This window comes from Agromyces sp. CF514 (assembly GCF_900113185.1).
GTDB lineage: Bacteria > Actinomycetota > Actinomycetes > Actinomycetales > Microbacteriaceae > Agromyces.
Map to the genome: position 1 here is coordinate 1 of NZ_FOZD01000002.1, position 57,116 is coordinate 57,116.

51 protein-coding genes and 1 rRNA gene (1 of these 52 running past the window's edge) are annotated in these 57,116 nt (G+C 71.2%); 31 read left to right on the forward strand and 21 right to left on the reverse strand.

The annotated features are described in order from the left end of the window. Positions 1-85 (forward strand): 5S ribosomal RNA (gene rrf / locus BM342_RS12890); the annotation flags it as partial. Positions 86-221: 136 nt separating this feature from the next. Here rrf and BM342_RS12895 read toward each other — a convergent pair. Next, complete coding sequence (locus BM342_RS12895; protein WP_092966895.1) at positions 222-2,525, reverse strand: FdhF/YdeP family oxidoreductase; 2,304 nt, start codon at positions 2,523-2,525, stop codon at positions 222-224. Between the two features lies 1 nt (position 2,526). Next, complete coding sequence (gene fdhD, locus BM342_RS12900; protein ID WP_092966897.1) at positions 2,527-3,390, reverse strand: formate dehydrogenase accessory sulfurtransferase FdhD; 864 nt, start codon at positions 3,388-3,390, stop codon at positions 2,527-2,529. A gap of 114 nt (positions 3,391-3,504) precedes the next feature. On the opposite strand from fdhD, the gene BM342_RS12905 reads away from it, so the two are divergent. The 3 genes from BM342_RS12905 (at position 3,505) to BM342_RS12915 (ending at position 6,115) form a co-directional block, all read left to right on the forward strand. After that, positions 3,505-4,500 (forward strand): NAD-dependent epimerase/dehydratase family protein, encoded by a 996-nt coding sequence (locus BM342_RS12905; protein ID WP_092966899.1) that lies wholly within the window; start codon positions 3,505-3,507, stop codon positions 4,498-4,500. An 85-nt stretch (positions 4,501-4,585) separates the two neighbouring features. Next, positions 4,586-5,578, forward strand: a complete 993-nt coding sequence (locus BM342_RS12910) for an arginase family protein (RefSeq protein WP_092966901.1) — start codon at positions 4,586-4,588, stop codon at positions 5,576-5,578. Between the two features lie 45 nt (positions 5,579-5,623). Next, positions 5,624-6,115 (forward strand): SixA phosphatase family protein, encoded by a 492-nt coding sequence (locus tag BM342_RS12915; protein WP_092966903.1) that lies wholly within the window; start codon positions 5,624-5,626, stop codon positions 6,113-6,115. Positions 6,116-6,133: 18 nt separating this feature from the next. Here BM342_RS12915 and BM342_RS12920 read toward each other — a convergent pair whose 3' ends face one another. The 4 genes from BM342_RS12920 to BM342_RS12935 are packed head-to-tail and all read right to left on the reverse strand — an operon-like array spanning position 6,134 to position 8,974. Next, positions 6,134-6,892: an ABC transporter ATP-binding protein gene (locus BM342_RS12920; protein WP_092966905.1), complete on the reverse strand. Its 759-nt coding sequence runs from the start codon at positions 6,890-6,892 to the stop codon at positions 6,134-6,136. Then, positions 6,889-7,707: an ABC transporter permease gene (locus BM342_RS12925; protein WP_092966907.1), complete on the reverse strand. Its 819-nt coding sequence runs from the start codon at positions 7,705-7,707 to the stop codon at positions 6,889-6,891. Before BM342_RS12925 ends, BM342_RS12920 begins: the two co-directional genes overlap by 4 nt. Then, positions 7,707-8,561, reverse strand: a complete 855-nt coding sequence (modA, locus tag BM342_RS12930; protein WP_092966909.1) for a molybdate ABC transporter substrate-binding protein — start codon at positions 8,559-8,561, stop codon at positions 7,707-7,709. Before modA ends, BM342_RS12925 begins: the two co-directional genes overlap by 1 nt. Beyond that, a complete protein-coding gene (locus BM342_RS12935; protein ID WP_092966911.1) occupies positions 8,558-8,974 on the reverse strand; it encodes a TOBE domain-containing protein in 417 nt (138 codons plus the stop codon). Before BM342_RS12935 ends, modA begins: the two co-directional genes overlap by 4 nt. Before the next feature lie 185 nt (positions 8,975-9,159). Here BM342_RS12935 and glp (BM342_RS12940) point away from each other — a divergent pair, with 185 nt between their 5' ends. Next, on the forward strand, positions 9,160-10,398 hold the full coding sequence (gene glp, locus BM342_RS12940; protein WP_092966913.1) for a molybdopterin molybdotransferase MoeA: 1,239 nt from the start codon (positions 9,160-9,162) through the stop codon (positions 10,396-10,398). Positions 10,399-10,449: 51 nt separating this feature from the next. Here the strand turns inward: glp (BM342_RS12940) and BM342_RS12945 are convergent, their stop codons facing one another. After that, the gene (locus BM342_RS12945) at positions 10,450-11,181 is read right to left on the reverse strand and encodes a TetR/AcrR family transcriptional regulator (RefSeq protein ID WP_092966915.1); all 732 of its coding nucleotides are present in this window, start codon (positions 11,179-11,181) and stop codon (positions 10,450-10,452) included. Between the two features lie 122 nt (positions 11,182-11,303). Here BM342_RS12945 and BM342_RS12950 point away from each other — a divergent pair, with 122 nt between their 5' ends. From BM342_RS12950 to BM342_RS12965, 4 genes are all read left to right on the forward strand, one after another. Continuing rightward, positions 11,304-14,168, forward strand: a complete 2,865-nt coding sequence (locus BM342_RS12950; protein WP_092966917.1) for an MMPL family transporter — start codon at positions 11,304-11,306, stop codon at positions 14,166-14,168. Beyond that, complete coding sequence (locus BM342_RS12955) at positions 14,165-16,165, forward strand: YhgE/Pip domain-containing protein (RefSeq protein ID WP_092966919.1); 2,001 nt, start codon at positions 14,165-14,167, stop codon at positions 16,163-16,165. The genes BM342_RS12950 and BM342_RS12955 overlap by 4 nt, the downstream gene beginning before the upstream one ends. A 107-nt stretch (positions 16,166-16,272) precedes the next feature. After that, positions 16,273-17,376 (forward strand): bifunctional molybdenum cofactor biosynthesis protein MoaC/MoaB, encoded by a 1,104-nt coding sequence (moaCB, locus tag BM342_RS12960; protein WP_092966921.1) that lies wholly within the window; start codon positions 16,273-16,275, stop codon positions 17,374-17,376. After that, complete coding sequence (locus BM342_RS12965; protein WP_092966923.1) at positions 17,369-17,833, forward strand: molybdenum cofactor biosynthesis protein MoaE; 465 nt, start codon at positions 17,369-17,371, stop codon at positions 17,831-17,833. The genes moaCB and BM342_RS12965 overlap by 8 nt, the downstream gene beginning before the upstream one ends. 32 nt (positions 17,834-17,865) lie before the next feature. Here BM342_RS12965 and BM342_RS12970 read toward each other — a convergent pair whose 3' ends face one another. From BM342_RS12970 to glp (BM342_RS12985), 4 genes are all read right to left on the reverse strand, one after another. Further along, positions 17,866-18,321 carry a hypothetical protein gene (locus BM342_RS12970; protein WP_092966925.1) on the reverse strand — a complete coding sequence of 152 codons (456 nt, stop codon included), beginning with the start codon at positions 18,319-18,321 and terminating at the stop codon, positions 17,866-17,868. Between the two features lie 319 nt (positions 18,322-18,640). Then, a complete protein-coding gene (locus BM342_RS12975) occupies positions 18,641-18,907 on the reverse strand; it encodes a DUF6457 domain-containing protein (protein ID WP_092966927.1) in 267 nt (88 codons plus the stop codon). Further along, positions 18,904-19,737 carry a molybdenum cofactor guanylyltransferase gene (locus BM342_RS12980; RefSeq protein ID WP_092966929.1) on the reverse strand — a complete coding sequence of 278 codons (834 nt, stop codon included), beginning with the start codon at positions 19,735-19,737 and terminating at the stop codon, positions 18,904-18,906. The genes BM342_RS12975 and BM342_RS12980 overlap by 4 nt, the downstream gene beginning before the upstream one ends. Continuing rightward, positions 19,734-21,065, reverse strand: a complete 1,332-nt coding sequence (glp, locus tag BM342_RS12985) for a molybdopterin molybdotransferase MoeA (protein WP_092966931.1) — start codon at positions 21,063-21,065, stop codon at positions 19,734-19,736. Before glp (BM342_RS12985) ends, BM342_RS12980 begins: the two co-directional genes overlap by 4 nt. Positions 21,066-21,155: 90 nt before the next feature. Here glp (BM342_RS12985) and BM342_RS12990 point away from each other — a divergent pair, with 90 nt between their 5' ends. From BM342_RS12990 to BM342_RS13000, 3 genes are read left to right on the forward strand one after another with little or no spacing between them, the layout of a single operon-like run. Then, the gene (locus tag BM342_RS12990) at positions 21,156-21,746 is read left to right on the forward strand and encodes a sulfite oxidase-like oxidoreductase (protein WP_092966933.1); all 591 of its coding nucleotides are present in this window, start codon (positions 21,156-21,158) and stop codon (positions 21,744-21,746) included. Next, the gene (locus tag BM342_RS12995) at positions 21,743-22,570 is read left to right on the forward strand and encodes an FAD-binding oxidoreductase (protein ID WP_369823158.1); all 828 of its coding nucleotides are present in this window, start codon (positions 21,743-21,745) and stop codon (positions 22,568-22,570) included. The genes BM342_RS12990 and BM342_RS12995 overlap by 4 nt, the downstream gene beginning before the upstream one ends. Beyond that, entirely contained in the window at positions 22,570-22,827 is a 258-nt protein-coding gene (locus BM342_RS13000) for a DUF6510 family protein (RefSeq protein ID WP_255368785.1), read from the forward strand. Before BM342_RS12995 ends, BM342_RS13000 begins: the two co-directional genes overlap by 1 nt. Before the next feature lie 19 nt (positions 22,828-22,846). Here the strand turns inward: BM342_RS13000 and hutI are convergent, their stop codons facing one another. The 3 genes from hutI to BM342_RS13015 all read right to left on the reverse strand — a co-directional run bounded on the left by hutI (position 22,847) and on the right by BM342_RS13015 (position 27,473). Then, positions 22,847-24,151 carry an imidazolonepropionase gene (gene hutI, locus BM342_RS13005; RefSeq protein WP_092968557.1) on the reverse strand — a complete coding sequence of 435 codons (1,305 nt, stop codon included), beginning with the start codon at positions 24,149-24,151 and terminating at the stop codon, positions 22,847-22,849. Positions 24,152-24,165: 14 nt separating this feature from the next. Then, positions 24,166-25,872: a urocanate hydratase gene (gene hutU / locus BM342_RS13010; protein WP_092966935.1), complete on the reverse strand. Its 1,707-nt coding sequence runs from the start codon at positions 25,870-25,872 to the stop codon at positions 24,166-24,168. 146 nt (positions 25,873-26,018) lie between these two features. Further along, positions 26,019-27,473, reverse strand: coding sequence for a M23 family metallopeptidase (locus BM342_RS13015; RefSeq protein WP_177232185.1), 1,455 nt, complete (start codon positions 27,471-27,473; stop codon positions 26,019-26,021). A gap of 406 nt (positions 27,474-27,879) precedes the next feature. Here BM342_RS13015 and BM342_RS13025 point away from each other — a divergent pair, with 406 nt between their 5' ends. From BM342_RS13025 to BM342_RS13085, 13 genes are all read left to right on the forward strand, one after another. Continuing rightward, positions 27,880-28,383: a hypothetical protein gene (locus tag BM342_RS13025; RefSeq protein ID WP_143109874.1), complete on the forward strand. Its 504-nt coding sequence runs from the start codon at positions 27,880-27,882 to the stop codon at positions 28,381-28,383. Then, on the forward strand, positions 28,367-30,343 hold the full coding sequence (locus BM342_RS13030; RefSeq protein WP_092966941.1) for a protein kinase domain-containing protein: 1,977 nt from the start codon (positions 28,367-28,369) through the stop codon (positions 30,341-30,343). Before BM342_RS13025 ends, BM342_RS13030 begins: the two co-directional genes overlap by 17 nt. Before the next feature lie 142 nt (positions 30,344-30,485). Then, positions 30,486-31,751: a phosphate ABC transporter permease subunit PstC gene (gene pstC, locus BM342_RS13035; RefSeq protein WP_255368787.1), complete on the forward strand. Its 1,266-nt coding sequence runs from the start codon at positions 30,486-30,488 to the stop codon at positions 31,749-31,751. Next, positions 31,751-33,100: a phosphate ABC transporter permease PstA gene (pstA, locus tag BM342_RS13040; RefSeq protein ID WP_255368788.1), complete on the forward strand. Its 1,350-nt coding sequence runs from the start codon at positions 31,751-31,753 to the stop codon at positions 33,098-33,100. The genes pstC and pstA overlap by 1 nt, the downstream gene beginning before the upstream one ends. Beyond that, on the forward strand, positions 33,097-34,698 hold the full coding sequence (gene pstS / locus BM342_RS13045) for a phosphate ABC transporter substrate-binding protein PstS (protein ID WP_255368789.1): 1,602 nt from the start codon (positions 33,097-33,099) through the stop codon (positions 34,696-34,698). Before pstA ends, pstS begins: the two co-directional genes overlap by 4 nt. Positions 34,699-34,880: 182 nt before the next feature. Then, positions 34,881-37,421 carry a hypothetical protein gene (locus BM342_RS13050; RefSeq protein ID WP_092966943.1) on the forward strand — a complete coding sequence of 847 codons (2,541 nt, stop codon included), beginning with the start codon at positions 34,881-34,883 and terminating at the stop codon, positions 37,419-37,421. Positions 37,422-37,479: 58 nt separating this feature from the next. Next, complete coding sequence (locus tag BM342_RS13055; RefSeq protein WP_092966945.1) at positions 37,480-38,631, forward strand: hypothetical protein; 1,152 nt, start codon at positions 37,480-37,482, stop codon at positions 38,629-38,631. Positions 38,632-38,660: 29 nt separating this feature from the next. After that, a complete protein-coding gene (locus BM342_RS13060; protein WP_092966947.1) occupies positions 38,661-40,262 on the forward strand; it encodes a hypothetical protein in 1,602 nt (533 codons plus the stop codon). Between the two features lie 145 nt (positions 40,263-40,407). Beyond that, the gene (locus BM342_RS13065; RefSeq protein ID WP_177232186.1) at positions 40,408-41,523 is read left to right on the forward strand and encodes a hypothetical protein; all 1,116 of its coding nucleotides are present in this window, start codon (positions 40,408-40,410) and stop codon (positions 41,521-41,523) included. A 71-nt stretch (positions 41,524-41,594) separates the two neighbouring features. After that, complete coding sequence (locus tag BM342_RS13070) at positions 41,595-42,299, forward strand: hypothetical protein (protein WP_143109875.1); 705 nt, start codon at positions 41,595-41,597, stop codon at positions 42,297-42,299. Then, positions 42,296-42,910: a hypothetical protein gene (locus tag BM342_RS13075; RefSeq protein WP_092966951.1), complete on the forward strand. Its 615-nt coding sequence runs from the start codon at positions 42,296-42,298 to the stop codon at positions 42,908-42,910. Before BM342_RS13070 ends, BM342_RS13075 begins: the two co-directional genes overlap by 4 nt. Positions 42,911-42,915: 5 nt before the next feature. After that, on the forward strand, positions 42,916-43,926 hold the full coding sequence (locus BM342_RS13080) for a sortase (RefSeq protein WP_092966953.1): 1,011 nt from the start codon (positions 42,916-42,918) through the stop codon (positions 43,924-43,926). Between the two features lie 36 nt (positions 43,927-43,962). After that, positions 43,963-44,859: a phosphate ABC transporter ATP-binding protein gene (locus BM342_RS13085; RefSeq protein ID WP_092968565.1), complete on the forward strand. Its 897-nt coding sequence runs from the start codon at positions 43,963-43,965 to the stop codon at positions 44,857-44,859. Positions 44,860-44,937: 78 nt separating this feature from the next. Here the strand turns inward: BM342_RS13085 and hutH are convergent, their stop codons facing one another. After that, positions 44,938-46,533 (reverse strand): histidine ammonia-lyase, encoded by a 1,596-nt coding sequence (gene hutH / locus BM342_RS13090; RefSeq protein WP_092966955.1) that lies wholly within the window; start codon positions 46,531-46,533, stop codon positions 44,938-44,940. Positions 46,534-46,695: 162 nt separating this feature from the next. On the opposite strand from hutH, the gene BM342_RS13095 reads away from it, so the two are divergent. Further along, a complete protein-coding gene (locus BM342_RS13095) occupies positions 46,696-47,505 on the forward strand; it encodes an IclR family transcriptional regulator (protein WP_092966957.1) in 810 nt (269 codons plus the stop codon). Positions 47,506-47,982: 477 nt separating this feature from the next. Here the strand turns inward: BM342_RS13095 and BM342_RS19620 are convergent, their stop codons facing one another. Next, positions 47,983-48,519: a hypothetical protein gene (locus tag BM342_RS19620; RefSeq protein ID WP_143109876.1), complete on the reverse strand. Its 537-nt coding sequence runs from the start codon at positions 48,517-48,519 to the stop codon at positions 47,983-47,985. A 175-nt stretch (positions 48,520-48,694) separates the two neighbouring features. On the opposite strand from BM342_RS19620, the gene BM342_RS20305 reads away from it, so the two are divergent. Next, positions 48,695-48,850, forward strand: a complete 156-nt coding sequence (locus BM342_RS20305; protein WP_092966959.1) for a DUF2510 domain-containing protein — start codon at positions 48,695-48,697, stop codon at positions 48,848-48,850. A gap of 455 nt (positions 48,851-49,305) precedes the next feature. Here the strand turns inward: BM342_RS20305 and BM342_RS13105 are convergent, their stop codons facing one another. Further along, the gene (locus BM342_RS13105) at positions 49,306-49,692 is read right to left on the reverse strand and encodes a VOC family protein (RefSeq protein ID WP_092966960.1); all 387 of its coding nucleotides are present in this window, start codon (positions 49,690-49,692) and stop codon (positions 49,306-49,308) included. A gap of 259 nt (positions 49,693-49,951) precedes the next feature. Beyond that, a complete protein-coding gene (locus BM342_RS13110; RefSeq protein ID WP_177232187.1) occupies positions 49,952-51,385 on the reverse strand; it encodes a CCA tRNA nucleotidyltransferase in 1,434 nt (477 codons plus the stop codon). 324 nt (positions 51,386-51,709) lie between these two features. Here BM342_RS13110 and BM342_RS19625 point away from each other — a divergent pair, with 324 nt between their 5' ends. Next, positions 51,710-51,982, forward strand: a complete 273-nt coding sequence (locus BM342_RS19625) for a hypothetical protein (protein ID WP_143109877.1) — start codon at positions 51,710-51,712, stop codon at positions 51,980-51,982. Positions 51,983-52,145: 163 nt separating this feature from the next. On the opposite strand, the gene BM342_RS13120 is transcribed toward BM342_RS19625, so the two are convergent. Further along, positions 52,146-52,463, reverse strand: a complete 318-nt coding sequence (locus BM342_RS13120) for an HNH endonuclease (protein WP_369823159.1) — start codon at positions 52,461-52,463, stop codon at positions 52,146-52,148. Between the two features lie 220 nt (positions 52,464-52,683). On the opposite strand from BM342_RS13120, the gene BM342_RS13125 reads away from it, so the two are divergent. Continuing rightward, positions 52,684-53,406, forward strand: a complete 723-nt coding sequence (locus BM342_RS13125; RefSeq protein ID WP_092966968.1) for a DedA family protein — start codon at positions 52,684-52,686, stop codon at positions 53,404-53,406. A 131-nt stretch (positions 53,407-53,537) separates the two neighbouring features. Beyond that, entirely contained in the window at positions 53,538-54,758 is a 1,221-nt protein-coding gene (locus BM342_RS13130) for a hypothetical protein (protein ID WP_092966970.1), read from the forward strand. A gap of 93 nt (positions 54,759-54,851) precedes the next feature. Here BM342_RS13130 and BM342_RS13135 read toward each other — a convergent pair whose 3' ends face one another. After that, a complete protein-coding gene (locus tag BM342_RS13135; RefSeq protein ID WP_092966972.1) occupies positions 54,852-55,469 on the reverse strand; it encodes an antibiotic biosynthesis monooxygenase in 618 nt (205 codons plus the stop codon). A 153-nt stretch (positions 55,470-55,622) separates the two neighbouring features. On the opposite strand from BM342_RS13135, the gene BM342_RS13140 reads away from it, so the two are divergent. Then, positions 55,623-56,051, forward strand: coding sequence for a cupin domain-containing protein (locus BM342_RS13140; protein WP_092966974.1), 429 nt, complete (start codon positions 55,623-55,625; stop codon positions 56,049-56,051). 30 nt (positions 56,052-56,081) lie between these two features. Here BM342_RS13140 and BM342_RS13145 read toward each other — a convergent pair whose 3' ends face one another. Then, positions 56,082-57,116 carry the 3' portion of an MFS transporter gene (locus BM342_RS13145; RefSeq protein WP_092966976.1) on the reverse strand. The gene runs 594 nt beyond the window's last position, so the window shows 1,035 of its 1,629 coding nt (coding positions 595-1,629); its start codon lies off the right edge, out of view; its stop codon occupies positions 56,082-56,084.

Sequence of the window (57,116 nt, forward strand, 5' to 3'; positions counted from 1 at the left end):
ACACATTCCGAACCCGGAAGCTAAGACTCGCAGCGCCGATGGTACTGCAGGGGGGACCCTGTGGGAGAGTAGGACACCGCCGGACAACCATTACCAGGAAGGCCACCCCACAGGGGTGGCCTTCCTGCATTTAACAGCACCAACACACACGCACGGCTCACACCGAACCTGGTGTGAGAAGGGCCGCCCCTCGGGGCGGCCCTTCTTGCGTTGCAGCGGGATCAGGCCGGTCGCTCGCGCGGCTCCAAGCGCACGATCACGGCCTTCGACACCGGAGTGTTCGAGCCCTCGGCCGCACTCTCGAGCGGGACGAGCACGTTCGCCTCGGGGTAGTACGCGGCGGCGCATCCGCGGGCGGTGGGGTACGACACGAGGCGCTGGTTCGGGAGCACGCGATCGGGCTGCCCGGGCCACTCGCTCACCACGTCGACGCGATCGCCGTCGGCCAGTCCGAGCTCGATGAGATCATCCGGGTGCACGAACACCACGTCGCGCCCCTTCTTGATACCGCGGTAACGGTCGTTCAGCCCGTAGATGGTGGTGTTGAACTGATCGTGCGACCGGAGGGTCTGCAGGATCAGCCGGCCGGGTGGTCGCTCGACGTGCTCCAACTCGTTCACGGTCAGCATGGCCTTGCCGGAGATCGTGTCGAAGCGACGTTCGTCGCGCGGTCCGTTCGGCAGGACGAAGCCGCCCTCGCGGCGGACATCCACGTTGAAGTCCGCGAACCCGGGCACCACGCGCGAGATGCGGTCGCGGATCAGGTCGTAGTCGCTCTCGAACTCCTGCCACGGAATGCCGTGGCGGCCGCCGAGAGCGGCCTCCGCGAGCCGGCACACGATGGCGACCTCCGAGAGCAGGCCGTCGGCGACCGGCGGGATCGCGCCATGGCTCGCATGCACCGCGCAGACGCTGTCCTCGACGGAGACGAACTGCGGTCCGGTCGCCTGCAGGTCGATCTCGGTACGGCCGAGGGTCGGCAGGATGAGCGCCTCCTCCCCCGTCACGACGTGCGACCGGTTGAGCTTCGTCGACACCTGCACTGTGAGCTTCGCTCCGCGCATCGCGGCCTCGGCGACGGCCGTGTCGGAGATCGCGCCCACGAAGTTGCCGCCGAGTGCGATGAAGACGTCGATCTCGCCGTCGCGCAGGCCGTGCACGGTCTGCAGCGCGTCGGCCCCGTGCTTGCGCGGCACGGGGAAGGCGAACTCCCGCTCGAGCGCGGCCAGGAACGGCTCGGGCATCCGCTCCCAGATGCCCATCGTGCGGTCGCCCTGCACGTTGCTGTGCCCTCGGATCGGCGAGGCGCCCGCTCCGGGCTTGCCGATGTTGCCGCGGAGGAGCAGCAGGTTGACGATCTCCTTGATCGTCGCGACCCCCTTCTTCTGCTGGGTGAGGCCCATCGCCCAGGTGATGATGACGCGGTCGGCGGCGAGGTAGTCGGCGGCCAGGGCATCGATCTCGCCGACGTCGAGGCCGGTGGCTGCGGCGACATCCGCTTCGTCGAGGCCTGCGAGGTGGGCGCGCAGCGCGTCGAGGCCCGTCGTGTGCGCTGCGAGGAAGGCGTGGTCGAGCACGGTGCCCGGCGCAGCATCCTCGGCGTCGAGCACGCGCCTCGAGACGGCTTGGAGCAGCGCCATGTCACCGCCCGAGCGGATCTGCAGGAAGCGGTCGGCGATGACGGTGCCCTTGCCGATGAGGCCCCGCACCTTCTGCGGGTTCTTGTAGCGGACGAGGCCGGCCTCGGGCAGCACGTTCACCGAGACCACGCGCCCGCCATTGCGCTTGGACTCCTCGAGTGCCGTCAGCATGCGGGGGTGGTTGGTGCCGGGGTTCTGGCCCATCACGATCACGAGGTCCGCCGCGCCGAAGTCGTCGTAGGCGACGGTGGACTTGCCGATGCCGATCGTCGCGTTCAGGGCGGTGCCGGTCGACTCGTGGCACATGTTCGAGCAGTCGGGCAGGTTGTTCGTTCCGAGGGCGCGCACGAACAGCTGGTAGAGGAACGCCGCCTCGTTCGAGGCCCGGCCGCTCGTGTAGAAGGCCGCGCGATCCGGCGAGTCGAGGGCGTTCAGGTGCTCTGCGACGCGTGCGAACGCGGCATCCCAGGAGATCGGTTCGTAGTGGTCGGAGCCCGCGGGCTTGTACACCGGCTCGGTCAGGCGCCCCTGCTGGCCGAGCCAGTACTCGCTGCGCTCGAGCAACGACGTCAGGGAGTGCTCGGCCCAGAAGGAACGCGGCACGGTGATCGGCGTGGCCTCCCAGGTGGTCGCCTTCATGCCGTTCTCGCAGAACTCGAGCACATTGCGGTGGCCGGGATCGGGCCACGCGCAGCTCATGCAGTCGAAGCCGTCCTTCTGGTTGATCGCGAGGGCAAGGCGTGCGGTGCGCGACAGGCCCATGTGCGCGAGCGCGGGTTCCATCGAGTGCACGATGCCGGGGGCGCCGACGGCCCAGGTCTTGCGGTGCCCGACGGCGAGATCGGGATAGGGGCTCTCGGCCTGCTCGGTGTGCGGCTCGGTCATGTCAGCCCGCCGTCACGTGCTCGGCGGAGTGGCCTGCCGCGTGCTCGACGATGCGATCGGCTCCCGCGTAGACGACCATCGAGTCGCCGCGCATGAAGCCGACGAGCGTGATGCCGGCCTGCTTCGCGTGCTCGACCGCGAGCGACGACGGTGCCGACACCGCGGCGAGCACCGGGATGCCGGCCATCGACGCTTTCTGGGTGAGTTCGAAGCTCGTGCGGCCCGAGACCTGGAGCACCATGCCCCGAAGGGGGAGCAGTCCCTCGCGGGCGGCCCAGCCGATGACCTTGTCGACGGCGTTGTGGCGCCCGACGTCTTCACGGAGCACGATCATCTCACCGGTGCGGCCGTCGAAGAGCGCGGCCGCGTGCAGGCCGCCGGTCTTCTCGAAGACCTCCTGCCCGGCACGGAGCCGGTCGGGGAATCGCACGAGCAGTTCGGCATCGACGCGGAGGCCGGCGTCGTCGACGGGGTGCGCGGTGCGCGTGTGGACGGCATCGATGCTCGCCTTGCCGCAGACGCCGCACGAACTCGAGACGTACGTGCTGCGCTGCGCCGCGGCATCCGGAATCGGGACCCCGGCGGCGAGCGTGAGATCGAGCACGTTGTAGGTGTTCTCGCCGTCGGCCCCGGCGCAGTGGATCGCCGCGGCGACCTGATCGCCACGCGAGATCACGCCCTCGGAGACGAGGAACCCGACCGCGAGGTCGATGTCGTGCCCCGGCGTGCGCATCGTGACCGCGAGCGGCACCCGCCCGACGCGGATCTCGAGCGGTTCCTCGACCGCGAGGAGGTCGTCGCGGCGGCTCGTGCGCCCGCCGACCGTGATTCTGGTGACCCGCGTCCGCGCGGTGATCCTGCCCATGCTTCCTGCCTACCACGCCCGGCCGTGCACGGGATGCGATGCGGGCGGAGGAGCGGGGTTCGCGGTGCGTGAACAGGGCTGCCATCGGCATCCGCCCTGTGGTGGGATGACGACATGGACCTGCTCGTACTCGGCGGCACGCAATGGCTCGGACGCACGCTCGCCCAGGAGGCGCTGGCGCGCGGCCATCGGGTGACGTGCCTCGCACGCGGCACGACCGGCGAGGTGGCCGCGGGTGCGGCGCTCGTGCGTGCGGACCGCTCGGAGCCAGATGCCTACGCCGAGGTCGCGGGTCGTACGTGGGACACACTGATCGACGTGACCCGTCAGCCCGGTTACGCACGCGCGGCGGCCAGGGAACTGGCCGGCTCGGTCGGCCACGCGACCTTCATCTCGTCGGGCAACGTCTATGCGGCCCAGAACGAGCCGGCCGCCGACGAGCGGGCCGAGCTGCTGCCGCCGCTCGCCGCCGACGAGTCGACGCCCGAGACCTACGGCGAGGCGAAGTCCGCGATCGAGCAGGCGTACCGGGAGGCGTTCGGGGCCCGATTCCTGGCCATCCGGCCGGGCCTCATCGCCGGCCCCGGCGATGCTTCGGGTCGCAGCGGGTACTGGGTCGCGCGCGCGGCTCGGGCGGTGCGCGACGGAGGCCCGGTGCTCGTGCCCGACGTGCTCGACGACGCAGCGCAGGCGGTGCACATCCAGGACCTCGTGCGATTCACCCTCGACAGCGTCGAACGCAACGCCACCGGCGCCTTCAACGTGGTCGGCGACCGCGGGACGTTCGGCGACTGGCTCGCGACGGCGACCGCCGTGGCCGGGTACGACGGCGAGGTCGTCGCGGCCTCGCCCGAGTGGCTCGCCGAGCAGGGCATCGCCGAGTGGTCGGGGCCGGAATCGCTGCCCCTGTGGATCCGCGACCCCGAGTGGCGCGCGTTCCAGGATCGCTCGAACGCGGCCGCGAAGCGCGCGGGCCTGGTGCTGAGGCCGGTCGAGCAGCTGCTCGAGGAGACCCTCGAGTGGGAACGCGAGCAGGGACTCGATCGCGAACGCCGCGCCGGGCTGTCCGCCGAGCGTGAGCGCGAGCTGCTCGGACTGCTGCGGGGTTAGCGGGTTACGGATCCGTCCGGGATCGCAGACGCGAACCGACGCGGATGCCGCGCCCGCACGGCTCTGCGATCGGTAGCGTGCTGCCATGTCCACGCTCTCGCATGACCCGAGCTGGCCGCGCGCCGGCGGCTGGCCCGCATTCGATGCGACGGATGCCGCGGCATCCGTGGATCTCGCACTGCTCGGCGTTCCGGCCTGGCGCACCTCGCTCTCGCCGACGAGCGCGTATGCGACGCCGGCGGCGATCCGCGACGCGCTGCGGCGGTACAGTCCGGCGCTGATGCCGGACCGGACCGCGGGCGGCGCCGTGCTCGACCTGGTCGCGGCGGGCGAGGCGATGCCCGGAGCACCGCGCGGTCGGGGCGACGACGGGCTGGTGATCGTGGACGCGGGCGACATCGACGAGCCCGACGGACCCGAGGGAGAGGCGCGCACCCGCGCCGCGGTGGCGTCGGCGCTGGGTCGCGCCCGCGCGCTCATGGCGCTCGGCGGCGACAACTCGGTGACCGTCGCGACGGCGCTCGGGGCGTGGGGCGACGACCTCGGTCGCGCCGGTCTCGTCACGATCGACGCGCACTACGACCTGCGCGACGGCGTCTCGAACGGATCCCCGGTGCGCCGACTCGTCGAGGCCGGACTCGATCCGGCTCGCATCGTGCAGATCGGCATCGCCGACTTCGCGAACTCCGCGGCGTACGCGCGCCGCGCGGCGGACCTCGGCATCACCGTGATCCACCGCGACGAGTTGCACCACCGTGCACCGGCCGACGTCATGGCCGAAGCGCTCGGCATCGCCGGGGCCGCGGGGGGCCCGGTGCACCTCGACGTCGATGTGGACGTGTGCGATCGCTCGGTCGCACCGGCCTGCCCCGCGTCGGTGCCCGGTGGCATCGCGGCGTGGGAGCTGCGCGCACTCGTGCGCGCCGCGGCATCCGATGCCCGCGTGCGCAGCGCCGACCTCGTGGAGATCGACGCCACGACCGATGCTGCTGACCACCGCACCGTGCGGCTCGCCGCACTCTGCGTGCTCGAGTTCGCGGCCGGTCTCGCGCTGCGCTCGGATGCGGCGGCGGGCTGAGCGGGCCCCGGTGCGGCGGGGCATGGGCGGTGGCAGACTCGGCGCATGAAGACGCTCATGCTCGTGCGCCACGCCAAGTCCGACTGGGGTCAACCCGGTCTCGCCGACCACGACCGCCCGCTCAACGAGCGAGGGATGCGCGATGCGCCCGCGGTGGGCGCGCGGCTCCGCGAACGCGGCTCGATCCCCGACGCGATCGTCTCGAGCACGGCGCTGCGGGCGCGCACCACGGCGGGACTCATCGCCGACGCGCTCGGCCCGACCGCGGCATCCGTCGAGCTCGACGACCGGCTCTACGGATCATCGCCGCAGACGATCCTGCGCGTCGTCGGGGACCTCGATGACGGCGTGCAGCGCGCCATGATCGTCGCGCACAACCCCGGCATGGCCGATCTCGCCTACGACCTGACCGAATCGATCGGCGAGATGCCGACCTGCGCGGTGCTCGAGCTCGACTTCGACATCGACGAATGGGCGGAGGTCGAGTTCCAGCCGCCGGTCGCGACGCGGTTCGACACGCCCCGCTCGGCCGGATAGCAGACGCCGCTCCGGAACTCAGGCATCGGATGCCGCGAGCATGCGCTGCACGTACGGCGTCGCCGGGTCGGCCCGGATCTCGTCGAGCGTGCCGCGCTGCGTCACCCGGCCGGCCTCGAGCACGAGCACGGAGTCGGCGAGCCGCGCCGCATCCGCTGGACTGTGGGTGACGAGCACCGTCGCCCCGCCGAACTCGCGCACGTGCGTGGCGAGCTCGGCGCGCATGTCGGCCCGTACTTCGACGTCGAGCGCCGACATCGGCTCGTCGAGCAGCAGCACGTCGGGCTCCGCCGCGAGCGTGCGAGCCAGTGCGGCGCGCTGGCGCTGCCCGCCCGAGAGCTCGGCCGGCAGCCGATCGGCCAGCGAGACGAGGTCGTAGCGCTCGAGCCACGGCTGCGCGGCTTCGCGGGCCGCTGAGCGCGGACCCCGCATGCGCGCCGCGAACGCGACGTTGTCGCGCACGCTCAGGTGCGGGAACAGCACGTAGTCCTGGAACACCACGCCCACCCGACGGCGCTCGGGCGGCAGGGCATCGATGCGCCGTCCGCCGATCGCGATCTGGCCGGAGTCGAGCGGCACGAGCCCTGCGATCGCCGAGAGGACACTCGACTTGCCCGCGCCGTTCGGCCCGATGATCGCGAGCGGGCGGCCGGGCTGCACGTCGAATGCAGCGGCGATGCGCGTCCGGCCGAAGCTCAGCGCGACGGAGACCTCGAGCCCGGGGCGGTCGCCGGCGGCATCCGTCGGTCGAGCGGCTGGGCCGATGCGCTCGCTCATGCCGTCGCCCCCGGAAGCCAGCGATCGCGGAGCGTGAGCAGCACGACGATCGAGACTGCGAGCAGCAGCAGGGCGAGCGCGACGGCCTCGTCGGGGTCGGTCTGCATGGCGAGGTAGCTCGCGATCGGCAGTGTGCGGGTCGTGCCGGGCAGCGAGCCCGCGAACGTGATGGTCGCACCGAACTCGCCGAGGGCGCGCGTGAAGCAGAGCACTCCGCCGGCGGCCACGCCGGGCGCGACCAGCGGCAGGGTCACGTGCCGGAACACCTGCCAGCGAGAGGCGCCGAGCGTGGCCGCGGCGAGCTCCGTGCGCCGGTCGGAGGAGCGCAGGGCGCCCTCGACCGCGAAGACGAGGAAGGGCAGCGCGACGAAGACCTGCGCGATCACGACCGCCCCCGTCGTGAACGGGATCGTGATGCCGAACGCCTCGTCGAGCCACTGCCCGAGAAGCCCCCGGCGCCCCAGCAGCATGAGCAGGGCGATGCCGCCGACGACCGGTGGCAGCACGAGCGGCACCGTGACGGCGGCGCGCAGCAGGCGGCGGGGCAGTACCGGCCACGCCTCCGCGTGCGCGATGAGCGCCGCGAGCGGGATGCCGAGCACGAGGCAGATCGCGGTCGCCAGCACGGCCGTCGTGAACGACAGCACGAGCGCGTCGAGCACGGCACTGCTCGCGAGCAGCTCCGGCAGGTCCGCCCACGGCGCCCGCACCACGAGGGCGACGAGCGGCAGCACGAGCACCGCGAGGCCGACGACGGCGATCGCGGTGACCGGCCAGGCGAGGCGCCCGGCGATTCGTGCCGCCGCTCGGGCCACTACGGGGTTCCGAAGCCGTAGGCGTCGAGCGTCTCGCGGCCGGCCTCGCCCGTGACGAACGCGACGAACGCGGTCGCTGCCGCGGACCGAGCCGCATCGGCATCGGCTTGGGCGTCGGCGCTCGCATCGGCGATCGCGGCGATCGGGTAGCGGTTGACCACCTCGTCGGCACCCTCGACCTCGATGCCCTCGACGTCGTCTCCGGCGGCCTGCACGTCGGTGCGATACACGAGCGCCGCGTCGACCTCGCCGAGCGAGACCTTGGTGAGCACCGCCTTGACGTCGGACTCGAGCGTGTCGGGCGCTGCGGTGATGCCTTCGTTCGCCAACAGCTTCGCCGAGGCCGCACCGCAGGGCACCGACTCGTCGCAGAGCGCGATGCGCAGGTCGGGGTTCGCGAGGTCTTCGAGACCGGTGACGCCCGCCGGGTTGCCGGCCGGGACGACGAGCTCGAGCGTGTTCGTGGCGAAGATCACCGGGTCTTCGGCGAGCCCGGCGTCGACGACCTGCTGCATGGGCGGCTCGGCGGCCGAGGCGAACACGTCGGCCGGCGCTCCCTCGGTGATCTGCGTCGCGAGCGCCCCGCTGCCGCCGTAGCTCACGGTGATCTCGACGCTCGGGTTCGCGGCCTCGAACTGGGTCGCGAGGTCGTCGAAGGCCTCGGTGAGGGATGCCGCGGCGAGCACGGTCACCTCGGCCGCCGCGAGGTCGGGGGCCGCCGAGCCGGTCGCGGCGGGAGCGTTCGGGTCCTCGTCGCCCGATCCGCCGGTGGCGCATCCGGCGAGGGCGAGCGCGACGAGTGCGGCGGCCGCGAGGCCGGTGGTCGTGCGAAGGGTCGTGGGGGTTCGGGTCATGGCGTGGCTCCTCTGGGAAGTTCGATCGTGACGACGGTGGCCTTCGCGCTCGCCGCGGCGAGCACTCCGGGTTCGAGTCCGAGTTCGTCGGCGGCCTCGCGGCTCATGAGCGAGACGACTCGGAAGGGTCCGGCCTGCAGTTCGACCTGGGCCATGACGCCGTCGCGCTGCACCGCCGTGACGAGGCCGATGAAGTGGTTGCGAGCCGAGGTGCGAGCAAGGGGGAACGCCTCGGCGAGTGCGTTGCCGCCGCCGTGCTCGGTCATGAGCCCGACCAGCTCCGTACCCTCGACGACCTGCATGCCGTTCGCGCCGCGTTCGAGGGCGATGCGGCCCTGGTCGGCCCAGCGGCGCACGGTGTCATCGCTCACGCCCAAGAGTGCGGCCGCTTCGCTGATGCGGAACTGCGTCATGATTCCTCCCGTATTCGCGGAACTCTCACGCTAGTGCATCCGCGAATCCACCACGTGACGGGCCGGGCGGGCGATGGGCGGTTGATGGGCGGGCCTCGGTCTGGCTTGTGACGGGCCTGCGAGAATCGAGGCATGACCTGCATGCGCGCCGCCCGAGTCGAAGGCCGTCCGATCGAGGTGCGGCCGTGAGCGCGCGCGTCAGCGTCGAGGAGCACGCCGCGTTCGTGCGCTCGTTGCTCTCCGGGCTCGGCGCCAGGCCGACCGAACGGGTCGCCGTCGCCGGAGCGCTCGGCCGGATCACCGCCTCGCCCGTCGAGTCGCCCCTCGCCCTGCCCCCGTTCCGCAACGCGCAGATGGACGGCTTCGCCGTGCGGGCGGCGGATGTCGCGGGCGCGGCAGAGGCGCCGGTGGTGCTGCCGATCTCGGGGGAGGTGGCCGCGGCGCCCGGCCTTCCTTCGCCGCTCGCGCCCGGCACGGCCGTGCGGATCATGACGGGCGCGCAGGTGCCCGACGGCGCCGACGCCGTCGTACCGGTCGAGGACACCGAGCCGGTTCCCGACGCGGGTGGTGCTGGCGGCGCCTCCGATGCCTCCGGCGCCGTTCGCATCCGCGTGCCGCGCGCCGCGGGCGAGTACGTGCGGGAGGTCGGCTCCGACCTCGCTGCGGGCGACGACGTGCTGCCGCCGGGCCTCAGGCTCGGCTCCCGCCACCTCGCCGCCGCCGCGGCATCCGGGCTCACCGAGCTGCTCGTCCGCGAGCGCGTGCGCGTGGCCGTGGTCAGCACCGGCAGCGAGCTCGTCGCCCCGGGCTCGGCGCTCGGTGCCGGCGAGATCCCCGACGCGAACGGCGTCGCGCTCGCCGCCGCCGTGCACGCCGCAGGTGCGGTCGTCGTCTTCGAGGCACGCGTGCGCGACGACGTCGAGCAGCTGCGCGCCGAGCTCGACGCGGCGCGCGAGGCCGGCGCAGAGCTCGTGCTCACGAGCGGGGGCATCTCGAAGGGCGCCTACGAGGTCGTACGCGAGCTGCTCGAGCCGCTCGGCGCCTGGGTCGGCGCGGTCGCCATGCAGCCGGGCGGTCCGCAGGCCGCGGCCGCCTACCGGGGCATACCCGTGATCGGGTTCCCGGGCAATCCGGTGAGTGCGCAGCTCTCGTTCGAGCTCTTCGTCGCCCCGACGCTGCGGGCGATCGCCGGGTTGCCCGCGGCATCCGTCGGCTCCCTCGAGCTCGCCGAGCCGCTCGCCTCGATAGCCGGGCGCCGACAGTACCTGCGCGGGCGACGCGACGGCGAAGGTCGGGCGGTGCTCGTCGGCGGGCCCGGGTCGCATCTCGTGGCCGGCCTCGCGGCATCCGACCTGCTGATCGTCGTTCCCGAAGACGTGACCGCGCTCGCCGCCGGAGACGCCGTGGAGACCATCGCGCTCTGAGCGAGTCCGTCGGGGGTCCGCAGGACCGCGCGGCGCTCGACGAGAGGGACGCTACTCCTCCTCTTCGTCGCCGTCTTCCTCGTCGACCTCTTCTTGGTCGTCTTCGTCCTCGTCTTCGTCGTCTGCGGACGCCGCCGCCGGCCCGTCGATGAGCAGCTCGGCGACCAAGGCGAGCTCGGAGCTCGTCTTGCTGGTGATGCCGGCGTCGTTCTCGTTCGCGAGCGCCGCGCGCACGGCGCTGCCCTCCCAGACGAGCAGCATGACGCGTGCGGCATCGAGTTCTGGCATGCGGAAGGTGATGCCCTTCGCCCGACCGATGTCGGTGATGATCTGCGCGACGCTGCGCTGCATCTCGAGCTCCTGCTCGAGGTAGGCCCTGGCCATCTGCGGGTTGCGCAGTGCGTGGATGCGGATCTCGCTCATGAGCAGCACGCCCAGCCGGTCGTCGGCCGAGACCTCGAGCACCTGGTCGAGGATGTCGAAGACGTCGGCGTGCGTCGCAGTGAAGGCGCCCTCGCACTCGAGCTCGGCGACCCGCTCGGTGACGGCTGCGACCCGACCCTGCGTGACGCGCCCCGCGAGCTCGAGGAACAGCTCGTCCTTCGACTCGAAGTTCGAGTAGAAGGCGCCGCGCGTGAAGCCCGCGCGGTCGCAGACGGCCTCGACGGATGCCGCGGCGAGCCCGACCTCGGCGAAGACCTGCGCCGCGGCGTCGAGGAGCTTGCGCCGGGTGTTCTCGCGGCTGCGCGTCGCCGTCGCGGCCGGTTCGGTCGTGCTCGTCATGCAAACCCCCGTTTTCACATGAAGGCCACAGGTTTGCGAGCCCTCATCCCTCTACGATACAACTATGTATCGGATACAGCGCTGTATCGAACTGTCCTGACATCCGGCTCGGAGGCGCTGCAATGTCCACTCTCCTCTATTCGCTCGGCCGCTGGTCGTACCGCCATCCGTGGCGCGTGCTCGTCTCGTGGCTGCTGCTGCTCGTCATCGCGGGCGGCGCCTTCGCGATGTTCGGAAAAGGCACGAGCAACAGCTTCTCGATCCCCGGTACCGAGGCGCAGGCCGGTCTCGAGCAGCTGAACCGGTCGTTCCCCCAGGCGAGCGGCACGAGCGCCCAGTTCATCGTCGTCGCAGCCGACGGCGACAGCATCGAGAACGCCCCGTACACGACCGAGATCGAGCAGACCATCGGCGACATCGAGGGCCTCGACGGCGTGCTCGCCGTGACCGACCCTTACGACGAGATGGTCACGGGCCTCGTCTCCGACGACGAGACCGCCGCCCTCGTGCGCCTGCAGTTCGACGGCGAGGCGACCGACGTGCCCGAGTCGACGAAGGAGCAGTTGCACGAGATCACCGACGAGCTCGGCGCGGCCCTGCCCGAGAGCTCGCAGGTCGCGCTCGGCGGCGACCTGTTCGCCGTTTCGGTGCCCGGCATCACCCTCACCGAGGGCGTCGGCGTGCTCATCGCCCTGTTCGTGCTGATCGTCGTGTTCCGGTCGTTCGCCGTGGGCGCACTGCCCCTCGCGTCCGCCGTGATCGGCGTCGGCCTCTCGCTCTCGCTCATCATGCTGTCGACCGCGTTCGCGTCGATCTCGTCGACGACCCCGCTGCTCGCGCTCATGCTCGGCCTCGCGGTCGGCATCGACTACGCGCTGTTCATCATGGCGCGACATCAAGACCAGGTGAGAGCGGGCGAAGACCCCGAGGAGTCCGCCGCACGCGCGACCGGCACCGCCGGCTCGGCCGTCGTGTTCGCCGGCATCACCGTGCTCATCGCGCTCATCGGCCTCGGCTTCGCGAACATCCCCTTCCTCACGGTCATGGGCATCGCGGCCGCGGTCGCGGTCGCCATCGCCGTGCTCGTCGCCATCACGCTGACCCCAGCGTTCCTCGGATTCGCGAAGGGGCGCGTCGTCGGCTGGAGGCGCCGCGAGCCCCGTGGGCGTCGGCGTGCGAGGCAGCAGCGTGCGGATGCCGCGCGCGGGCGCCCGTCGGTCGACGGCGAGCCCGCGGCATCCGACGACCAGACCGAGGTCGTCGCCCGGCGCGGCTTCGCGACGCGCTGGGTCGGACTCGTGACCCGGCACCCCGTCGTCACGACCGTCGCGATCGTGCTCGGCCTCGGCATCGTGGCGATCCCGGCCGGCAGCCTCGCGCTCGCGCTGCCGAACGCCGGCATGCTGCCGAAGGACGACCCCGCGCGCGTCTCGTACGACCTCGTCGCCGAGCACTTCGGTCCGGGCTTCAACGGCCCGCTCGTGCTCACCGGCACGATCGTGACCTCGACCGACCCGCTCGGCCTCATGGAGGACCTCGGCGACGAGATCGCGACCCTTCCCGGTGTCGAGACCGTCGCCCTCGCGACGCCGAACGAGACCGCCGACACGGGCATCGTGCAGGTCATTCCCACGACCGCCCCCGACGACCCGGCCACGGCCGACCTCGTGCGCGAGCTCCGCGGGCTGCACGACCACTTCCTCGACGAGTACGGCATCGACCTGAAGGTCACCGGCTTCACGGCCGTCGCGATCGACATCTCCGATCGACTCGGCGCCGCGCTCGTGCCGTTCGGCGTCTTCGTCGTCGGCCTGTCGCTGATCCTGCTGGCGATCGTGTTCCGCTCGATCTGGGTGCCCATCACCGCCGCCGCGGGATACCTGCTCTCGGTCGTGGCCGCCTTCGGCGTCGTCGCCGCGGTCTTCGAGTGGGGCTGGGGCGCCGATCTCCTGCACGTCACGAAGGTCGGACCCATCATCAGCTTCATGCCGATCGTCGCGATGGGCGTGCTCTTCGGGCTCGCGATGGACTACCAGGTGTTCCTCGTCAGCCGCATGCGCGAGGACTACGTGCACGCACGTCGCGCCCTCGACGGCCACTCCAGCCGCCAGCCGCGCGACATCGCGCTCGGCGCCGTGCGCTCGGGCTTCACGGCCTCGGCGCGGGTCGTCACGGCCGCGGCGATCATCATGTTCGCGGTCTTCGCCGCGTTCGTGCCCGAGGGTGACTCGTCGCTCAAGCCCATCGCCCTCGGCCTCGCCGTCGGCATCGCGATCGACGCGTTCATCGTGCGCATGACGCTCGTGCCCGCCGTCATGGCGCTGCTCGGCGACAAGGCCTGGTGGTTGCCCAAGTGGCTCGACCGCCTGCTGCCGCACTTCGACATCGAGGGCGAGGCTGTCGAACGCGAACGGGCGCTCGCCGACTGGCCCGAACCCGACACGACCGCGGCGGTCGTGGCATCCGATCTCTCGCTCGTCGAGCGCGACGTCACCGTCTTCGAGCGCGTGAGCCTGCGCGTCGAGCCGGGCGGAGCGCTCGTCGTCAGGGGACCGGACGAGATCGCCGCTCGCGCACTGCTGCTCGCGCTCGCCGGCCGCATCGACACCACCGGCGGACGCCTGCGGGTCGCCGGGCACCTGCTGCCGGGGCGTTCGGCATGGGTGCGCGGGCACGTGGGCGTCGCGCTGCTCGCCGAGGCCGACGATCCGGTCGTCGAGCTGCGCAAGGCCCTGCGCGGCCGTACCGGCATCGTCGTCGTCGACGGCGTCGACCACATCACCGACCCCGCGACCCGCGACCGACTCGCCGCCCTGCTCTGGGACGCCTCACTGGAGGCATCCGTCACCGTCGTGATCTCGGCGCTCGACGCCGAGGGTGCCCGTGGCCTGCTCGCCGCAGCCGGCCATCCCGACGCCCCCACCATCGAACTCGCCGCGCCGGTCGCGGCGGTGCCCGCACTCTCCACCACCGAGGTGAACGCATGACCCTCCCCATCGAGCGGGCGCGTACGAAGCGCCCCGTCACCTGGCTCACGATCATCGGCGTGCTCATGCTGCCCGTGGTGATCGGCGGCATCCTCGTCGCCGCTCTCTACAACCCGACCGAGCGCCTCGGCGAGCTCAACGCGGCCATCGTGAACAACGACGAGCCCGTCACGATCGACGACCAACTCGTCCCGCTCGGCCGCCAGCTCACGGCCGGCCTCGTCGAGGGCACGGGCGACGACGACGAGAACCTCACCTGGACGATCTCGAACGCCGAAGATGCGAAGTCGGGCCTCGCCGACGGCACCTACGCCGCAGTGATCACGATCCCCGAGAACTTCTCGGCCGCCGCGACCTCGACGGCGCCCGGCGGCACGCCCGAGCGGGCGACCATCAAGGTGACCACGCCGCCCGACAGCCTCGTCGTCGACGACGCCATCACCGCGCAGGTCGCATCGACCGCGACCTCGGTGCTCGGCGAGCAGCTCTCGACCACCTACCTCGAGAACGTGTTCGTCGGGTTCACCGACCTCGGCACGCAGCTCGGAACCGCCGCCGACGGCGCCGCGAAGCTCGCCGACGGCGCGCAGCAGGCCGCCGACGGCGCGGCCGCACTGCCCGACGGCGCCGCGAAGCTCGCGACCGGGGCGACGGACATTGCAGACGGTGCGACGCAGCTCGGCAGCGGGCTCGATGAGATCGCCGGCGGCACGTCGGCGTCGGCGGCCGGTGCGAGTGCGCTCGCCGGTGGCCTGCGTGACGCTGCGGCGAAGGTGAACAACCAGGAGCTGGTCGGGGCGGCGAAGCTGTCAGCCTCCAACGCGTCGGACGCTGCGAAGCAGACGAAGGATCTCGCGGCCGAGGTCGGGGGACTCGCGTACGCACTCGGCCCCGACGGCCTACTCGGCCAGTGCATCGCCTCGGACGCCTCGCAGGCATTCTGCGCCGAACTGGGCAAGGTCGCCGCGGCCGCCGGCGACGCCGCAGGCCATGCAGTGACGGCAGCGACGAGCGCCGGCACCGCGAGCGGCTACGCGCAGCCCACGGCGGCCGGCATCTCGGAACTCACCACGGGGACGAGCGCAGGCCTCACCGAGGCCGCAGGCAAGACCGACGAGCTCGCGGCCGGCCTGACCCAGCTCGCCAACGGCACCACGCAGTCGGCCGACGGCGCGCGCGCCCTCGGCGACGGAGCAACTCAGCTGGGCTCGGGCGCCGACCAGCTCGCGACGGGCGCCGGAACCCTCGCGACGGGCGTGCAGTCCCTCGCCGACGGCACCGATGAGCTCGCCACGGGCCTGCGCACCGCCTCCGCGGCAGTGCCGTCGTACACCGACTCCGAGGCGCAGAGCCTCGCCTCGGTCGTCGCCGACCCGGTGAAGGCCGACGGCACGGGCAGCTCGCTGTTCGGGGCATCCGCCATTCCGCTGCTCGCGACCCTTGCGCTCTGGTTCGGCGGACTCGCGACGTTCGTCGTGTTGCAGGCCGTGTCGCGTCGCGCGCTGACGTCGCGGGCGCCGTCGGCGATGCTCGCGCTGCGCGGGTTCGCTCCGGCCGCTGCGCTCGGCGCGCTTCAGGGCGTGCTCGTCGCGGGCGTCGTGCAGGTCGCGGCCTCGTACGACGTCGGCGAATGGCTCGTGTTCGCATCCGTCTGCCTGGCCGCGGGCGTCGCCTTCGCGGCCGTCAACCAAGGCCTCGTGGCCGTCTTCAGCGGTGCGGGCCGCTGGATCTCGGCGCTCGTGGGCGTGCTCGCCGTCGCGACCGGCGTCGTCTCGACGGTTCCCGGGCCGCTCGCCGACCTCGCCGCGCTCATGCCGACGGCCCCCGCCTACAACGGCATGGTCTCGGCCCTCACCTCGACGAGCGGGGTCGGTGCCGCGTTCGTCGGGCTCGCGATCTGGGCCGTGCTCTCGTTCGGCGCGACGACGATCGCGGTCGCGAGGCGGCGCACGACCTCGGTGCGCGCGCTCCTGAGCGCGGCGCCTGCGGGCGCCTGACGCCGCGGGCCCACCCGCCCGCTCGACCGACGGGTCGTGGACGCCATCCGGCGTTCGCGACCCGTCTCGCGGTTCACGCTGCGCCCGATGCTCGCTAGCGTGAGGGTATGAACCCGCTCACCCACCTCGACGACGACGGTCGTGCCCGCATGGTCGACGTCGGCGGCAAGCCCGTGACCCGGCGCGTGGCGATCGCCGAAGGGCGGCTCGACACGACGGCCGAGGTCGTCGCACTCGTGCAGGGCGACGCGTTGAAGAAGGCCGACGTACTGCCCACGGCGCGCATCGCGGGCATCCAGGCGGCCAAGCGCACGAGCGAGCTGATTCCGCTCGCCCACATCGTGCCCCTCGACGCGGTCTCGATCGACTTCGGGTTCGAAGCGACGGCGGTCACGATCCGCGCGACCGTCTCGACCACGGCCCGCACGGGCATCGAGATGGAGGCGCTCACAGCGGTCGCGGTCGCGGCGCTCACGCTGCACGACATGGTCAAGGCCGTCGATCCGGCCGCGCAGACCGGCGGCATCCGCCTGGTCGAGAAGCGCGGCGGCAAGCGCGGGGTCTGGCGAGCGGATGCCGCGGGCGCGACCGACCCCTCGGTCACCGTCCCAGCCGCGTCGCCGGCCGCGGACGCCACGGATGCGGATGCGGCCACCGAAGGCCGACGCAGTGCCATCGTGCTCGTCGCGTCGACGAGGGCGGCAGCGGGCGAGGCGCCCGATACGACGGGTCCCGTCATTGTGGATTGGCTCCGCACCCGCGGATACGAGGTGCCCGCGCCCGTGGTGGTCGCCGATGCCGACATCGGCGACACCGTGCGCGGTGCCGTCGCCGGGTCGCCGACCGTGCTCATCACGACCGGGGGCACGGGTGTGAACCCGGGCGACCGCACGCCCGAGGCGACGCTCGCGGTGCTCGACCAGGAGTTGCCGGGCGTCGCCGAGGCGATCCGGGCGGCCGGGCGCGCGGTGACGCCGACCGCAGCCCTCAGCCGCGCACGCGCGGGCATCGCCGGGCGCACGGTCGTCGTCAACCTGCCCGGATCGCGGGGCGGCGTGGCCGACGGGCTCGCGGTGCTCGACGACCTGCTGCCGCACGTCGTCGACCAGGTCGCGGGCGGCGACCACGCGGCATCCGCTGGACGCGGTGCGCCCGACCCGATCGTGCCGCCGCACCCGACCACTCGTACCGGAGGAGCCCACCATGCCTGATCGCGAGACGACCGAACGCTCCTCGACCGACGGCTCCTCCACCGAACCCGAGGTCTACGCCCGGGTCACGACCGAGGCGCTCGATCGCGACGCCATCGAGGAATTCGTGCGGTCGCCCGAGAACGGCGCGCTCGTCACCTTCGAGGGCGTGATCCGAGACCACGACCACGGCGAGACCGTGACGGCGCTCGACTACGAGGCGCATCCCGCGGCCGAGCAGTTCCTGCGCGAAACGCTCGAGCAGGTCGCGCGGGAGACCGGGCTGCGTCTCGCGGCCGCCCATCGCATCGGCTCCCTCGCGATCGGCGACGTGGCGCTCGTCGCATCGGTCGCCGCACCGCATCGTGCTCAGGCGTTCTCGGTGTGCGGATTCCTCGTCGACCGTATCAAGGAGCACACGCCGATCTGGAAGCGCCAGCACCTCGACGGCGGCACCACCGAATGGGTGAACCTCTGAGCTGATCGGACGTGGGGCCGAGGAGGCTCTGCTCAGAGCGGTGTCGATTCGGCGCGAAGCAGTTCGAGCCGTTCAGGGTCGAAGAGCGCGACGGCGGTTGCGGACGTGACTTCGACCGGCGTCGCCAGGATCTCGCGTGCCGCGCGAGAGAGCACGTCCACCGCATCGCCGCCCATCATGAGGTCGGTCTCGGCGAGGATCTCCACGAGATCGACATCCTCGCCACTTGCGAACGGACCGATGAGTCGGACATCGGACGCCCCGTAGCGCTCGAACGCGCGGAGCAGTTCGTCCCGCCGCAGGATGAGGCGCTGGCGCACCGGCAGGTCGGTGAAGGGTCGACGTTCGCGAGTCTCCGGCAATCGCGGGGCTGCGTAGCCGGCAACCGCCTCGGCGAGGACGTGCTTCTTCGTCACGCCCAGGAAGTAGGCGAGATCGCTCACCAGCCGGTGGGTCTCGGCATCCGCTTTCAGCGAGTGTTCGCGCACGTCGTTCCTCGATCTCTTCGCTCGGTTCCGACCGGTTCGGCCGGGCCCGGTGTCTCGGTGTTCGGGTGCAGACTCCGGTGCCGGAGTGCCGGAGTGCCGGGGTGCCGGGTGTTCTGGGGAGATACTCCGCCGGGATGGTCATGCGAAGGCGGTTCCTGACGCATTGCATGCGGCTCCACCGGGCCGGCCGCCCTGTGGAGGAGCAGGGTGTCCGAGTCGTGGACGGGCACGGCGGCCGCTTCTCAGGGGGATGTCTCCCGGCGGCGTCGAAGGATTGGCCGCCCGATGGGGCGTGACGTGATGAGGTCGCGAAGCGGGGTCAGCCGTCGGCGCGCGTGCCGATGCGTTCGGCGACCTCGCTCGCGGTGCCGGTCGTGGTGCCGCGCCCGACGGCGAGGCCGATCATGAACGCCGTGACGGGGCCCGCCGGGCGTGCGATCCCGTGGGCGACCCGACGGGTGAGGTCGAGGATGTCGCCGACCGGGACGTCGGACGGGTCGAGGCCGAGCGCGGTCGCGACCTCGTCGACCCACGCGTCGAGGTCGGCGGGGGTGGGCTGGGAGGGGTGTTCGGCGTCGGCGCTCATGCGTGCTCCTCGGTATCAGTGTCGGTGTCGGGGCCGTCGTACGGCTCGGCTTCGGTCTGCGACTCGACGTGGGTGTGGGCGTCGGCCAGCTCCGGAGCCCGGATGCCGGCGCGCTCGCGAGCGCGTTCGAGATCGGGCCACGTGTCGACGTCGGCGCCGGTGCCGTCGTCGGCGACCTCGACGAGGCTCAGCGTGCCGACGAGGTGGCGCATCGCGGCGCCGTCGGGCCCGCCCTCGAGTCGTGCGAGTGCGGCATCGAGGGCGGCCCGACCGTAGACGGCGGTGAGCCACTGCGTGCGTCCATCGGCGTCGACGAGGCAGATGCCGTCGGCGTCGATGTGCGTGCGACGGCCGGCCAGCAGGCGTGCGACGGCGGCCGGCGCCTGCGGCAGGTCGCACGCGAGCACGAGCACGTCGGGAGGTGCGCCATGGCCGGTCGGCTCGGCTCGAGGTGCTTCGCTCGTCGACCGGCGGGGTTCGGCAGAGTCGGCATCGAGTGCATCGAGTGCATCGAGTGCATCGAGTGCATCGAGGGCGCCGAGGCCGGCGGCGATCGCCGCGACCGGGCCGCCGAAGGGCGGATCTTCGCGGACGACGAGACATCCGGGAGCGGCCAGCGTCGACGGCCCGACCACGACGACGGTTCGGGCATCGGCCAGGCGTGCGGCATCGATCGCGACGTCGAGGAGCGTGCGTCCGCCCACCTCGAGATCGGGCTTGCTCGCACCGCCGAGGCGCGTCGCCCGCCCGCCCGCGAGGAGGACGGCGTCGAGCGGTCGCGCCGCGGCATCCGTCGTCGCGGTCGTCTCGTCGGTCGTGCTGCGGCTCACGGCGTCACCAGCACCTCGACGGCATCGCCGGGCTCGACGCGCGCGACGTGCTCTGGCACGACGGCGAATCCGGATGCCGCGGCGAGCCCGCCCGACAGATGCGAGCCCGCGCCGCCGCGGGTCGCGGGCCGCACCGCAGGCCGGTCGCCGCGCAGTCCGGGCCCGTCGGGTTCGGCACCGGCGTCGGACCCATCGACGAAGCTGACCGGCATCACCTGCAACCGCCCGGCCGGCGAAGCCCAGCCGACGGCGGCGACGGCACGAACGCGGCGCCGCTCGGTGTCCGCTCGGCCCTGCAGCGCGAGCAGTGCCGGGCGCACGAACACCTCGAACGAGACCGCGACGGCGACGGGGTTGCCGGGCAGGCCGAACACGGGTGTGCCGTCGCCGAGTCGGCCGAACGCCTGCGGCGATCCGGGTTGCATCGCGACGCGCACGAAGTCGACCGTGCCGAGCGCCGAGAGCACGCGGCGGACGACGTCGTAGGCGCCGACGCTGACGCCGCCCGTGAAGACCACGGCGTCAGCCGGCTCGCGGTCATCGAGCCACGCTCGAAGCACGTGCTCGTCGTCGGGCATGCGCACCACCTCGACAAGTTCGCACCCGGCTTCGCGCACGAGCCCGGCGAGCAGCAGCGAGTTCGAGTCGGGGATGCGCCCGGGCGGCAGCGCCTCGCCGGGCTCGGTCAGCTCGCTGCCGGTCGCGATCGCCGTGACGCGCGGGCGGCTGACGACGTCGAGCATCGCGTGCCCCGCCGTCGCGGCTGCTGCGACCTGGCGGGGGCCGAGCAGGGTGCCTGCGGCGAGCAGGCGGTCGCCGACCTGCAGGTCTTCGCCGGCACGACGGATGTGCCGTCCGAGGTCGGGTGCGCCGAAGACGCGCACGACGTGCGTCTCGTGGCCCGTCCCGCCGTCGGTGCGCTCCACGGGCACGACGGTGTCGGCGCCCGAGGGCACCGGGGCCCCGGTCATGATGCGAGCGCACTCGCCGGGCTCGAGTGCCCGGGCGTCGGACACGCCCGATGAGCCGGCAGCGTGGTCGGCGACCACGTGCAGCGAGACGGGAGTCTCGGGTGTCGCGCCAGCGACATCCGCCCACCGCACGGCGAAGCCGTCCATGGCCGAGTTGTCGAAGGGAGGCGACGCGATCACGGCGTGGACGGATGTCGCGAGCACGCGCCCCGAGGCATCCGCGAGTCGCACGGTCTCGATCCGTTCGGCCCTCCGAGTCCGGGCGTCGGCCCGGACCTCGGCGAGCACCCGCTCGAGATGGGCTGCCACCGGGATCTGGGTGGCCGTCTCGTGGAACGCGGCCCGCGTGCTCGGCATGCGTCTACGGTAGCGCCGACCTCTGGCCGCGGGCGCGTCGCATCGGTATCGTCGGCTGGAAACGGGCGAAGGTCGATCGGGAGGCAGCGCATGTCATTCGTCACACGCGGATTCGGCGGCAGGTCACGTGACCGCGATGAGCGACTGCCACCGGGCCAGACCCTCGTGCACGACTTCCCGGTGCTGTCGGCCGGCCCGACGCCAGAGGTCGACACCGCCGAGTGGGAGTTCCGGATCGTCACCGAGGCGGGCACCCACCGGTGGAGCTGGGACGAGTTCAACGCCCTGCCCGCCGAAGACGTGGTCACCGACATCCACTGCGTCACGCACTGGTCGAAGCTCGGCACGAACTGGCGCGGCGTCTCGCTCGACACGCTGTTCGAGAACGTCGAGTCGCAGTTCGACTACGTCATGGCGCACAGCTACGGCGGCTACACGACCAACGTCCCGCTCGACGAGCTGCTCGACGGCCAGGCGTGGGTCGCGACCGAGTTCGACGGCGAACCGCTCGATCCGGAGCACGGCGGCCCCGCGCGGCTCATCGTGCCGCACCTGTACTTCTGGAAGAGCGCGAAGTGGGTGCGCTCGCTCGTGATGATGCCCCGCGACGACCCCGGATTCTGGGAGCAGAACGGCTACCACATCCACGGCGACCCCTGGCAGGAGGAGCGGTACTGGTGATCGGTCGCGCCACGGTCCCGCGGTCGGGATGGCACACGGCCACGGTCGCTGCGAACACCCCCGAGACGACGTCGGCGGCGCGCCTCGACCTCGACGTCGAGGGGTGGCCCGGGAACGCCGCGGGCCAGCACCTCGACGTGCGGCTCACCGCGCCCGACGGGTACTCGGCGACCCGCTCGTACTCGATCGCCTCGTCGGGACCGGCGACCGGTGAGGCCACGCGCGTCGTGCTCGCCGTCGACCGGGTGCCCGACGGCGAGGTGTCGCCGTTCCTCGTCGACGAGGTGCGTGCAGGCGACCGGTTCGAGGTGCACGGGCCGCTCGGCGCCTTCTTCGTGTGGCAGGCGGCCGGTGGGGCGGATGTCGCGAGCGGGCCCGGTGCGGCCGGTGGGGAGGATGCCGCGGACGGGCCCCGGGCGACGGCTCGCCCCGTGCAGCTCATCGCCGGCGGCTCAGGCGTGGTGCCGCTCGTGGCCATGGCGCAGGCCCACGCCGACGCAGCCGACGCCACCCCGTTCCGCCTGCTCTACTCGGTGCGCAGGCCCGCCGACGTGTTCTTCGCCGACGAGCTCGAACGGCTGGCCGGGGCATCCGCGCCGTTCCGCCTCGACCTCGTCTACACGCGCGAGGCGCCCGCGGGCTGGCCGACCCCGCCGGCTCGCATCACGCGCGAGGTGCTCGCCGATGCCGTGCTCCCGGCATCCGATGCCCCGCTCGTGTACGTGTGCGGTTCGACCGGGTTCGTCGAGCGGGTCGCTGCATGGCTCATCGAGCTCGGGCACGACGCCCGGGCCATTCGCACCGAACGATTCGGAGGCACCTGATGCAGCACCTCGACGGCAACGCGCTCGCCGGAGCGCTCGCCGAGTTCTTCTCATTCGACGTGACGACGGCCATCGCCAGATGCAACGGATGCGGCGCGACCGACGAGTTCGCACGCGCGCTCGTCTACACGAGTCCTGCGGGCACCGTCGTGCGCTGCCCGTCGTGCGACCACGTGCTCGCCACGCTCGTCGAGTCGGGCGACCGTGCCTGGCTCGGGTTCAGCGGCGTGAGCGCGCTCGAGGTGCGGCGGGCCTGAGCCCGCGGCCCGCACCGCGTCAGGCGACCTGTTCGCCTTCGGCCCACACCCGCCGCACGAGCGGCACGCCGGGTCGGTAGGCGAGGTGCACGTGGCTGGGCGCGTCGAGCTCGACGAGGTCGGCCCGCGCGCCCGGACGGATCGCGCCGACATCCGTTCGACGCAGGGCCAGCGCGCCGCCCGCGGTCGACGCCCAGAGCGCCTCGGCGGGCGTCAGGCCCATGTCGCGTACCGCGACCGCGATGCAGAACGGCAGCGAGCTCGTGAAGCTCGATCCGGGATTGCAGTCGCTCGCGAGCGCCACGACGACCCCGGCCTCGAGCAGGCGGCGCGCGTCGGGGTAGGGCTGCCGGGTCGAGAACTCGACGCCGGGCAGCAGCGTGGCCACGGTGTCGGATGCCGCGAGGGCCGCGACATCCGCATCGCTCAGGTAGGTGCAGTGGTCGACGGATGCCGCGCCGAGGTCGACCGCGAGGCGGACCCCCTCGCCGGGGCCGAGCTGGTTGCCGTGCACGCGGATGCCGAGGCCCGCCCCCGCCCCCGCCTCGAGCACTCGTCGCGACTGCTCGGGCGTGAACGCGCCGCGCTCGCAGAAGGCGTCGACCCATCGGGCGTGCGGGGCGCAGGCGTCGAGCATCTCGCCGACCACGAGATCGACGTAGGCGTCGGACGCCCGAGCGGCCGCCTGGGCCGCCGCCTCGGGAGTCGAGCGGTCGCCGAAGCGCGGATCCTCGCGGAACTCGAACGGCACGACGTGCGCGCCCAAGAAGGTGACCTCGTCGGTGACCTCGCGGGCGAGGCGCACCAGCCGCTCCTCGTCGGCGACGCTCAGGCCGTAGCCCGACTTGATCTCGAACGTCGTCGTGCCCTGCGCGTGCAGCTCGGCGACGAAGTCCGTGAGGCGGGCACGCAGCTCGTCATCGGTCGCCGCGCGTGTCGCCGCGACGGTCGAGCGGATGCCGCCAGCCTCGTATGCCGCTCCGGACATGCGCGCCGCGAACTCCTCGGCGCGATCGCCGCCGAACACGAGGTGCGTGTGGCTGTCGACGAATCCCGGGATCACGGCGCGGCCGCCGAGGTCGACGACCTCGACGTCGGCATCCCACAGGGTGCGGTGCTCCTCGCCCTCGCGTCGCTCCTCGCGTTCGTGCCGCAGTTCGTCGTGGTGGGCGGGCTCGTGCGCCGCGGAGCCCACCCAGACGATGAGGCCGTCCTCGACGAGCACCGCGGCGTCGCGCACGATGCCGAGCGGCCCGCCGTTGCGATCGGGGGCCGGGTCGTTCGTGACGAGCTCGCCGATGTTCGTCAGCAGCATCCGTCGCATCGCACCGCCGTCGCTCATGCTTCCATCATGGGCACGCGGAGGCCGCGTTCGCGAGCCACGTCGACCGCGCGTTCGTACCCGGCGTCGACGTGGCGCATGACGCCCGTGCCGGGATCGTTCACGAGCACGCGTGCGATCTTCTCGGCCGCGAGGTCGGTGCCGTCGGCCACGATGACCTGGCCCGCGTGGATCGAGCGGCCGATGCCGACGCCGCCGCCGTGGTGCAACGACACCCAGGTCGCGCCCGAGGCGGTGTTCAGCAGCGCGTTCAGCAGCGGCCAGTCGGCGATCGCGTCGGAACCGTCGGCCATGGCCTCGGTCTCGCGGTACGGGCTCGCGACGCTGCCGGAGTCGAGGTGGTCGCGGCCGATCACGACGGGTGCCGAGAGTTCGCCCGAGGCGACCATCTCGTTGAACTTGAGGCCCGCGAGATGGCGCTCCTGGTAGCCGAGCCAGCAGATGCGCGCCGGCAGGCCCTCGAAGTGCACCTTCTCGCCGGCCTGGGTGATCCAGCGTCGCAGGTGCTCGTCTTCAGGGAAGAGCTCGAGGACCGCACGGTCGGTCGCGGCGATGTCGGCCGGGTCGCCCGAGAGCGCCGCCCAGCGGAACGGTCCCTTGCCCTCGGCGAAGAGCGGGCGGATGTAGGCGGGCACGAACCCCGGGAACGCGAAGGCGCGATCGTGCGCCAGCCCGCCGAGTTCGGCCTCGCGGCGGATCGAGTTGCCGTAGTCGAAGACCTCGGCTCCGGCATCCTGGAACTCGGCCATGGCCTCGACCTGCTTCGCCATGCTCGCGCGCGAGCGCTCGGTGAAGGCCTCGGGGTCGGATGCCGCGAGCGCGTGCCATTCGTCGACGGTCACGCCTTCGGGCAGGTAGCTCAGCGGGTCGTGGGCGCTCGTCTGGTCGGTGACGATGTCGATCGCCACGCCGCGTGCGAGCAGTTCGGGGAACACGGTGGCCGCGTTGCCGACGAGGCCGACGCTGAGCGGCGTGCGCGACGCCTTCGCGGCGAGCACTCGGGCGATCGCGTCGTCGAGGTCGTCGGTGTACTCGTCGAGGTAGCCGTGCTCGACGCGTCGGGCCAGGCGGGTCTCGTCGACGTCGACGATGAGCACCGCGCCCTCGTTCATGGTGACGGCGAGCGGCTGCGCGCCGCCCATGCCGCCGCAGCCGCCGGTGAGCGTCAGGGTGCCGGCGAGCGTGCCGTCGAACCGGGCGCGGGCGATCGCGCCGAACGTCTCGTACGTGCCCTGCAGGATGCCCTGGGTGCCGATGTAGATCCACGAGCCGGCCGTCATCTGGCCGTACATCGTGAGGCCCTGCTGCTCGAGCCTGCGGAACTCGGGCCACGTCGCCCAGTCGCCCACGAGGTTCGAGTTCGCGATGAGCACGCGCGGCGCCCACTCGTGCGTTCGGAACACGCCGACGGGCTTGCCCGACTGCACGAGCAGCGTCTCGTCGGCCTCGAGTCCCTCGAGCGTGCGCACGATCGCGTCGAACGACTCCCAGTTGCGGGCGGCCTTGCCCGTGCCGCCGTAGACGACGAGGTCGTCGGGGCGCTCGGCGACCTCGGGGTCGAGGTTGTTCATGAGCATGCGCAGCGGCGCCTCGGTCTGCCAGCTCTTCGCGGTGAGGGCGGTGCCGCGGGCGGCGCGGACGGTGCGCGGGCCGTGCTCGGCGGCGCTCGTCGTCGGGCGCTCGGTCGTGGGTGCGTCGGTCATGTTCCGATGCTCGCTCACGCGATCGAGGGCGACAACGGATGCCGCGTGGAGGTCGTCCGGGATCCCAGACGTGGTGGATGAGCAGAGGAACGGGACGACTCGCTCGTCGACCGGCGACGCGGCCGGCTCGGGTGCGGCGAAGAGGCTCAGCCGAGCAGGATGCCGCGCGAGGCCATGAACGGGCGCGCGTCGACCGCGACGCCGTCGAGGCGGACCTCGAAGTGCAGGTGGCAGCCCGTGGATGCGCCGGTGCTGCCGACCATGCCGATGAGCTGCCCGGCCGTGACCGTGTCGCCCGCGTTCACGAGGATGCCGCCGTCGACGAGGTGCGCGTAGCCGGTCGAGACCCCGGAGCCGTGGTCGATCAGGATCCAGTTGCCGTAGCTGCCGTTGGTGCGCGCCTCGACGACGAGGCCGCCCGTCGCGGCGAAGACCGGCGTGTTGCAGGAGGCCGCGACATCCGTGCCGCGGTGGAACTCGTTCACCCCGGCGACCGGGCGCACCGGCCGTGGGCCGAAGCCGTCGGTGAGTCGCCCCGTGACCGGCTGCGACCAGCCCTGGTCGCTCAGCTGGCCCGAGTCGGCAGGGAGCGTGCTGATGAGCTGGACGCTCTCGGCCGCGGCCTTCGCCTGCAGGCCGTCGAGCGAGGTGCGGGCGTCGGCGAGCACGGTCTCGGCGTCGGCGACGTCGGACTCGCGCTGTTCGACGCCGGTGCCCTCGGCCGCGGCCCAGGCCTCTTCGGCCTTCAGCTCTGCGGCGTCGGCCTCTTCATCGCGCGCTGCGGCGATCTTCTCGAGCTCGGCGGTGTCGCCCGCGATCTTCGAGACGCGTTCCATGCCGGCGAGTCCGGCGAGCAGGTCCTTGCCGGAGCCGAAGACTGCGTCGAGCGACGAGAGCGTGCTGCCGTCGCCGTTCGCGGCGGCGAAGTACGTGCGGCCGGCGGCATCGGCCTCGGTGCGCAGCTCGACGGCGTCCTGATCGGCCTGCCGCGCGAGCGAACGGGCGATCTCGCGGGTCGACTTGGCGTCGGCCAACGAGGACTCCGCCTTGCGCAGGGTGGTGGTCGCGCGGTCGATCGACGTGCGGGCCGCCAGCAGTGAGGTGACGTCGCGGTTGGCGCTGGTCGTCACCCGGAGGAACGGTCCCTCGCCGCTGAAGACCACCTCTGCGGCGATGGCCGCCGGTGTGCGGGCGACCGGCGCCGGGGTGGGCGTCGGCGTCGGCGTCGGCTTGGGCGTGGGCGTGGGCGTGGGCGTCGGAGTGGGCGTCGGCGTCGGCGTCGGCGTGGGCGTCGGCGTCGGAGTCGGAGTCGGAGTCGGCTCGGGCGTGGGAGTCGGCTCGGGCGTGGGTTCGGGCGTCGACGTGGGGTCTGTCGGCGGGTCGCTCGGCGGGTCCGTCGGCGGGTCGCTCGGCGTGCCCTGTTCGTCGGTCGGTTCGCTCGAGACCGAGACGGGCGGCGTCTCGTCGGCGTACGACGGGCTCGAGCCGATCACGCCGACCAGCACCATCAGGGCGATCGCGGATGCCGCGGATGCTGCACGACGACCGCCTCGCGCGGCGTGCGTGCGGGGCGATTCGGGCTGAGATCGATGCGGCGTCATTGGTTCCTTCGAGCGGCCGGCGCGACGCCGACTCCGTTCAGTCTGGCACCGGCTCTGGGGCCGCACAACCGTTGAAACACCGCCTGTGACCTGTTAAGGGGGTCCATCGGAGCACCTCTGCGCGATGGTGCAGCAGACCCGTGCGGATCGTGCTGCGAGGCCCTTCGACGGGGGCGGTCGCACCGACATCCGTTGATCATCTGCCGGACACCTGTCGGTCGTGCATCCGGGGTCGAGCCGTAACCCGTCGATCGGATCCTGCTCAGCGAGCGGCCACGAGGGAGCCGCCGTTCGAGACGAGGGCAACGTGACCGAGGGATTGGTCATGCGCGGAGCTCCGCCGGTCCATGGCGACGGGGCGCGCAGTCGGGTCACCTTCACCGCATTCGACTCGGTCGACGATCCGATGCTCGCCGCGTGGGGGCGATTCAGGTTCCAACTGCTGGAATCGACCGAACCGCCGGTCGCAGACCTGAGGGCGGAAGTGCGGCGTGCGCCTGCATCGGTTTCGGTGGTGGCGGCGCACGGCCGCACATCCGACGCGCAGGCTGGGCTCTGGCGACTGCTCGCCAGCAACAACCGCGAGCTCGGTCGCAGTTCGCTGCTGTACGGCACGCACGCTGCGGCGCGGAACCACGTGCTGCGGCTGCAGGCGGCATCCGATGACCTGAAGGTCGTCGCGGTCGGCGGCCCGGTGAATGCGTCGCACGGGTGGGTCGTCAGCCTGGCGGACCGGCCCGTCATGACCTGCAGCCGGTGGTACAGCTCGACCTCCACGAGCATCGCATCGGCCATCGGCGCGCTTGCGGCGTTGCGGACCGCGGTGCTGTCGGAGGATGTCGACCGGAGCGCACCGTCGAGACGGTTCAGCCGCCGCGCAACGGTGAGGTCGGATGTCGGTCGGTGGTGAGATCGCGGGCCGCTATCGACTCGGCGAACTGCTCGGGTCGGGCGGCTCCGCCTCCGTGTTCGCGGCCGTCGACACCGGATCGGGCGACCGGGTCGCGCTGAAGATCCTGCACCCGCACCTGTCCGGTGAACCGGCCGCCCGCACGGCGTTCCTCGATGTCGCTCGGCGCACGCAGACGCTGCGACACGCGAACATCGCGGCAGTGCTCGAGACGGGCGTGCACGATGAGGCCGGTGAGCCCGTGGCCTGGATCGCCCTCGAACTCGCCGACGGGTCGAGTCTGGCGGAACACGTCGAACGGTCGGGTGCGCTCGACCCGGTCGAGGCGCTGGGCGTCATGGACGGGGTCCTGGGAGCCCTCGAAGCCGCGCACGCCGTCGGGTTGATCCATCGTGACGTCTCGCCCGCGAACATCATGGTCGCAGCCGGTGAAGACGGTCGCGTCGGCGCGGCCGGCGCGCGCCTGCTCGATTTCGGCCTCGCGGATGCCGCAGGGCAGGCGGCCGTCGGTCGCGACGTCCTGCGCAGCGAAACGGTCGGGCGGGCCGACCAGGCGCGCGCCGAGGCGTCGGGTGAGGATGCCGAAGCCGAGTACGGCGTCGACGGCCGGGCTGCGGGGGAGCAGGCGGTCCCGGTCGGCGTCATCGGCAACGTCGCCTACATGTCCCCCGAGCAGCTCAGGGGAGAGGCTGTCGACGAACGCGGGGACATCTACCAGGCGGGCGGGGTGCTCCACTTCGCACTCACCGGTCGTCCGCCGTTCGCCAGGACGAGTGCCGTCGAGACCATGCGGGCGCACCTCTCCTCGCCGCCTCCCGTGGCGTCCGTGCTCGACTCGCGGATTCCGCGTTCGATCGACCGCATCGTCGTGCGGGCGCTGCTGAAGGATCCGGCAGACCGGTTTCCGGATGCCGCGAGCATGCGTGCGGAGGTCGTCGACGCGCTCGCGCGTGCGGGTTCGCCGGCAGCAGGCGCTGCCGGCAAGGCGGGATTCCCCGGTGCGGGCATCGGTGCGGGCATCGACGCGGTCGCGTGGCAGCCGGAGCAGGCGGGCGCCGGGCGCACGCCCGGGCCGAAGCAGGACCACCGCACACGGGTGCTCGGGGCCACGAGCGTTCCGATCGCCCGCAACGCCGCGTCGGAGACCACGGCGGTCATCCGCCGGAGGCCGTCCGTGCCGCCGGCGTCGACGCGCGCGACCGCATCGACTGCCGACGCGCGTGCCGGAAGCGGTCCGCGACGGCTGACGGGCGGGTCCACCCGGGCCGCGAACCGTGCACGGCTCGGCGCCTGGGCCGTGGGCATCGCGTCCGTGGCCGCGGTGTCCGCGCTGATCGCCTTCGCAGCCGGTGCCGCGCCCGTCAACGTGCCGACCACAGGGGGCTCGTCGGCACCGAGGCCGCCCTCGACGGCCGCGCCGAGTCCTGCGGCTCCGACGGCGGCGCCGGCGGACGTCGAAGACCACGACGCGATCCCCGAGCCGCCGCAGCCGATCGCGTCGCTCGGGGTGCCGGCCCTTGCCGGGCTCACGCTCGCGGAGGCCCGAAGCCGCCTCGCGGAGGCCGGCTTGCGGGCGGGGTCGCTCACCATCGTCGAATCCTCCCGGCCAGGTGACACCGTGCTCGCCTCGACGCCGGTGGCCGGCACGAACGTGGCAGCGGACTCCACCGTCGACCTCGAGGTCGCATCCGGCTCGAACCGCATGCCCGAAGTGACGGGCGCGTCGAGGGCGGATGCGGTCGCAGCCGCCCAGTCGGCCGGGTTCTCCGTCGACATCGTGTTCGTCGATGCTCCGGGCTCCGAAGCCGGGACCGTGATCGGCACCCAGCCGAGTGCCGGCACCAGCGTCCGCGTCGGGGCGACGATCACGCTGAGGGTCGCGTCGGAGCAGCAGCCCGAGCCGACGCCGACCCCGACACCGCCGAGCCCGACGCAGACCCCGAAGCCCGGCGCGCCATGACCGGTCAACGCGTCCTTCGGCCCTGCGCCATCCGTCGTTCACCTCGTCGAGGGAACGTGTGCCGACGTGCGGCACGGTCCGCGCGCCCCACCCACCACACACGAGGAATCCGCGTGAGTTCGTCAATGCCAGGAGCCTGCTCGTGAGCGGCCGGCCCGACCGGCCGGAGCCGAGCGGCGCAGCGGACGCGGGCGGCGACCCGTTCGAGTCGGGCGACCGGTTCGAGTCGGACGACCTGGCCGAGTCGGAGACATCCGGAACCGAATCGATGCCGGCGCCGTTCGAGGCCGTGGCCGACGTCTTCACCGACGCGGGGAACCGATACTCCGGCACGCAGGCGATCACCGCGATGCAGAGCCCCCTGGTGCTGCGCACGGAGGTGCTGTCCATCACGGACGACGAGGCACCTGCCGTTCCCGATGCGGTGGACGAGGCACCGCGCCCGCGTGCGCTCGTCTCGAGGGCGTCGCGCGTCGACCAGGTCTTCCGGGTCGTCGTGACCTCCGCCGGCGGAACCACGGTCGCGATCATGCTCGCCGTCGGCGTGTTCCTGTCGATCAGGGCGGGTGACGCGCTCTCGGTCGCGGGCTTCTCCTTCCTCACCGAGACCGAATGGTCGCCCGAGACGCAGACGTTCGGCATCGCCGCCGTGCTGTTCGGCACCGTCTCGATCGCCGCGGTCGCGATGTGCGTGTCGGTGCCCTTGGCGCTCGGCACCTCGCTGCTGATCAGCGAGATCGTGCCTGGGCGCCTGAAGTCGACGCTCGTGAGCCTGGTCGACCTCATGGCGGCCGTGCCGAGCGTCGTGTTCGGCCTCTGGGGCGTGTTCTTCCTGCAGGCCAACGTGATCCCGGTCGCGCAGTGGATCTCGACCTACTTCGGGTGGATCCCGATCTTCGCGGTCACCGACGCCGACGGAAACCAGCTCACCGATGCGAGCGCGTACACCTCGTCGGCGTTCATCGCGGGCATCGTGGTGTCGCTCATGGTGGTTCCGACGCAGACCTCGGTCATGCGCGAGGCCTTCTCCCAGGCGCCGCTCGGCGAGCGCGAGGGGGCGCTCGCCCTCGGGTCGACGAGATGGGGCATGATCCGCACCGTCGTGCTCCCGTTCGGTCGAGGCGGCATCATCGGTGGAACGATGCTCGGCCTCGGGCGCGCCCTCGGCGAGACGATCGCGGTGTACATGATCATCTCGCCCATCTTCGAGATCAACTGGCAGGTGCTGAAGACCGGCTCGAACTCCGTCAGTGCGCTCATCGCCCTCCGCTACGGCGAGGCCAGCGAGTTCGGGTTGTCCGCGCTCATGGCGGCCGGGCTCGTGCTGTTCCTCATCACCCTGGTCGTCAACTTCGTGGCGTCCTCGATCGTGGCGCGCAGCCGGTCCGGCGCCGAGAGTCAGGCATAGTGACCATCCACGCGCCCCAGTACGACGACATCACGGAGGTCGTGGTCGCACCGGACTCGCCTCCGGAGCCACGGCCGTCGGGCCGAACGACGACCCCTGGCACGCCGACCACGGAGGTGGGCCGGCGCCGACAGGTGCGCAGCGCGACGCTCGAGGACCGATTCAACGTGATCGGTGCGTTCGTCGCCGCGCTCGCGGTCTCCACGCTGTTGTTCGGGTGGCTCACGCCGATGACCGGGTTCGTCGGCTGGCTCGTCGTGACGTTCGTGATGTTCCTCGCCGTCTACGCCCTGCTCATCGCGCTGAGCGGCAGCCGTCAGCAGGTCGCCGACCGCATCATGACGAGCCTCTTCGGCAGCGCCGGCGTCATCCTGCTCTCGGCACTCGTCTTCGTGCTGCTGTTCACGGTGTTCCGTGGCATCCCGGCGCTCACCCACCTGAACTTCTTCGTCGAGACGATGGAGCTCGCGGGCCCGCTCGACCCGCTCGACATGGGCGGCATCCTGCACGCGATCGTCGGCACGCTGATCCAGATCTCGATCGCCCTCGCGATCACGATCCCGCTCGGCATCACCACGGCGATCTTCCTGAACGAGATCGGCGGCAGGTTCGCGCGATTCGTCCGCACGATCTCCGACGCGATGACGGCGCTCCCGTCGATCGTCGCCGGCCTGTTCGTCTACTCGGCCATCATCCAGCTGATCACCCACCAGCGATCGGGGTTCGCGGCGGCGCTGGCGATCAGCGTCATGATGCTGCCGATCATCATCCGCGCCTCGGACGTCGTGCTCCGGCTCGTGCCCGGAAACCTCCGCGAGGCCGCATACGCCCTCGGCACCTCGCGATGGCGCACCGTCTGGCACGTGGTGCTGCCGACCGCACGCTCCGGACTCGTGACGGCCGTCATCCTCGGCACGGCACGGGGCATCGGCGAGACCTCACCGGTGCTGCTGACGTCGGGCGTCACCGCGGTGCTCAACCTCAACCCCTTCTCGGGTCCGATGATCTCGCTCCCGCTGCAGGTGTTCGACTTCGTGAAGTCGCCCGAGCCGAACATGGTCGCACGCGGGTTCGGAACGGCGGCGACGCTCGTGCTGCTCGTGCTCGCGCTGTTCCTCATCGCCCGCGCGATCGGCGGGCGGGCCCCCGGCGTGCTCGGCAGCCGTCAACGCAGGGCCGCCGCAGCTCGCAGCGCCGCGGATGTCTCGCGCATCGCGCTCGCGCACATGAAGCGCGAGGCCGCGGCGCACCCGATCGACTACGCGCCGGATGCCGCGGCATCCGACCGCACGACCGACGTGCGCACCGATCCCGACACCCCTTCCCCGAACGAGGAGCCCCAGTCGTGACCACCCGACTCCGCCGCACGACCCGCGCGGCGCTCAGTTCCCTGCTGGTGCTGCTGCTGGCGGGAGGCATCGCCCAGTCCGGCGCGTCCGTCGCCAGCGCCGAGACCTGGATCCCCATCAGCGGAACCGGATCGACCTGGTCGCAGAACGCGCTCGACCAGTGGCGCAAGAACGTCGCGGCCAACTACGGCATGACGATCAACTACTCCGGCACCGGCTCGTCCGCCGGTCGACGGGACTTCATCGCCGGCACGGTCGACTTCGCCGTCTCGGAGATCCCGTTCCAGAGCGCGCCCGAAGACAACTCGACGCCCGAGGTGCCGCTGTCGGGCTACGCGTACATGCCCATCGTGGCCGGTGGAACGTCGTTCATGTACAACCTGAAGATCGGCGGCAAGCGGGTGACTAACCTGCGACTGTCGGGAGACGTCATCACCAAGATCTTCACCGGTGCCATCGCGAAGTGGAACGACCCCGCGATCCAAGCCGACAATCCCGGCCTCGCGATGCCCGATCGGGCGATCGTGCCGGTCGTGCGCTCCGACGGCTCCGGCTCGAGTGCGCAGTTCTCGCTGTGGATGTCCAAGCAGTACCCGAGCCTCTGGGGGGCGGGCATGCGATCGCAGTTCCCGACCCCGGCGAACGGCAAGGCGCAGAACGGATCGCTCGGTGTCGCCGGGTACGTCAGCCAGGACTACGGCGAGGGCGCGATCACGTACGTCGAGTACTCCTACGCCCTCAAGTCGGGCTTCCCGGTCGCGAAGGTGCTCAACACGGCCGGGTACTACATCGAGCCCACGGCGAACTCCGTCGCGGTCGCCCTGCTCAGGGCCGGGATCAACTCGGATCTCTCGCAGAACCTCGACGGCGTGTACAACAACGACGACCCGCGAACGTATCCGCTGTCGAGCTACTCGTACATGATCGTTCCCACCGAGGTGAAGGCGCCCAGCATCTTCACCGAGGCGAAGGGCAAGACGCTCGGCGCCTTCGCGACCTACTTCCTGTGCGAGGGCCAGCAGCAGGCCGCAGCGCTCGGCTATTCGCCGCTGCCGATGAACCTCGTGCGGGCCGGTTCCGAGGTCGTCAAGCGCATTCCCGGCGCGGGCACGGCGGGCGTCGACTTCAATTCGTGCAACAACCCCACGTTCAAGGCGGGCGAGAGCGAGTCCGACAACCAGCTCGCGAAGACCGCTCCCCAGCCCGCGGCCTGCGACAAGAAGGGTCCGGACCAGTGCACGACCGGCACCGCGGGTGCGCTCGGGGAGACGCCCGTCTCCGGGACCGGCAACGGCGGCGGCTCGGCCGACGGCGGAGCGGGCGGTGCCGCGACCGCCGGTGGTGGCACCGCCGCCTCGGGCGGTGCCGGGAGCTCCGGCGGCTCGGAGGCCGTGTACGACGCGAACGGCAACCTCGTATCCGGAAACGCCACGGTCGCAGGTGCGGCGGTCTCGGCGCCGTTCACCCTGCCCGAGGACGACTGGGGTGCGCCGCAGGTGCTGATGGCCGTCGCCGGCGTGCTCCTGCTGCTGGCGATCGCCATTCCGCCGCTCGTCTCGCCTCGCCTCCGACGGGGCGCCCGAGGCGACCAGAGCTGAGTCGATCGGCATTCGACAGACCAGCTTGAACTCAGGCTGATCTGGCCTTTCTTCGCGCGTCGCACAAGGTTCGGCAGGCCGCTCCCGTCGTTGAGCACCCGTTCATCTGGGCGTCACGAACCGACCCTAATTTCAGTCCCGGCCGGCAGGAGAACTGCCCGAACATCCTCTTGGAGGAACCTGTGCAGAGCGCACGCACCACTCGTTCGACGTGGATCGCATCCGGGACCTCCGGACTGCTGACCGGGGCCATCGTCTTCGCCGCCATCGCGTTCTCGGGTGTCGCCGTCGAGGCGTCGTCGGCGCGGGCGAACGACTCGTCGGCCGTGACCGTGACTGCCAAGGACGAGGATCCCGACGGGTACCAGGACGCCCCGTTCCCGGACCTCGCCGTGACGATCTCGCAGACGGAGCACCTCGTCGCGCAGGGCATCCAGATCGACTGGACCGGCGGCGAGAAGTCGGTCGCCCCCGGCTCGGGCAACGGCGGAACGAACTTCCTCCAGATCTTCATGTGCTGGCGCGACGACCCCGCCGACGCGACCCGGCCCGATCGCACCACGTGCCAGTACGGCGGCGCCAACACGCCCGGGGCCACGCGCGATGCGTACCGGAACCTGAAGCTCGCCGACATCCCCGAAGCCGACCAGCCCTACTCGGCGCTCACGGCGGTGCCGTTCCTGCCGCCGTACACCGGGATCCCGTTCGAGGCCCGTGACGGAACCCGCGTCGACGGGGTCGTGACGGATGCCGGGACGGGTGCGAAGTCGATCGACCCGAACGTCAACCTCAACGTCAACCAGTTCTTCACCTCGTACACGACGAACGAGATCCCGTGGGTCGGCTCGGGCGACGACGGCAAGGGATCGGTCTCGTTCGAGGTGCAGACCGCCGCCCAGTCGCCGGCGCTGGGGTGCGGAGAGGCCGTGACCGAAGGCGGCGCCACGACGGGCGCGAGCTGCTGGCTCGTCATCCTGCCGCGCGGCGAGGCCGACAACGGTTCGAGCACCATCACCCAGTCGGGGCTGTTCGAGGACTCCTGGAAGCACGCGCTCTCGGTGAAGCTGCGGTTCGAGCCGCTCGGCAGCCGGTGCCCGGTGGGTGCGTCGGAGCGTCAGCTCGCGGGCAGCGAGCTCGCGGCGCTCGCCGTGAACTCGTGGCAGCCGGCGGTCTGCAGCCAGGCGGGCGCCTCGGTGTACTCGCTCCTCACCATGCCCGAGTCGGACGCAGCGGTCGCTGCGGCGACCACCGTGGATGCACCGCTCGCCCTCACCAGCTACCCGCTGTCGCTCGAGGGCGCCGACCCGTTGCAGTACGCGCCGATCGCATTGACCGGCGTGAGCGTCTCGGTCGCGATCGACCGCCGGCCCGACCCGTTCAAGGAGCTTCCCGACGAGTACCTGGATGCCGCGCACTCCGCGTTCACGAACGTGAACCTGACCCCGCGGCTCCTGGCCAAGCTCCTCACCTCCTCGTATCGGTCTGCGCTGCCGACCGGGGCCGATACCGGATATCTCACCGGAGTCATCCGCGACAACATCACCAAGGATCCCGACTTCCTCGAGGTCAACGACGAGGAATGGGCGGCCCAGGATCTCAACGGCCCGGCGATCGCCGACGTCATCGTGCCGCAGGGCCGCTCCGACGCGGCTCGTGCGGTGTGGGCCTACATCGCCGCCGACGCGGACGCCCGCGACTTCATGGCCGGGAACGCCGACCCGTGGGGCATGACGGTGAATCCGTACTACGCGACGGATGCCTCGAAGAACCCCACCGGTTCCGCGTTCTCGTTCGACCGTGACGACTTCCCGAAGGCCGACCCCATCGAGGTCTCGCCGACGAATACCGGACCCATCAACCTGGTGACCTGGCGCCCCTTCGCGAACGACCTCGGCACCGTCGCCTACCTGACCCTGCGTGGCGACGGCCAGGTGCTCGGCGGTTGGGATTCCAACTCGTTCCCACCGAAGTACACCAAGGGCGCGCGCATGCTCGCGGGCAATCGCGCGCTGCTCGGGCTCACCAGCACCTCGGCGGCCGCCCGCTACCAGGTCGTCACGGCCTCGCTGCAGAACTCGGCGGATCGCTTCGTCGCCCCCACCGAGGGCGGCATGCTGGCGGCCGCCGAGGCGATGACCTCCGTCGACGAGCGAGGCCGCGTGCTCGGCTTCGTGGCGGACTCCGCGACCGCCCGCACCGCGAGCGAGGCATACCCGCTCACCCTGCCGGTCTACGCCGCGGCGAATCCCGCGGCGATCAGCGAGCCCCTGAGGGCCGCGTACGCCGCCTTCATCACGTACGCGGCGAGCGAAGACGGCCAGACGCCGGGGGTCGATGTCGGAAGGCTCCCCGAGGGCTACGCGTCGATCCCCCCGGCATGGGCCCAGGCGGCCGCGGCTGCGGCTGCGGCGATCGCGGCGGGGCCGACGACGCCGCCGACGAGCGCACCGTCGACGGTGCCCGGCACGACCGGCGGCTCCGCGAACCCGGCACCGACGGGGACCGGATCCGGGGCGGGTGCCGGGGCTGCGCCGGCGACCGTGCAGCAACCTGCGGCGAGCGGCACGCCGAGCGCCGCCCTCACCGGGGGTACCACGCCGGACGACCCCGCCGTGACGGCGGGGGCCGCGCTTCCGCTCAGCATTCTCGCCGGATCCGTCGGAGCGATCGCCAGCGCGATCGTCTCCCGGCGCCGGCCGATCAGAGCTTGGGCCCGCCGATAGGCGTGTTCGAGCCGGGCACCCCAGCGGCGCCCGGAACCCACCATCGAAAGGGAACGGAATGAAGTCCAGGAAGGTAGTCGCCCTCGGGGCGACTGCGGCCATCGCCCTCGCGGGCTTGGCTTTCGGCGCAGCTCCGGCGCAGGCTGATCCGATCAGCGACGGGTACTCGGTCGTCGGTTCCGACACGCTCCAGGACGCGGTCGGCGCGCTCGCGAACGGCACCGGCATCACCGGCTCGCAGGTGAAGCTCAAGGGTGCCGGCACCTCGCTCGCGTCGTGGGATGCCTTCACGCTCGGCGTCTCGGGCGGCGTCGGCAAGATCCAGACCAAGGCCTTCGGCAACGTGTTCGATCGGCCCAACGGCTCGGGAGCGGGCCGGACGGCGCTCCTCCGCTCGATCAACTACTCGAGCAGCACCTCGTACAACGGCGTCAACGTCGCGGGCCAGATCGACCTCGCCCGCAGCTCGTCCAAGGGCACGAGCGTCGCCGGCGGCGTGCTCACCTACCTGCCGTTCGGTCAGGACGCGATCGGCTTCATCTACAAGATCGGCGCCGATGCCAACAGCAACGGCGACGCCGCCGCCGCAAAGACCTGGATCGACGGCCTCACGACCGCCGAGCTCAACTCGTTCTACTCCGCCTCCTCGCCGGTCGCCGTTCCCGGCACCGACTACACCGTGAAGCCGCTCGCCATCCAGTCCAGCTCCGGCACGTGGACCACGTTCCTCTCCAAGATCGGCGTGACAAACATCGGCGGCGCGGTCGACACCCGCAACAACTCGATCCCCGAGAACGACGGCACCGTGCTGACGCCCGCGGCCGACCAGATCCAGCTCATCCCGCTGTCGGTGGCGAACTACATCGGCCAGGTGAACGGTGCCTCCCGCATCAACACCATGGCAGGCGTGACCGTCGGCACGATCGGCGGCGTCGCGCCGGCGACCGGTACCGCTCCGAACGTCACGCCGAACACCGCGTACTTCAACAGCTCGACCTGGGGCCGCACGGTCTTCATCGTCGTGCCGACCGCGCGGATCACGCCCGGCAACGCCGCGTACGACCAGGGCCTGTTCGCGCTGACCGACCCGGCTGCGTCGTCGAGCCTGACCTACTGGGGCGCCTCCGGGTCGCCCGCGACCACCAAGGCAGTGAAGGCCAAGTTCGGCTTCTCGGCCCCGCAGGACGCGGCCTTCACCGCGAACAACTGACCCACCCAACCAGCAAGGAGAACACGGAAATGAAGATGCTCTCTCGGCGAGGCCGGAACGGCCTCGTCGCCGTTGCGGTCGCCGCTGCACTCGTCGCCGTCCCGGCGATGTCTGCGAATGCCGCGGTGGTTCCCACCGTCGGATCCGACAAGCCCCTCTACCTCCAGGACACCGACACGGGAATCCAGATCCCTGCCGGCACGTCGCTGAACTGGAACGCCAACATCGTCGCGTCGCCCGAGGCGAACGACGAGGACTACAACGCCGCGTTCCCGGCACCTGCCGGCACCACCAAGGCGGTCACGTTCCTCGCTCCGCGCGGACAGGAGAAGAACTACACCTCCTGGAACGCGTTCGCCAGCCTCGGCAACCCGTCGCAGCTGCTCATGGCTTCGATCACCCCGTCCGGCAACACGTCGGCCGGACAGGGCTCCCCCTCGGGTGCCGGAGCCGTGGCGATCGCGGGCGGTGACTACTCGCTGGGCGTCGCCTTCCTCGTCGACGAGACGAAGACGGTGCTCGAGGCCGACTTCACCTTCATCACGGTCGTCGCCAACGCCAACCCGAACAACGCGACCTGGACGTTCGACACCCCCACGCAGGCAGTGTTCCCCGACTTCGCCAACTATTCGGCCACGGCCGGCGCATCCGCGGTGATCCGCAACGGCAACCTCGAGATCGACGCCACCGCGGCCAACGCGAACAAGACGGTCGACGTCTTCGTGGAGGGCACGGCTGCGAAGGTCGCGACCGTGACGCTCTCCGCACAGGGCAAGGCCGTCAACACGCTGCCCGCGGGCGTCTCCACCGGCAAGCGCCTCGTGCTCGCCGAGGGCCAGACGGCCGTCGCATGGGTCGCGGCGTCCGACTACGTCGCCCCGGCCCCGGTCGAGCCGACCGGCACGCCGAACGCCACCATCTCGACCCCGGCCGAGGGCGACGGCAGCGTCACCATCGACGCAGGTGTCGCGAACGCGGGCAAGACGCTCCGCGCGGTGGGCTGGTCGAACCCGACCGAGCTCGGCAACGTGCTCCTCGACTCGAACGGTATGGGCACCGTGAGCATCGTCGGCCTCTCGACGGGTGCCACGCACACGATCGCGCTGCTCGACACCGACAACGCCGTCGTGGCGTGGGGGACCGTCGCCATCCCGGCGCCGACCTACACGCTGCAGAGCGAGGTCGACCTGTCGGCCGAGGTGCTCAACTCGGGCAAGTTCGCGCTCGAGGGTGCGGCCGCGCCCGTCAACCTCGGGTCGATCAAGCGCGGCGGCACCACCGCCGCCGTGCCGCTCGGCGCCTTCACCGTGACCGACGACCGCGACGACCTCAAGGGCTGGACCCTCAAGGCCGACGTGGCCGACTTCGTGAACGGCGGCAACACCATCGCCAAGAGCGCGCTCGGCGTCACCCCGAAGATCGTCGGCGGCGAGACGGACGGCATCTCCACCGGCGCCACCCAGGTCGCCGGCTCGGGCGTCTACTCGGCGACCCTCGCCGACGCCGCGGTCGGCTCGACCACCATCGAGACCGGCGCCCAGCTCGACGCGGACCTGACCTTCAAGGCTCCCAAGACCGCGAAGAAGGGCACCTACACGTCGACCATCACGCTGACGCTCGTCTCGAAGTAACCCGCTTCGAGCCGCCGTCGGCGGTCCCGTGAACACCCGCGTGGAGAAGGCGCCCAGCGCCTTCTCCACGCGGCCGGTTCATGCCTCCACAACCTCTGCTTCGCCTGTCCGCAACCTGAATCAAGAAACATCGAGCGCTGTGACCATGCAATCCCCCACCCGAGCCCGTACGGGCTCGATCCGCGCCGTCGAGGCGTTGGCGCGCGCGCTGGCCGTCGTGGCGCTCGCCGCAGCGACCGTGCTCGTCGGCGCGACCCCCGCCCACGCCGATGATTCCGTCGGGATCTCCGCCAGGCCGGCGGCAGCCGACGGCTCGTCCGACGCCCGCACCCGGTTCGAGTACCTCGCCGACCCCGGCCAGCGCGTCGAGGATCACTTCTCGGTCACGAACACGGGCACCGCCGCCCAGACGTTCACCGTGCTCGGCACCGACGCCTTCAACGACAGCGACGGCGACTTCGCCCTGCTGCCGACCGTCGAGGAGCCCACCCTCGCCGGCACGTGGATCCGGTTCGAGAACGGCGCGAACCGCATCCAGTTCGACCTCGGCCCAGGTGAGACGCGGCTGCTTCCGTTCAGCCTCGAGCTCCCGGCGGAGGCGACGCCCGGAGACCACGTCGGAGGACTCGTGGCATCCGTCGTCACCCCCGGCGAGCAGGTGACCCTCGACCGCCGCGTCGCGACCAGGCTGTACGTGCGGGTGTCAGGTCAGCTGCAGCCCGCCCTCAACGTCTCGGGCATCGGCGGCGAGCACGTCGGCGACTGGTGGAACCCCTTCGCAGGCGCGCTCACGCTCCACTACGTCGTCAAGAACACCGGCAACATCGCGGTCGCCGCAAATTCGTCGACGACCATCGACACGTGGTTCGGCATCACCGCGGCGCCGCAGATCGGCGGTGGAGTCAGCGAGATCCTGCCCGGGCAGGAGGCCGAGATCGAGGTCGACGTGCCCGGTGTGGCTCAGTGGGGCTATCTCAACGCAGCCGTCAGGTTGAACCCCTTCGTCGATTCGACCGATCCGAGCATGCAGCTGACCGTCGCGCCTTCGACCCGGGACGCGATCGTCATCGCGCCGCCGTGGGCGCTGCTGCTCGCGATCGCGCTCGTCGTGGCCGTGGTATTCCTCATCCGTCGCCGCCGTCGCCAGGACGACCAGCGAGCGCGTGAGTGGATGGCCTATACCGAGCAGGAAGCGGCACGGAAGGCTCAGGACCAGCGCGATGCCGAGCTCGCCGGCGCGGGCAGGGCGGCGGGGTCGTGACGTCGCGTCCCCCTCGCCGCTCGCGCTCGGTCGTGCTGACCGGGGCCGCCCTCTCGGCAGCACTCGTCGGGATGTTGAGCATCAGCGTGGTCGAGCAGGCGAGAGCCGAGGACGATCTCGCGGGCACACCCCTGTCGGTGACGATCCTCGACGAGGACGCACCCACGACGACGCCGCCGACGACCGGCCCCACCGGCGCGACGGGCTCTCCCGGCGCCGTCGGGGCACTCGGGGGCATGGGAGGGTCCCAGCCGACCGCGCCGGCGGCGTCCGACACCGCCGTGCCCGCGGCTCCGGCCTCCGACGAATTGTCGATGGGCGGAGTCCTCTACATCGGCGGTCTCGAATCGACGTTCACGCCGTCGACGGATCCCCTGGCCGGTGACGTGGATCTCTCGTTCACCGTGCGGAACGCCTCGAAGAAGGCCTTCGACTCGAGGGCGACCTTCTGGATCGAGACGCCCTTCGGCGCGCGTCTCGACTCGGCGCGCGCCGACATGGAAGCCCTCGCCGCAGGCGAGTCCCGTCGGGTGCAGGTGCGCCTGACGGGCGTCGGCCAGTGGCCGATCGTGAACGCCTCGGTCACGCTGACTCCGCCGACGCAGGTGGAAGGCACCGAACTGACGCCCATCACTCGCGAGACCACCGTGCTCGCGTTCCCGTGGGCGCTCGCACTGTTCGCGGTGCTCGTGGGCTCGGCGGTCGCCGTGTTCCGATTGCTTCGGTCCAAGCGCCTCGTGACCGTGTCCCCGCGACCGCAAGGAGCCGCCGCATGACCGCGGAGACCGACGGCGCCCGGTCCGAGCGGTCGCGCCGTCGCCGTCGGACGGTCATCGTCGCAGGCGCAGCAGGCGTCGCGCTTCTCGGGATCGTCGTGGGAGTGATCGTCGCCTGGTCGGGCGGGGCGGGCACGCCGCCCAGCGACGGGCCGATCTACCTCTGGGACACTGCCGCCGATGAGTTCGCCGAGGCGCCCGGAGCGACGTTCGCCGCCGAGCGGTCGGTCAACTGGGCAGGTGACGACACCGACTCGTTGGTGCCCATCGTCTGCCCCGCCGACTCGACCGAGGCCTTCACGTTCATCAGCCGTGCCGGCTCGGAACGCACGGGCATCTCCGGGTGGCAGGCGTACTCCGTCTCGGGGTTCGACCCCGAACCGACGGTGGCAGGCCGTCTCGAGGTCCTGCTGCCGGTGGCTTCGCTCGACTACCAGAGCGACGGATCCCTCCCGGCGTACGAAGCGGTCCTGCGCGACGGCGGCACGTGGAGCGCGGGCCTCGCCTGCACGACCGATGCAGGGCGCGCCGTCACCGGGGCCTTCTACCGCACCGTCCAGATCGCGGCGGATGCCGGCAGCTTCACCGTCGATCCGATCGGCGGCAAGTGACGGCCATGGCGTTGACCACCACGCCGGAGCAGGAGCACCGGCCGGTGCTCGAGCAGCCGGGGCCACCCCAGCAGCCCGGGCCGCCTCGGCCGCCCGGGGGGCCCCGGCCGCCGAAGGCCCCCAGGCCGCCGAGACGCCCGCCGCGTCCGCCCGTCGAGCTCGCACCGCTGACGACCGGGCAATCCCTGCTGCGCGGCCTCACCGCACTCGTCGCCGTGCTGCTGCTCGCGTTCTCGGCCGAGCTGCTGGTGCTCAGCCATCTGCAGCACCTCGCCGCGCAGCAGCGACTGGGCGACACCTACCGGCAGCAGCTCGCCGACGGCACCGCGCCCGTGAGCGAGGGCGACTTCGAGGACGTGCTGCTGGCCGACGGCGCCCCGGTCGGCATCCTCGACATCCCGACGATCGGCGTGCACGAGGTGCTCTCCGAGGGCACCTCGTCCGGCGTGCTGACCGGAGGCCCAGGCCACCTGCGGTCGACGGTGCTGCCGGGCCAGGCCGGAGTGAGTGTCATCATGGGGCGCGCCGCGGCGTACGGCGGGCCGTTCAGTCGCATCCAGCAGCTCTCGCCCGGTGACACCCTCGTGGTGCGCACCGGCCAGGGGGAGTCCGAGTTCGAGGTCATCGGCCTGCGGTACGGCGGGGACCCCACTCCGCCTGCCCCAGTGCGAGGCGAGAGTCGACTCATCCTGCAGACGGCGCGGGGGGCGCCCTTCGTGCCGACGGGCGTCGCGTACGTGGACGCCAGGTCCACCGGCGAAGCGCTGCCGGCCGGCGCCAGGCAGACCTCGACCCTCAGCCTCCGCCCGCAGGACACGGCACTGGCCACGGACACGTCCACGGTGTGGGCACTGGTCTTCGCGCTCCAGTTCCTCGTGATCGCCGAGTTCGCGGCCGTGTGGTCGTTCCGGCGCCTCGGCCCGCAGAAGACGTGGATCGTCTTCCTCCCCGTGCTGCTCATCGGAGGCCTCTTCGTCGCCGACCAGGTCGTGCGGCTGCTGCCGAACCTGCTCTGAACCGATACCCCACCGCTCCCCATGAAGGACGAGAACATGCCAGAGACGACCACGATCATCGACGTCGTTCCCGACCGTCGCGGCCAGGGGTTCCGCCTGCCGTCGTTCGGGCGCCGGCCGGCGGCATCCGAGAGCGAGGCGACAGCGGCGCCTCCCTCGCTCGCGACCCTCGATGCACGGAACATCTCCGCCTGGTTCGGCGACCACCAGGTGCTCGACCGCGTGTCGCTCGAAATGCCCGCAGGCGTCGTCACCTCGCTCATCGGGCCGTCGGGATGCGGCAAGTCGACGTTCCTGCGCATCCTGAACCGCATGCACGAGCTGGTGCCGTCTGCGAGCCTCGCGGGCGAGGTGCTGCTCGACGGCGACGACATCTACGATCGCGAGAAGTCGCTCACCGAGGCCCGCAAGCACATCGGCATGGTGTTCCAGAAGCCCAATCCGTTCCCGGCGATGTCGATCTACGACAACGTGGTGGCGGGCCTGAAGCTCACCGGTACGCGAGTCGACCGGGATGCGAAGGACCAGCTCGTCGAGTCCTCGCTCGCGAAGGCCGGACTCTGGAAAGAGGTCAAGGATCGCCTGCGCGCACCCGGCGGCGGGCTCTCGGGCGGCCAGCAGCAGCGCCTCTGCATCGCGCGGTCGCTGGCGGTGAAGCCGCGCGTGCTGCTCATGGACGAGCCGTGCTCGGCGCTCGACCCGACGTCGACGCGCGTCATCGAGGAGACCATGCTCGAGCTCGTGCACGACGTGACGATCGTGATCGTGACGCACAACATGCAGCAGGCGCAGCGCGTGTCGCAGCAGTGCGCGTTCTTCCTCGCCGCACACGGCACGCCGGGCGCGATCGTCGAGCACGGCGACACCGAGGCGATGTTCGCCGACCCGATCGACCCCCGCACGTTCGACTACGTCAACGGGCGGTTCGGGTAGGCGAGCGGATGCCGCGGGCCGGCGCCGCCGGGCAGGCGCGGGTTCCGGCCGCGCGCACCATGCCCGACGCCTGCGGGGTCAGGCGAGCGGTGCGCCGGCCGCTGCAGCGGCCCGGTCGCGCACCGCGCCATCGGCCACCAGCGCGGTGATCGCCTCGATCTCGGGGGAGAGGAACCGGTCGGGGCCGGGCACGGCGCCGACGCCCGCGACGAGCTCGACGACGGCGCCCGTCGGGGCGCCCGGCTCGAGCGGTGCGCGCAGGGCGAGTCCGCGTGCGGCGGTCATGACCTCGATCGCGAGCACTCGAGTGAGGCCGTCGATCGCGCGGCGCAGCTTGCGGGCCGCGGCCCAGCCCATCGACACGTGGTCCTCCTGCATGGCCGACGACGGGATCGAGTCGACGGATGCCGGCACGGCGAGCCGCTTCAGCTCCGACACGATGCCGGCGGCCGTGTACTGCGCGATCATGAGGCCGGAGTCCACACCGACCTCGTGCGCGAGGAACGGCGGCAGGCCCTGGTTGCGCGCCCGGTCGAGGAACCGGTCGGTGCGCCGCTCCGACATCGACGCGACATCCGCCACCGCGATCGCGAGGAAGTCGAGCACGTAGGCGACGGGCGCCCCGTGGAAGTTGCCGTTCGACTCGACACGCCCGTCGGGCGTGAGCACGGGATTGTCGATCGCGCTCGCGAGCTCGGCATCGGCGACGGATGCCGCGTGCGCGAGCGTGTCGCGGGCGGCGCCGTGCACCTGCGGGGCGCAGCGCAGCGAGTAGGCGTCCTGCACGCGCGTGCACTCGGGGCCCTTGTGGCTCGCGACGATGGGGGAGTCCGCGAGCAGCGCGCGCAGGTTCGCGGCCGAGACGGCCTGTCCCCGCTGCGGGCGCAGGGCGTGCAGATCTGCTGCGAAGACGGCGTCGGTGCCCATGAGGCCCTCGACGCTCATGGCTGCGGCGACGTCGGCGGTGGCGAGCAGCATCCGCAGGTCGTCGATCGCGAGGGCCAGCATGCCGAGCATGCCGTCGGTGCCGTTGATGAGCGCGAGGCCCTCCTTCTCGCCGAGGCGGAGGGGCGTGATGCCGGCGGCGGCGAGGGCGGCCCCGGCTTCGGCGGGATCGCCGTCTGCGGTGCGGACCGCTCCCTCGCCCATGGCCACCAGCGCACAGTGCGAGAGCGGTGCGAGGTCGCCCGAGCAGCCGAGCGAGCCGTACTCGCGCACGACCGGGGTGATGCCCGCGTTGAGGATCGCGGCGTAGGTCTCGGCGGTCTCGCGGCGCACGCCCGTGCGGCCGGTCATGAGCGTCGACAGGCGCAGCAGCATGAGGGCGCGCACGACCTCGGTCTCGACCTCGGCACCAGATCCGGCGGCGTGCGAGCGCACGAGGCTCGCCTGGAGCTGCGCGCGGCGGTCCTCGGCGATGAAGGTCGTGGCGAGCGCGCCGAAGCCAGTCGAGATGCCGTAGTGCGGCTCGGGGTCGGCGGCCAGGGCCTCGATGATCGCGCGGCTCGCGGCGACGCCGTCGAGGGCGGCGGGGTCGAGCACGACGGATGCCCCGTGCCTGGCGACCGCGACGACGTCGGCGATGCCGAGCGGGCCGACGCCGACGACGACCTCGGTGGCGGGAGCGGATGCCGCGGAGGACGCGGTGGCGTGGGCGGGCGCAGTGGTGCTCATGCCTCCATTCCAGCGTGCGCCCGTGCGTGCGAGAATGACCAGGGGCCGGCATCCGTCCGGGATCCCGGACGCCGCTCAGGTGCGGCGATCGGTGCCGCGCCACGCCGACGTCGGTCAGTGAAAGGTCGCAAAGTGCCGGAATCCGGGTCTCAGAACGACCATTTGCGACCACTCGATGAGCGCGTCGGCGCGTCGACGCCGTCGAAGGTCCCCGCCGCCGACCAGACGCTCGCGATCCTCAGCCACCTCGCGGCCCAGCGCGGTCCCGTGCCGGCCGCGACCATCGCGCAGGCCCTCGAACTGCCGCGCTCGACGGTCTACCACCTGCTCGCCGTCATGGCCGAGCGCGGCTTCGTCGTGCACCTGCCCGAGGAGCGCCGTTACGGTCTCGGTGTCTCGGCCTTCGAGCTCTCGAGCGGGTTCAGCCGCCAGCAGCCGCTCGCGCGACTCGGGCGCCCGCTCGTCGCGGCGCTCGTCGACCGGCTCGGCGAGAGCGGGCACCTCGCGGTGCTGCACGGCCGCGACGTGCTCTACCTCGTCGAGGAGCGCGCGCCTCGACGTCCGTCGCTCGTCACCGACGTCGGCGTGCGCCTCCCCGCCCACCTCACGGCCACCGGCCGCGCCATGCTCGCCGAACTGCCGCCCGCGCAACTGCGCGCGCTCTACCCGGATCGCGCGGCGTTCGCCACGCGGCATCCGTCACCCGAAGCGGATGCCGCGGAGTGGACCTACGGGCGCCTGAAGCGCGTGCTCGCCGAGGTGCGCCTGCGCGGCTGGGCCGCCGAGGACGGCGAGGTCACGCCCGGGCTGGCATCGGTCGGCGCGCCCGTCGTCGACCACCTCGGCTGGCCGGCCGCGGCGATCGCGGTCACCTACTCCAACGAGTCCCCCGACGAGACGGCGGATGCCGCGGCGACCGGAGTGCTCGACGCCGCCGCCGAGCTCTCCCGCCGCATCCGCGGCACGCGCTGAGCCGTGCTGCTCGACCGCTCGTGGCGGTCTGGTTCGGTTCTCCGCTGGCTGTCGGGTGTGACATACCCCCGCGCGAATCGTCATCGCGTGGGGCAAGCGGGAATCGCTGAAGCCGGGCGCCTGCGCATGCCCTCCGGCTTGGTTGCACCGCCACGGGTGCCATGCGCTGCCAACACAATCTCGCCGGAATCAGCCCGAACCCATCCGGGCTATTCGAGGAGCCCCACTAACGTGCGACCGACTATCCAAGAATCAGCCGCACAGAGGCCTCCACAATGAGCGATAGCGAGATCAGGGCCATGAAGAGCGCCACTAGCGCAACCGATTCCGGTGTGGCGTTTCTCGCGGCGGTCTCGCCACTCCGGAGGGGCAGGCGCCGTAGCCGTTGGCTGGTCTCTTTCGCACGCGTCTTTCGTGTGGCATAGAGCCATAGAGCGGCAGTGAGACCTCCTATGCCTGCAAGAAGTTCAACCACGGTTATCGTGATCGCGCTTGACCACATGCAAGTGCTGACGGTGGGACATCGTCCATGTCTGACGGGCCCACGTACGAAGGGGTCAGCGGCGGTGCAGACGAAATCGCGGCGGTCGAGCTGCCGACGGTCACGAGGTCCCCAGAGAAGTCCGTCGCAATCGGGTTGGAGGAGGATGCCCAAACAACGAAGTACCCGCCCTCGCTCCCGGTACTTGGCAGGACGCCGGTCAACAGCCATTTGCCGAGTTCCGCATCGGGATGCGCGGTGATCCACTCGACCCGATTTCCCCCGCCTGGCATGGAGTCGTCGATCGTGTCATTGATCGCGGCGACCACGGCGGCCGAAGCGTCTTGGCAATCGGGGGTGCTGGCCGACGCGCCATCCGGCCACAGGACCGAAGCCGGTTGCTCAGTCTGTGTCGAACCCGATTCGGACGCGATGCTCGTATCGGCATCACCATCGGCGCTCGAGCTACATGCAGAGAACGCCAGCACAATCAGAATCGCTGTTCCGAGGGCTGCTTCACGATTTCGGACCACACGGGGATCGTAGCTGTATGAGTCGGCGTTGGCCGACGAGGCGTGACCGCCACCACTTGTGACGATCTGCGGTGCGGAGAGGCACAGAGGGATCCCTCACAGCTCGAGATACTCGCACCTAAGCGCTAGCTTCGTGACATGGAATTCCCGATCGCGCTGCACCATTGTGCCTGAAATGACCCCGGAGCTGGGCGATGTGCAGGGGGTGAAGGCCGCGGGGTGGTACGAGGACCCGGAGGCCTCCGACTTACTCCGGTGGTGGAATGGAAGCGAGTGGTCTGAAACGGAGTTTCGAGCGAAGCCTGAGGATTCCGCGCTGCTGCCTATATGAAGAGCTACCACCAGGACCTCAGTCCACGTCACCCACCAATTACTTGGCGGTCTCGTCACTGTTCGGAGCGTGCGTTGCGTTCGTTGTCGCGGCCGCGCTCCTCGCTGTCAGCGTTGCGTTCTCGCCGGCGAGTTCGAATGTCCTTGCTCTGACGCTGCTCGTCTTCGCTGATGTGACAGTCGCGATTGTGGGAATCTGGGCAGTCGCCCTAGGCCTCTTGGCAGTCCGAAACGCGAGACGCCTCCAGGGCAGGCGGATCAGGCATGCGATTGGAGCGGTCCTCATCGCGATCGCTGCACTGTTCCTCTTGGCGTTGGGTTCTGGTGCGACAGCTCCCTGTCTGGCTCGATAGCTCCGGCATCGTCAGCTGAAGATCCGCATCTGGATCCTCTCGTGGAGTCTGTGACAGAGTCCGCCGGCACGGACATCTGAGGTGGGAGCTCTCGACTGCCCGGTCAACTTCCGTTGCTGAGGATCTCGACCCGGTTGCCGAAGCCATCGCGAGCGTGGAAGCGCGTGTATCCCTCGAAGGTCTTTCGCTCGGTCCATGACACCTCGAAGCCGGCCGCCTCGACCCGACGGCCGAGTGCTTCGAGTTCTTCAACCGAGTCGACGATCAACGCCGGGTGAGCTTTCTTCGCCGGGACGAATGGGTCATCGACTCCCAGGTGTATTTCGGCGACGACGGCTCCGTCATCGAAGCCGCGGAACCAGCAACCGCCCCGGCCTGCGAGGGACGCAGGCTTGTCCACCTCGGTGAGGCCGAGAGCATCGCGGTAGAACCGACGAGCGAGGTCTTCCTGGCCACGTGGCATCGAGACCTGGACATGATGTAGCCGCATCCGATCCTCCTGAACTCGTCGCCATAAAGATATGTCAGGTACGGATTCGGTCAATCTGAGCGGTTGGCGAGCAGAGCGAACGCTGCCCGCGGACTGCTTCCGAAAAGCCCGCACCAACGGGACAAGGAACTCCTCGAGTTCAGTGCGCCTCTTTGATCACAACCCTGAATGGACGATCGACGCAGGCACTTCCCGGCGCTGAGACTGGGCAGCATGGTCGAGACGTACCGCGACCACGAGGCACCTGCATTGGCAGCGGCTATCTCTCGATGCGGTCCGCCTCGTACGCGTCCAGCCAGACGAGAGCGCTCTGTTCGTCGTGGATCCAGCCGTCGTCTTGGGCATCGAGAGCGGCAGACAGCAACGGTTTGAACTCAGGTCCGGGAACGTATCCACGAGCGATGAGATGCTCGCCCGTGAGGATCCCCTTTCGCGGAGCGTCGCCGACGGTCGCGTGTGCGGCGACGGCCAGCCATCGCGTCGCCGGGCTCGGCTTGGCGGACGGTCCGCGGCCGGCGCAGTCGGCATCGACGACCCGTGCCCAGTCGTGAATCGTCGCACCAGCACCGTTGGTGTCGAGTCGGCGGATCAGCCGGCGTACCTGGGACGAGGTCGGCTGTTCGATGCCCACGTGTGACATGTGCTCGCGCACGATCGGCGTGACGCGGGTGAGCAGGCGCTCTGGGGCGCCGATCCTGCGGAGGAACGCAGCCGCGGGAGCCACCCCGGCTGCGGCGTGACCGCGACTGGTGATCCGGCCATCGGTGTTCTGCGTGTGGGTGACCTTGCCGAGGTCGTGCACGAGGGCACCGAGGACAGCGACCTCACGTTCCGTTCCGGACAGGTCGTCGCGCTCGGCATTCACCGCTGCCTGTTCAGCGGCGAGGGCCAGGTGCGTCCAGACGTCACCCTCCGCGTGCCATCCTGGGTCCTGTTCGACGCCGCGGGTCGCCGCGAGTTCTGGGTAGAACCGGATCAGGCCGGTGTCGACGAGCGTGTCCATCGCGTTCGTCCAGGCGGTGCCGCGCCGCGCGAGCTTTCGCCATTCCTGCCAGACCCGCTCAGGTGAGACGGCCTTGCTCAATCCGCCGCTCTTGGCCAATGCGTCGGTGATATCGCGGCACTCGGCAGCAGTCTCCGGAGCGAGCGTGAACCCGAAGCGGCCGGCGAACTGAACCGCGCGAAGCACTCGCAGCGGGTCTTCCCGGAACGAAGCCGTGGTGTGGCGGAGGATCCCGGCATGGAGGTCGGATGCACCGTCGTACGGGTCGATGAGCTCGCCGGTCAGCGGGTTCCACCCCATCGCGTTGATGGTGAAATCTCGACGACCGAATGCCTGCTCAACCGAGATGTTCGGGTCGATATCGATCCCGAATCCACGAGCACCGGCGCCGGCCATGGAGTCCCGGCGCGGGAACGAGATGTCGAAGTCCTGCCCGTCCACCCTGATCGCGAGCACGCCGAACGCCTGGCCGCGGTGATCGACGTGACCGAGGACAGAGAGCCGGCTCGTGAGCTCGGCGACATCCGTCGGTCCATGGATTTCGAGGTCGATGTCCTTGGCCGGACGATCGAGCAGCGCGTCGCGAACCGAGCCGCCGACCACCAGCGGACGACCGCCGGCTGCCGCAGTGGCATGGATCACGGCAATCGCTGCCGGCGTCAGCGAAACGAGGCCGGTGGTGTCCGTCACAGGGGGCTCCTGATTCCTCTCGCCGCAACGCTCAGCGCGGACGATGCGCCGACCAAGCGGGATTGCCAAGTGCGCCAGCCTAGAGCACGCAGTCGCCGTCGTGAAGCCGCAGTCTCGGTGACGTACCGCCGAGCCGGTAGGCATTGCATGATGTCGGGGGAATCGCACCCGACTGACCGCCTCTTCCGCGAGCCGGGTTCCCTGTCGGACGTCGTAAACTCTTCCAACACTCCGTGGACGATGCCGGCGAGCCGCAATGGCGCCCACATCTTCATGGTCTCGATGATGATCGGTGTGGCCCGGTCGGTACTAGTGGGAGTGGACATGAGCGGCGAGTGGCATCGGAAGCACCTCGGAGACGGCGTACCGGAGCAGCCCGAAGGCGAAGAGACGCTGTTGGGCGCCGCGGGCGATGAGGTTCCACCCGGGGGAGTCGTCGCGGGCTCCTTCAGCCAGGAGTTCCCCGGAGCCGACCCGTACGCGGGCATTCCGGCAGACCAGGTCGGCCTCCCGCCGTTGAGCGAGGCCGAGCAGGAGGCCATGGAGCGTGAGGCGGATCGGCTCGCCGACGACCCGGACGCGCGCCGCGACCTCTGAGATGTCGTCTGGGTGCTGACACGGGGCGCGGCGCGGTGAGGCCTTCGACGGTTGAACCGCGAGCCGGAGAGCGTCCCCGTACGGTCGGACTCGTCGATTCGCCGCTACGACGCCTCGGCTAGGGCAGCGGCGATCGCTTGCTCATCGCCCCGCAGTCGGGCCCTCACTCGCCCGCGACATCCTGCACCGCGAACCGCGCCTGCAGGAGCGTGCGGACCTCGTACTGCCGGAGCAGGAACGCGCGCTCGTCGAGCTTCTTGCGGCGAAGCCACGACGTGACCTCGTCGTTCGACTTGCTCGCGTTGCAGGCGCCGCAGGCCGGCACGACGTTGTCGAGCGTGTACCGGCCGCCGCGCGAGATCGGCTGTACGCAGTCCTTCTGCAGGGCCCGGCCGTTCGCGCCGCAGTACGCGCAGCCACCCCATTCGGCCGTCATCGCATCCCACTGCTCCATGCTCAAGTCGTGGGTGTTCTGCGCCATGCGGCGCTTCCGCCGACGGGCGTACACCGCAGCGCGACTCCGACTGACGGGCATGTCGACAGGCTAGATCCGGAACGCTCGGGATGAGCGCAGGCATCAAGGCCAGCCGCGGCATCCGTCGGGCGCGGCGCGCCGCGATGCTCAGGCGGCGTTCACCGATGCCAGCTAGCGTGGTCACGCCGACGGGCACCCCTCACCGACCGCCGACCATCGGAGCCGCATGACTCCCCTGACGACCCTCGCGTCCGCGCCCGCACACGCGGCGCTCGCCGCAGCCGAGACCGCCGATCACGGCTTCACGGGCCTGACCGGCTTCGCCGCCGACATCCTGAACGCCATGGGCGACGCGGGCGTCGGCGTGCTCGTGTTCCTCGAGGTGCTGATCCCGCCGATCCCGAGCGAGGTGATCCTGCCGTTCGCGGGCTACCTCAGCCAGTCGGGCGACCTGCACCTCGGGTGGCTCATCGCCTGGTCGACGCTCGCGTCGGTGCTCGGCGCGCTGCTGCTCTACGCGCTCGGCGCCGCGATCGGCATCGAGCGCGCCATCTCATGGGTCGCGTGGACCAGGCTCGTCAGCCGCACCGACCTCGAGCGCGGCGCCGAGTGGTTCCACCGTCACGGCAGGTGGTCGGTGCTGTTCGGCCGCATGATCCCGGGGGTGCGCAGCCTGATCTCGCTGCCCGCCGGTGCCGATCGGATGCCGCTGCCCACGTTCGTGGCCTTCACCGCCCTCGGGTCGGCGGCCTGGAACTCCCTGCTCATCGGCGTCGGCGCGGCCCTCGGCACGCAGCACCAGGCCATCGACCACTGGCTGCAGTACCTCGACTACCTGGTCTACGGCGCGATCGGCGTCGGGCTCGTCGTGCTCGTGGTGCGTCGCATCCGCGAGCACCGGGCCGTGGCACGAGGTGGCGCCGACGGCGGCGAGGCGACCGAAGGGTGAGCGGATGCCGCGGCGGCCGCCCGGGGCATCCGTCGCCGTTATGCAAGCGTGACGCGCTCGCGTGGCGACTCGAGGTCCGCTGCAGGTAGGTTCGTCGAGCCCGCCGATTCGGCCCTACCCGGAGGCCCCCGATGCTCGAGAACCCCGCCACGCCAGACGCGCCCGCTGACGTGAGCGACGTGCTTGCCGAGACGCCCGAAGCGCCCGGCGAGGCGCACCGCCGCACCGCGTGGTGGGTGCCCGTGCTCGCCGTCTCGATCGCAGTGCTCGGTGCGACGGGTACCTACTTCGGTGCGGGATACGTCGCGCACACGCTCCGCAACGACCACATCGCCAAGGTGATCGAGATCGAGCAGCGCGCCGATGACGCGGTCGGCGACCTGAAGGCCTCCATCACCCGAGCCGATTCCGCGGGCGACCAGGGTGCGGCGGTCATGGAAGCTGCCGTCGACGGCCTCGGCACCGATGAGCTCGCCGGCATCCTCGAATCCGCGGCCACCACGGCGACCGAGCTGGCGGCGACCGAGGTCGCACCGCTGCCCGAGCCGATCGCCTACGACGAGAGCGACGTGCGCCCCGCCTGGGTCAGCATCATCGAGGTGCTCGAGACGCGAGCACGGGCGCAGGCGTTGCTCGACGACCTCGATGACATGACGACGTCGACGCTCGAGATCGACGGCGCGGCAGCCACGGCCGACGCCGCGCGCGTCGCCTTCTACGCCTCGGCCGCCGAGAACGCCGCCGCCCTGCTCGACGTGAACCGGATCGCCTCCTACGAGACCCGCATCGCCGTGCAGCACGGCATCGACCAGGCCGGCGACGATTGGTTCGAGTCGCGCGACAGCTCCGGCGCCTATCGGCAGCTGGCGAAGGCCGTCGACGCCATGCGGGCTTCCGCCGGAGCCGAGGCGGCGCGCCGAGCCGAGGCCGACTACGCGGCGCGCGGTCCGATCGAGGACTTCGCCAGGTCGATCGCACACGGCGTGAACCTCGACTTCGTCTGGGCGAACGTCGTGGCCGGCAAGTCGAGCGACGAGGGTTGGTACGCGGGCACGGCGATGTACCGCTACGGCGACGGCGGCTGGGCGACGATCGAGCTCAGTCACAGCATCGGGTGGCACTTCACCGACGACATCGACGCGAAGGCCGTCGTCGTCCACGAAGTGGGCCACGCGCAGGTCGTGCGGCCCGAGTGCGAGCCGCTCTACACGGGCCCCGTGTTCAACGGCGACGACGAGATGTGGGCGACGGCGTGGGCCATCGCGTCGGGGTACGACGTCGAGGGGTCGGGCATCCAGGCCTACGGGCGTCCGAGCGACGCGCAGATCGCCGAGGCGGGCAAGTGCATCTAGGCGCTATCGAACGTTCGTGAGCGGCGGGCGGCGGGCGTCGTCGCCCGGCGTCGTGATTCGCTGGAGCAGCGCCCGCCCGAGGCATCCGCTCGCTCAGCTGGTGCGCGGGGCGAGCCAGCGACGTAGCGAGCGGGTCACGAACGGAAGCACCCAGTACGTCATGATCGGCGTGAGCACGAGGGTCGTCGCGAGCACGCGGAGCCAGATCGGCAGCTCGTTCCAGCCGGGCACGGGGGAGGCCAGGTAGCTGAACGCGAGGTTCACCGGGAAGAACCCGAGCCAGATCGTGACCGCCTGCTTCCATCGGGGCGGTGCCGGCGGCAGGTCTTCGGATTCGGATGCCGCGCCCGAATCGATCACCGGGATCGACCCGGTCGGCGGCTCGTCGAACCAGCCCTCGATGCCGGATCGGCGACGCGAGCGTTCGGACCGCACGAGGCCGTGGCCCTCGGCCAGCCATGCCGTGCGCTCGGCCGAGTGCTCCCAGGCGTCGAGCGTCGCCTCGCTCGAGAACCGGTAGAGCATGTGCCAGATGTTCGAGTCCTGGTCGACGCGCACCCAGCCCGAGCCGAGGAAGCCGGGATAGCGGTTGGCGAGGTTGACGCCGGACTGCACCCAGCTCGTGGTCTCGGGGATGCGGTCGGGGTCGACCTCTCGACGGATCGAGACGGTGACGGGCTGGTTCGCGGCGCCGGTCGGATTCGCGGTCATGGGTGATGGCCTCTCGTGGCCCGCGGGGGTGGTGCGGGGATCTGAGTGAGGAGAACGCCGCGAGGGCCCTCGGTGTTCCGTGGGCCCCCTCGGCAATGCACCAGTGTAGGCATCCCGGGTTACCCGCGTGTTTCGGCTCGATAGGCTGCGCTGGTGAGCGACTATCAGGTTCTGGACATCGGCGGCCTCGACGACTGGCGGGGGCATTTCGGCGGGTTTCGCCCCGACAGCTCGCGCGACGGGCGCCGTGTGGTCGACCACGAGCTCACGATGCAGTTCATCGGCATGACGGCCAACGCGCTGGCGCCGGGTGAAGAGGCGGGCTACTGGCACCGGCACGCGAAGGTCGAGGAGCTCTACGTGTTCCTCGAGGGTCGCGGGCAGATGGGCCTCGACGACGACGTGCTCGACGTCGGCGCCGGATCCGTCGTGCGCGTCGGCCAGGGCGTCTGGCGCACGTGGCGCTGCGCGCCCGACGGCGACGGCGAGCTGCGGTGGCTCTGCATCCGCGCAGGCGGCACCGAGCTGCCGCACTTCCCCGACGACTCCGAGCGCGGCGGCGACCGGCCGATGCCCTGGTAGGGCCGCCCGAGCGGACTCCTTCGGGCCGGGCTAGGCCGACTTCGACGGGTCGGGGATCTCCTCGGGCCGGTACTTCGGCAGGCGCGACGCCGGGATCGCGGCGACCGCGCTGAGCCCCGCCAAGACGAGGAACCCGAGCTTGAGCGTGCGCAGGCGCTCCTCCTCGTTGAGCGCGACGGCCGCGTCGACCTGTTCGGGCGTTGCGGTCGTCTGCTCGAGCGTGACGCGCAGGTCGTCGTTGCTGATGAAGTTCACCTGGTCGAGGTCGACCTGCGCGAGGAGTTCGTCGGGCAGGTCGGGATGCTCGGCCGCGGCACCTGCGACGTTCAGGGTGAGCATCGTGACCAGCAGGGCGCCCATCACGGCCGTGCCGACCGCTGAGGCGAGGTTCTGCGTGGTGCCGCGGATCGAGCCGACGTCGCCCGCGAGCTCCTTCGGCGCGGCCGTGACGAGCACGTTGAACACCAAGGTCACGAGCGCGCCCTGGCCGATGCCGAAGACCACGAGCCCGAGGATCGTCGGCAGCGTCTCCCAGTTGTTGGTCACGACGAACGAGAGCCACAGCAGCGCCAGCGTCGTGAGCGCGAACGAGAACAGCGCTATCGTGCGGGGGCTGAAGCGGCGGTAGAACCGCACGATGAGGGTCGCCGTGACGAACACGGTCAGGTTGAACGGCATCATCGCGAGCGAGGTGTCGAACGGCGTGCGGCCCTGCACGACCTGGATGTAGGTCGGCACGGTGAAGTTCACCGCGGCCTCCATCGAGACGATGATGAACATCGCGTAGACCGCCGAGCGCTCGCGTGCGTGCCCGAGCACGCTCAGGTTCACGAGGGGTTCCTGGCCACGCCGCATGCGTCGCCTCGTCCAGAGGAAGAAGGCCTGCCCGAGGATCAGCCCGACCACCACGAAGACGGGCGCCGGCGAGAGGCCGAGCACGTCGAAGGGGGCACCGTCGTCGGCGAGCAGGATGCCCCACGAGTTCAGGTTGTTGAATCCGAGCGTGAGCAGCACGATCGCCGCGCCGATGAGCAGTGAGGCGACGAGGTCGATGCGCACCGACCG

Bases quoted from the DNA above. Each gene is read 5' to 3' on its own strand.
- BM342_RS12895 (WP_092966895.1), bottom strand. From the start codon at position 2,525: ATGACCGAGCCGCACACCGAGCAGGCCGAGAGCCCCTATCCCGATCTC.
- fdhD (WP_092966897.1), bottom strand. From the start codon at position 3,390: ATGGGCAGGATCACCGCGCGGACGCGGGTCACCAGAATCACGGTCGGC.
- BM342_RS12905 (WP_092966899.1), top strand. From the start codon at position 3,505: ATGGACCTGCTCGTACTCGGCGGCACGCAATGGCTCGGACGCACGCTC.
- BM342_RS12910 (WP_092966901.1), top strand. From the start codon at position 4,586: ATGTCCACGCTCTCGCATGACCCGAGCTGGCCGCGCGCCGGCGGCTGG.
- BM342_RS12915 (WP_092966903.1), top strand. From the start codon at position 5,624: ATGAAGACGCTCATGCTCGTGCGCCACGCCAAGTCCGACTGGGGTCAA.
- BM342_RS12920 (WP_092966905.1), bottom strand. From the start codon at position 6,892: ATGAGCGAGCGCATCGGCCCAGCCGCTCGACCGACGGATGCCGCCGGC.
- modA (WP_092966909.1), bottom strand. From the start codon at position 8,561: ATGACCCGAACCCCCACGACCCTTCGCACGACCACCGGCCTCGCGGCC.
- BM342_RS12935 (WP_092966911.1), bottom strand. From the start codon at position 8,974: ATGACGCAGTTCCGCATCAGCGAAGCGGCCGCACTCTTGGGCGTGAGC.
- BM342_RS12945 (WP_092966915.1), bottom strand. From the start codon at position 11,181: ATGACGAGCACGACCGAACCGGCCGCGACGGCGACGCGCAGCCGCGAG.
- BM342_RS12950 (WP_092966917.1), top strand. From the start codon at position 11,304: ATGTCCACTCTCCTCTATTCGCTCGGCCGCTGGTCGTACCGCCATCCG.
- BM342_RS12955 (WP_092966919.1), top strand. From the start codon at position 14,165: ATGACCCTCCCCATCGAGCGGGCGCGTACGAAGCGCCCCGTCACCTGG.
- moaCB (WP_092966921.1), top strand. From the start codon at position 16,273: ATGAACCCGCTCACCCACCTCGACGACGACGGTCGTGCCCGCATGGTC.
- BM342_RS12965 (WP_092966923.1), top strand. From the start codon at position 17,369: ATGCCTGATCGCGAGACGACCGAACGCTCCTCGACCGACGGCTCCTCC.
- BM342_RS12975 (WP_092966927.1), bottom strand. From the start codon at position 18,907: ATGAGCGCCGACGCCGAACACCCCTCCCAGCCCACCCCCGCCGACCTC.
- glp (WP_092966931.1), bottom strand. From the start codon at position 21,065: ATGCCGAGCACGCGGGCCGCGTTCCACGAGACGGCCACCCAGATCCCG.
- BM342_RS12990 (WP_092966933.1), top strand. From the start codon at position 21,156: ATGTCATTCGTCACACGCGGATTCGGCGGCAGGTCACGTGACCGCGAT.
- BM342_RS13000 (WP_255368785.1), top strand. From the start codon at position 22,570: ATGCAGCACCTCGACGGCAACGCGCTCGCCGGAGCGCTCGCCGAGTTC.
- hutI (WP_092968557.1), bottom strand. From the start codon at position 24,151: ATGCGACGGATGCTGCTGACGAACATCGGCGAGCTCGTCACGAACGAC.
- hutU (WP_092966935.1), bottom strand. From the start codon at position 25,872: ATGACCGACGCACCCACGACCGAGCGCCCGACGACGAGCGCCGCCGAG.
- BM342_RS13015 (WP_177232185.1), bottom strand. From the start codon at position 27,473: ATGACGCCGCATCGATCTCAGCCCGAATCGCCCCGCACGCACGCCGCG.
- BM342_RS13025 (WP_143109874.1), top strand. From the start codon at position 27,880: ATGCTCGCCGCGTGGGGGCGATTCAGGTTCCAACTGCTGGAATCGACC.
- BM342_RS13030 (WP_092966941.1), top strand. From the start codon at position 28,367: ATGTCGGTCGGTGGTGAGATCGCGGGCCGCTATCGACTCGGCGAACTG.
- BM342_RS13055 (WP_092966945.1), top strand. From the start codon at position 37,480: ATGAAGTCCAGGAAGGTAGTCGCCCTCGGGGCGACTGCGGCCATCGCC.
- BM342_RS13060 (WP_092966947.1), top strand. From the start codon at position 38,661: ATGAAGATGCTCTCTCGGCGAGGCCGGAACGGCCTCGTCGCCGTTGCG.
- BM342_RS13065 (WP_177232186.1), top strand. From the start codon at position 40,408: ATGCAATCCCCCACCCGAGCCCGTACGGGCTCGATCCGCGCCGTCGAG.
- BM342_RS13070 (WP_143109875.1), top strand. From the start codon at position 41,595: ATGTTGAGCATCAGCGTGGTCGAGCAGGCGAGAGCCGAGGACGATCTC.
- BM342_RS13075 (WP_092966951.1), top strand. From the start codon at position 42,296: ATGACCGCGGAGACCGACGGCGCCCGGTCCGAGCGGTCGCGCCGTCGC.
- BM342_RS13080 (WP_092966953.1), top strand. From the start codon at position 42,916: ATGGCGTTGACCACCACGCCGGAGCAGGAGCACCGGCCGGTGCTCGAG.
- BM342_RS13085 (WP_092968565.1), top strand. From the start codon at position 43,963: ATGCCAGAGACGACCACGATCATCGACGTCGTTCCCGACCGTCGCGGC.
- hutH (WP_092966955.1), bottom strand. From the start codon at position 46,533: ATGAGCACCACTGCGCCCGCCCACGCCACCGCGTCCTCCGCGGCATCC.
- BM342_RS20305 (WP_092966959.1), top strand. From the start codon at position 48,695: ATGACCCCGGAGCTGGGCGATGTGCAGGGGGTGAAGGCCGCGGGGTGG.
- BM342_RS13105 (WP_092966960.1), bottom strand. From the start codon at position 49,692: ATGCGGCTACATCATGTCCAGGTCTCGATGCCACGTGGCCAGGAAGAC.
- BM342_RS19625 (WP_143109877.1), top strand. From the start codon at position 51,710: ATGAGCGGCGAGTGGCATCGGAAGCACCTCGGAGACGGCGTACCGGAG.
- BM342_RS13120 (WP_369823159.1), bottom strand. From the start codon at position 52,463: ATGGCGCAGAACACCCACGACTTGAGCATGGAGCAGTGGGATGCGATG.
- BM342_RS13125 (WP_092966968.1), top strand. From the start codon at position 52,684: ATGACTCCCCTGACGACCCTCGCGTCCGCGCCCGCACACGCGGCGCTC.
- BM342_RS13130 (WP_092966970.1), top strand. From the start codon at position 53,538: ATGCTCGAGAACCCCGCCACGCCAGACGCGCCCGCTGACGTGAGCGAC.
- BM342_RS13135 (WP_092966972.1), bottom strand. From the start codon at position 55,469: ATGACCGCGAATCCGACCGGCGCCGCGAACCAGCCCGTCACCGTCTCG.